The organism is Pseudomonas sp., from assembly GCF_030150285.1.
Lineage (GTDB): Bacteria > Pseudomonadota > Gammaproteobacteria > Pseudomonadales > Pseudomonadaceae > Aquipseudomonas.
Window position 1 is genome coordinate 1 of sequence record NZ_JASLGE010000076.1, and the last position, 57,671, is coordinate 57,671.

Genomic DNA, 57,671 nt, shown 5'->3' on the forward strand with positions numbered 1-57,671 from the left:
ACGCGCTACAATGTGGCTTTTGCCAACCATCGAGGTGTGCGCTTTGACTGCTCCAGGTCCTTTGAATTCCACTGCTGGCTCGCTTTTTGTGGTGGCGACGCCCATTGGCAACCTGGACGACATCAGTGCCCGGGCGCTGAAAGTGTTGCGCGAGGTGAAATTGATCGCGGCAGAAGACACGCGGCACTCCCAACGGTTGATGCAGCATTTTGGTATCAGCACGCCATTAGCGGCCTGCCACGAACACAACGAACGTGAAGAGGGTAGCCGCTTTATCACACGTCTTTTGGCGGGTGATGACGTCGCGCTGATTTCCGACGCGGGCACGCCCCTGATTTCCGATCCTGGTTACCACCTGGTCCGCCAGGCCCGTGCCGCAGGTATCAATGTAGTGCCTGTTCCGGGAGCCTGCGCGCTGATTGCTGCATTATCGGCCGCCGGGTTGCCCTCGGACCGCTTTATCTTCGAAGGCTTCCTGCCCGCCAAGGCTGTAGGGCGTCGGGCGCGTCTGCAGGCACTTAAAGAAGAACCGCGCACCTTGATCTTCTATGAGGCTCCGCATCGTATCCTTGAATGCCTACAAGACATGGAGCTGGAGTTCGGCGGTGAGCGTCTGGCCTTGCTGGCCCGAGAGTTGACCAAGACCTTCGAAACCCTCAAGGGGTTGCCGCTGGAGGAGCTGCGAGCGTTTGTCGAGGGCGACAGCAATCAGCAACGTGGCGAATGCGTGGTGTTGGTAGCAGGCTGGACCGCGCCGGAGAATGAAGATGCGGTGGGCAGCGAGGCGATGCGCGTCCTCGATTTGTTGCTCAAGGAAATGCCACTCAAGCGCGCCGCCGCCCTGGCAGCGGAAATTACCGGCGTGCGCAAGAATGTGTTGTATCAGGTCGCGCTCGATAAGCAGAAGGCCGAATAGTTCCAGGGGCAAATCTGTATTTCGTCTGAACGTGATGGCAATGCCGCACTTTTAATACTTGTCCTCAAGCCGCCGTGCCGTTAACCTGCGCGGCGGAGAGTCGATTGGACAGTCGCTGCCTTCTATGAAAATTAGGGGGGGGAGGAAAGTCCGGGCTCCATAGGGCGAAGTGCCAGGTAATGCCTGGGAGGCGTGAGCCTACGGAAAGTGCCACAGAAAATAACCGCCTAAGCGCTTCGGTGCCGGTAAGGGTGAAAAGGTGCGGTAAGAGCGCACCGCACGTCTGGCAACAGTTCGTGGCTAGGTAAACCCCACTTGGAGCAAGACCAAATAGGGTCTCAAGGCGTGGCCCGCGCTGGGACCGGGTAGGTTGCTAAAGATGTCCAGTGATGGCCATCGTAGACGAATGACTGTTCAAGACAGAACCCGGCTTACAGATCGACTCTCCACCTTTTTCCCTCTGCTTGCGCTGCAAGCAGGTCGTAAACCGAAGCGCCAGCTTCACCCTCTTTGTACTATTCGCAAGTAAGACCTCATAAATAATGCCGAAAAGATCTTAGTCTTAACAAACTACTTTAAGTTTGAAGTCTAGGGCTTTGAGTTTGTTGCGCATTGCTTGTCGAAATCACTCTCCGCTTATTGCTGTACGTCTATTTACCGACCTAAATCTCCGTAATGTAAGGATTTTCCTTGGGGCCGCGCCTTGACGGTGTGGTAGGCGCATTCCTATAGTGTGCATAAGTGGAGAAAAGTGGCAGAAAGTGGGTTTTTCAGACGTAAAACGCTAATATTTGGAGTATCGCCTCGTGTTTCGCGGAGCTAATGCAATCAGTCTCGACGCCAAGGGCCGTCTCGCAATGCCGAGCCGGTACCGTGACGAGCTGGTTTCGAGAAGCTCCGGGCAACTGATCGTGACCATTGATGCGGTAGATCCCTGCTTATGTGTGTACCCGCTCGATGAGTGGGAATTGATTGAGACCAAGCTGCGGGCGTTGCCTTCGTTGCGTGAAGAGAACCGCCGTCTACAACGCCTGTTGATTGGGAACGCCGTCGACCTTGAGCTCGATGGCAGTGGCCGTTTTCTGGTACCGCCGCGTCTGCGTGAATATGCCAAGTTGGACAAGCGCGCGATGTTGGTTGGCCAGTTAAACAAGTTTCAACTGTGGGACGAGGATGCTTGGGAAGCTGTTTCTGCCGCTGACCTTGCAGCCATTCAACAACCGGGCGCGATGCCTGACGAACTGCGTGATTTAATTCTGTGACTATAGATAGCGGCTTCAACCACATCACTGTACTGCTCGACGAAGCTGTAGAGGCTCTCGCCGTAAGTCCTGATGGATGCTATCTGGATGGCACCTTCGGCCGTGGCGGGCATAGCCGCCTGATACTCCAGAAGTTGGGCCCCGGCGGCAGGCTACTCGGGTTCGATAAAGATCCCCAAGCGATTGCCACCGGGCAAGCGTTAGCGGCCGAAGACGGCCGCTTTGTCATTGTGCAGCGCAGTTTTGCTGAAATGGGATCCGAAATTGCTTCCCGTGGCTTGGCTGGCAAGGTCAACGGCGTATTGCTCGACCTGGGTGTCTCCTCGCCCCAACTGGACGACCCGGAGCGCGGCTTCAGCTTCATGAATGACGGCCCGCTGGACATGCGCATGAATCCGGATGCCGGCATCAGCGCGGCCGAATTCGTTAATACGGCGTCTCAGGAAGAAATTGCCCGCGTCTTCAAAGAGTATGGCGAAGAGCGTTTTTCGGGTCGTATGGCGCGTGCGGTCGTTGAGCGTCGGGTAATTAAACCGTTTGAGCGTACCGCCGACCTGGCTGAAGTACTGAAGGTCGCCAACCCGGCCTGGGAAAAGGGCAAGCACCCGGCAACCCGTACGTTCCAGGGGCTGCGCATTCATGTCAACAATGAGTTGGGTGACCTGGAAGCCGGCCTTGAAGCTGCACTTGAGTCGCTTGAAGTGGGTGGCCGTCTGGTGGTGATCAGCTTCCACTCCCTGGAAGACCGTATCGTCAAATTGTTCATGCGCAAACTGGTCAAGGGTGAGCCCGATAATTTGCCGCGTGGTTTGCCCGTTCAGCACACCACGTTTGTTCCCAAAATTAAAATTCATGGCAAGGCGCAGTTTGCTTCAGACGCAGAGCTCAAAGCCAACCCGCGCTCGCGTAGCGCTGTCATGCGTGTTGCGGAGAAGCTTCGTTGAACAAGCTCTTCGCCAAGCCACTTCCCGGCGGAAGCTTTTTCATGCTGCTGCTGTTTGTTGCCGTGCTGGTTTCTGCGGTGGGCGTTTCTTACAGCGCGCACTGGAACCGTCAACTGCTCAATACCCTTTACGGCGAGCTGAGTGTGCGCGACAAGGCGCAGGCCGAGTGGGGGCGTTTAATTCTTGAGCAAAGCACTTGGACTGCCCATAGCCGCATCGAAACACTGGCCAGTGAGCAACTGAAGATGCATATCCCTGGCGCAGCAGAAGTCCGGATGGTGGCGCCATGATTAAACTCGAAGGCGCGCTGTATCCATGGCGTTTTCGTGTGGTGCTTGCACTGCTTGCACTGCTGGTGGGTGCTATTGCTTGCCAAATTGTCTACCTGCAGGTAATCGACCACGACTTCCTTAAAGGTCAAGGCGATGCTCGCAGCTTGCGTCATATCCAGATTCCGGCACACCGTGGGCTGATCACCGACCGTAATGGCGAGCCTTTGGCTGTCAGTACGCCGGTGACAACCCTGTGGGCCAATGCCAAGGAAATGCAAGCGGTCAAAGACCGCTGGCCAGAACTGGCGCGTGCCCTCGGGCAAGACCCGAAGGTACTCACTGCGCGTCTTGAGCAGCAGGCCAACAAAGAATTCATCTATCTGGTTCGCGGCCTGACCCCTGAACAGGGTCAAATCGTGCTCGACCTGAAAGTGCCAGGTGTTTATGGCATTGAAGAGTTCCGCCGCTTCTACCCGGCCGGTGAAGTCACCGCGCACATGGTCGGCTTTACCGATATTGACGATAAAGGCCGTGAAGGTGTCGAGCTGGCTTATGACGAATGGCTGGCCGGTGTGCCCGGCAAGCGGCAAGTCATCAAGGACCGGCGAGGGCGTCTGATCAAAGACATTCAGGTCACTAAAAATGCCAAGGCAGGGAAGACCTTGGCATTGTCGATTGACCTGCGCCTGCAATACCTGGCCAACCGTGAGCTGCGCAATGCGCTGGTCGAGAACGGTGCCAAAGCCGGCAGCCTGGTCATCATGGACGTGAAGACCGGTGAAATCCTGGCGATGGTCAACCAGCCGACCTACAACCCGAACAACCGCCGCAACCTGCAGCCGGCGATGATGCGTAACCGCGCCATGATCGACGTGTTTGAACCGGGCTCCACGGTGAAGCCGATCTCGATGAGCGCAGCGCTGGAAACCGGTCGCTGGAAACCCACCGACAAGGTCGAGGTGTACCCGGGTACGTTGCAAATCGGTAAGTACACCATCCGTGACGTATCGCGTACTGAAGGCCCGGTGCTTGACCTGACAGGCATTCTGATCAACTCCAGTAACGTAGGCATGAGCAAGGTGGCCTTCGATATCGGTGGTGAAGCGATCTTCCGTCAGATGGCCAAGATGGGGCTGGGGCAAGACACCGGTCTGGGCTTTCCGGGCGAACGTGTAGGCAACCTGCCGAACTACCGTGAATGGCGCAAGGCTGAAACCGCGACCCTTTCTTACGGCTACGGTGTGTCGGTGACCGCTATCCAGTTGGTTCATGCCTTCTCGGCATTGGCCAACAACGGCAAGCTCGCGCCATTGACGCTGCTTAAAGGGGACAAGGACAAGCCGGTACAGGCTGTTCAGGTCATGCCGGAGCAGGTCGCCAAAACATTGCAGGGCATGCTGCAGGAAGTGATCGAAAACCCGCGCGGTGTGTGGCGTGCCAAGGTGCCGGCGTATCACGTTGGCGGTAAGTCGGGTACGGCGCGCAAAACCTCGTCCGGTGGCGTCAAAGGCTATGCAGTGAACTCTTACCGTTCGTTGTTTGCCGGTTTTGGCCCCATGAGCGACCCGCGTTACGCCATTGTTGTCGTGATCGATGAACCCAGCAAAGCAGGCTACTTCGGTGGCTTGGTCTCGGCCCCGGTTTTCAGCAAAGTCATGTCCGGAACCCTGCGTCTGATGAACGTGTCGCCAGATAACCTGCCGACAGCCGCAGAGCAACAAGCGGCAGCCACTGCTGCGGCAGCCAAAGGAGGGCGCGGATAATGCCCCTGAGCCTGAACAAGATTTTCCCTCATGCAGGTCACGACCTGCTGATTCGCGAACTGACACTGGATAGCCGCAATGTGCGGGCCGGTGATCTGTTCCTGGCCGTGCCTGGCGGCAAGCTTGACGGCCGTGATCACATTGCTGATGCCCTCGCGCGCGGCGCGGCAGCGGTCGCCTATGAAGTGGAAGGCGCAGAGGTTCTGCCCATCACCCCTGTACCGCTGATACCGGTCAAAGGTCTGCTTGGCCAATTGTCCGATCTGGCCGGCCGTTTTTATGGCGAGCCGAGCCATCACCTCAATCTGGTGGGCGTGACCGGCACCAACGGTAAAACCAGCGTCACCCAGCTCGTGGCGCAAGCGCTGGACTTGCTGGGCCAGCACTGCGGCATTGTGGGCACGTTGGGGACCGGTTTTTATGGCGCGCTGCACAGCGGTCGCCACACCACCCCTGACCCGATTGCCGTTCAGGCCATGTTGGCCGACCTGAAAAAAGCCGGTGCCAAAGCCGTGGCGATGGAAGTGTCGTCCCATGGCCTGGATCAGGGCCGGGTCAGTGCCTTGGCGTTTGACGTGGCGGTATTGACCAACTTGTCCCGTGACCACCTGGACTACCACGGCACGATGCAAGCCTATGCGGCGGCGAAAGCCAAGCTGTTTGCCTGGCCGGACCTGCGTTGCCGGGTACTCAACCTGGACGATGCGTTCGGGCGCCAACTGGCAGCAGAAAAACACGAATCGCGCTTGATCAGCTATAGCCTAGAAGACAGCGATGCGGCGTTGTATTGCCGTGATGCCACTTTCGACGATGAGGGCGTGCGCGCCACGCTGATCACGGCACAAGGTGAGTATCTGCTGCGCAGCCGTTTGCTGGGCCGCTTCAACCTGAGCAACGTGCTGGCGGCTGTCGGTGCCTTGCTGGGGCTGAATTACCCATTGGATGAAATTCTCAAGGTCCTGCCGAAGCTGGAAGGGCCTATTGGTCGCATGCAGCGTCTGGGTGGCGGAGCCAAACCTTTGGTTGTGGTCGATTACGCCCACACCCCGGATGCGCTGGAAAAAGTCTTGTTAGCCTTGCGCCCGCACGCCAAAGGTCAGTTGCTGTGCCTGTTCGGCTGCGGCGGTGATCGCGATCGCGGCAAGCGCCCGCTGATGGCTGAGGTAGTTGAACGCTTGGCAGACGGCGTGCTGGTGACCGATGACAACCCGCGCACAGAAGCACCGATGCAGATTTTCGACGATATTCGTGTGGGCTTTAGCGCACCCGACAGCGTCACCTTCGTGGCGGGTCGCGGCGACGCCATTGCGCAATTGATTGCCGGTGCTCGCGCCGAAGACGTGATTGTGCTGGCCGGCAAAGGTCATGAGGACTATCAGGAAATCAATGGCGTGCGCCACGACTTCTCTGATCTGGTAGCTGCTCAGGCAGCCCTGGACACATGGGAGGCGGCGCATGCTTAAGCCCTTGTTGTTAAGCGACGTGGTTGTATCCCTTGAAGGCCGCTTGTGTGGCGCGGATGCCCGCTTCAGCAGTGTCAGCATCGACAGCCGCGCGATTACCAAGGGGGCGCTATTTGTCGCCCTGACAGGGCCGCGTTTTGATGGCCACGATTACCTGAATGAAGTCGCTGCCAAGGGAGCTGTTGCCGCACTGGTCGAGCGCGAAGTGCCCGAGTCGTCGTTGCCACAGCTGGTGGTCAAAGACACCCGCGAAGCATTGGGGCGCTTGGGTGCGCTCAATCGCGCCGGTTACGACAAACCCGTTGCGGCCATTACCGGTTCCAGTGGCAAAACCACGGTCAAGGAGATGCTGGCCTGCATCCTGCGTACCCGTGGCCCGGTACTGGCGACCAAAGGCAATTTGAATAACGACTTGGGTGTACCGCTGACCCTGCTTGAACTGACGCTGGAACATACGGCGGCGGTGATCGAGTTGGGGGCTTCGCGCCTGGGTGAAATTGCATACACCGTTGGCATGACCCAGCCCCATGTGGCAGTCCTGAACAATGCCGGTACAGCCCATGTGGGCGAGTTCGGCGGGCCGGACAAAATCGTTGAAGCCAAAGGGGAAATTCTGGAAGGGCTGCCGGCTGATGGCATCGCTGTTCTGAATCTGGATGACAAGGCATTTGGCATTTGGAAAGCGCGCGCAGCAGGGCGCAAGGTGCTCAGCTTTGCGCTGACAAACCCTGCGGCAGATTTCTATGCGGGCACTCTCTCCCGCGATGCTCGTGGTTGCCCGGGTTTTGATATGCACACCCCGTTGGGGGTTGCTCGTGTGCAACTCAACCTGCTGGGCAACCATAATGTTGCCAATGCGTTGGCGGCTGCGGCGGCTGCCCATGCGTTGGGTGTCTCGCTTTTGGGCATCACGACCGGCCTTGAAGCTGTGTTACCGGTCAAAGGGCGTGCCGTGGCTCAGCTCAGCACGGCCGGGCTGCGAATTATTGATGACACCTACAATGCAAACCCCACCTCAATGTGCGCGGCCGTTGATATACTTGCCGGCTTTTCCGGTCGCACCGTCCTGGTGCTCGGAGATATTGGCGAGCTGGGTGAGTGGGCAGAGCAAGGTCATCGTGAAGTAGGCGCTTATGCCGCCGACAAGGTTTCAGCGCTCTACGCGGTAGGACCCATGATGGTCCATGCCGTCGCTGCATTTGGACACCAGGCTCGTCACTTTGCCAATCAGGCTGACCTGATCACGGCGCTTCGCACTGAACACGACACAAACACCACCATTTTGATCAAGGGTTCGCGCAGCGCAGCGATGGAAAACATCGTTGTGGCGTTGTGCGGTTCCAGCGGGGAGAAACATTAATGCTGCTGCTGCTAGCGGAGTATCTGCAACAGTTCTATAAGGGCTTTGCGGTCTTCCAGTACTTGTCCCTTCGGGGAATTCTGGGCGTCTTGACCGCGCTCTCTTTGTCGCTCTGCCTTGGGCCGTGGATGATCCGCACCCTGCAGTCGCGCCAGATTGGCCAATCGGTGCGTAACGATGGCCCGCAATCGCATTTGTCCAAGTCGGGCACGCCGACCATGGGCGGGGCGTTGATCCTGTCAGCCATTACCGTTAGTACCTTGCTGTGGGCAGACCTGAGCAATCGTTATGTCTGGGTCGTCATGATCGTGACTCTGTTGTTCGGTGCCATCGGTTGGGTGGATGACTACCGCAAAGTCATCGAGAAAAACTCCCGCGGCCTTCCGAGCCGCTGGAAGTATTTCTGGCAGTCGGTGTTTGGCCTGGGTGCCGCTATTTTCCTGTATGCCACGGCCCCGAGTGCCGTTGAAACCACCCTGATTCTGCCAATCCTCAAAGACGCCAGCATTCCGCTGGGCATCGGCTTTGTGGTGCTGACCTACTTTGTCATTGTGGGCTCAAGCAACGCGGTCAACCTGACTGACGGCCTTGATGGCCTGGCGATCATGCCCACGGTGATGGTGGGCGGGGCATTGGGTATTTTCTGCTACCTGTCGGGCAACGTGAAATTTGCCGATTACCTGCTGATCCCTTATGTGCCGGGCGCGGGTGAGTTGATTGTGTTCTGCGGCGCGTTGATTGGTGCCGGTCTGGGCTTTCTTTGGTTCAACACCTACCCGGCCCAAGTGTTTATGGGCGACGTCGGCGCATTGGCGCTGGGCGCTGCCTTGGGCACGATCGCCGTTATTGTGCGCCAGGAAATCGTGCTGTTCATCATGGGCGGCGTGTTCGTGATGGAAACCCTGTCGGTGGTGATCCAGGTCGCGTCGTTCAAGCTGACCGGCAAGCGGGTGTTCCGTATGGCACCCATTCATCACCACTTTGAACTCAAGGGCTGGCCTGAACCCCGCGTGATCGTTCGTTTCTGGATCATCACCGTGATTCTTGTGCTGATTGGCCTTGCCACACTGAAGCTGAGGTAGAACCTGTGTCTCTGATCGCTTCTGACCACTTCCGCATCGTTGTCGGCCTCGGCAAGAGTGGCATGTCCCTGGTGCGCTTCCTCGCGCAGCAGGGCGTGTCGTTTGCTGTGGCGGACACGCGGGAAAATCCACCGGAGCTGGTCACGCTGCGCCGTGACTACCCGCAAGTGGAGGTGCGTTGTGGCGAGCTGGATGTCGAATTCCTGTGCCGCGCCGATGAGCTCTACGTGAGCCCGGGGCTGGCGCTGGCGACTCCGGCGTTACAGGCCGCGGCTGCCCGTGGCGTGAAACTGTCGGGCGATATCGACCTGTTCGCGCGTAACGCAAAAGCACCCATCGTGGCAATCAGTGGGTCCAATGCCAAAAGTACGGTGACCACGCTGGTGGGCGAAATGGCCGCTGCGGCGGGCAAGCGCGTCGCGGTTGGCGGCAACCTGGGCACGCCTGCGCTGGACCTGCTCAGTGATGACGTCGAGCTGTACGTGATGGAGTTGTCGAGCTTTCAGCTGGAGACCACTCACCAACTGGGCGCTGAAGTGGCTACCGTGCTTAATGTCAGCGAAGACCACATGGACCGTTACAGCGGCCTGCCGGCCTACCACTTGGCCAAACACCGGATTTTCCGTGGTGCGAAGCAAGTGGTTGTGAATCGCCAGGATGCACTGACCCGCCCCTTGATGGGTGAGGGCTTGCCGTGCTGGACCTTTGGCCTGGGCGTTCCGGACTTCAAGGCCTTTGGTCTGCGTGAAGTGAATGGCGAAAAATACCTCGCCTTTGAATTCGACAACCTGCTGCCCGTACGCGAGTTGAAAATCCGTGGAGCCCACAACCAGGCCAATGCATTGGCCGCTTTGGCGCTGGGGCATGCGGTGGGCTTGCCCTTCGATGTGATGCTGTCGACCCTGCGCACCTTTGCCGGTCTTGAGCACCGCTGCCAATGGGTGCGTGAGCTGGATGGCGTCAGCTACTACAACGATTCCAAAGCCACCAACGTGGGCGCGGCGCTGGCAGCGATCGACGGCCTGGGTGCGGACATGAACGGCAAACTGGTCCTGATTGCTGGCGGTGAGGGCAAAGGGGCTGACTTCAGCGGCTTGCGCGGCTCGGTGGCCAAGTACTGCCGTGCGGTGGTGTTGATCGGGCGCGATGCGCCGTTGATCGCTGAGGCGGTGGGCGATGCGGTGCCGATAGTGCGGGTTGCTTCGCTGGATGAAGCGGTTGAGCGCAGCCGTTCGCTGGCGTACTCCGGTGACGCCGTGTTGTTGGCTCCGGCCTGCGCCAGCTTTGACATGTTCAAAAACTACGAAGACCGTGGCCAACTGTTCGCGCGTGCAGTGGGGGCCCTGGCATGATTTTCGGCATACTCAAGCCTTACCCTTCGCCGTTGATCACGGGCCGTGGCATTGATCTCGATTTCCCGTTGCTGGCAGGTTGCCTGGCGTTGTTGGGCCTGGGGTTGGTGATGATTACTTCAGCCTCGTCTGAAGTGGCCGCGTTGCAATCGGGCAACACCCTCTACCACATGATTCGTCACCTGTTTTACATCGTGCTCGGCCTGGTTGCGTGTGTGCTGACCATGATGGTGCCGATTGCGACCTGGCAGCGTTTGGGCTGGTTGTTACTGATCGGGGCTTTTGGCCTGTTGGTGATGGTATTGGTGCCGGGTATTGGCCGAGAGGTTAATGGTTCGATGCGTTGGATCGGCTTTAGCTTCTTCAACGTGCAGCCCTCGGAAATTGCCAAGGTGTTTGTGGTGATTTACCTCGCCGGGTATCTGGTGCGCCAGCAGAAGGAAGTCCGCGAAAGCTGGATGGGCTTCTTCAAGCCCTTCATTGTGCTGCTGCCCATGGCCGGCCTGTTGCTTATGGAGCCTGACTTCGGGGCCACGGTCGTGATGATGGGGGCGGCTGCCGCCATGTTGTTCCTCGGTGGCGTCGGCCTGTTTCGTTTCGCGCTGATGGTGGCCCTGGCCGTCGGTGCCGTGTTTGTGCTGGTTCAGGCGCAGCCCTACCGCATGGCGCGGTTGATCACCTTTACCGACCCGTGGTCCGACCAGTTCGGCTCCGGCTACCAATTGACTCAGGCCCTGATTGCCTTCGGGCGCGGTGAATGGTTTGGCGTCGGGCTGGGCAACAGCGTTCAGAAACAGTTCTACCTGCCTGAAGCCCATACCGACTTCGTGTTCTCGGTGCTGGCTGAAGAGCTGGGCGTGGTGGGTTCGCTGCTGACCGTGGCGCTCTTCGTGTTTGTCTGCGTGCGCGGCATGTACATCGGGCTGTGGGCCGAGCGGGCCAAGCAATATTTCGCGGCGTATATGGCATACGGCTTGTCGTTCCTGTGGATCGGCCAGTTCCTGATCAACATCGGGGTAAACGTGGGCTTGTTACCCACCAAAGGCCTGACCTTGCCGTTCCTCAGTTACGGCGGCAGTTCGTTGGTGATTTGCTGTGTGTGTATGGGGTTGTTGCTGCGTATCGAGTGGGAAAGTCGAACCCATCTGGGCAGTGAAGAGACCGATTTCAAGGAAAGCGACTTCGCAGAGGAGCCGAACCATGGGCGCTAATGTGCTGATCATGGCAGGCGGTACTGGCGGGCACGTTTTCCCGGCGCTGGCCTGTGCCCGTGAATTCGAAGCCCGAGGTTACACCGTGCACTGGCTCGGCACGCCGCGAGGCATCGAAAACGAACTGGTTGAACCGGCAGGTTTCACCCTGCACCGCATTAACGTTGCGGGGCTGCGTGGCAAAAGCAAACTGTCGCTGCTCAAGGCCCCGTTTGTACTGCTGAACGCGGTGTTCCAGGCGCGCGCAATCATTCGCCGGCTCAAACCGGTGTGTGTGTTGGGGTTTGGCGGCTACGTGACAGGCCCGGGCGGCCTGGCGGCCAAAGTCTGTGGCGTGCCGGTGATTATTCACGAGCAGAACGCCGTGGCCGGTACCGCTAACCGTTTGTTGGTACCGATGACTCAACGTGTGTGCGAAGCCTTTCCTGAGACGTTCGCGGCCTCGGACAAACTGCGCACCACCGGCAACCCGGTGCGGCCAGAACTGTTCACCCTTGCGCCACGCGCAGCACTTGAAGGGCGCAAGGCGCGCCTGTTGGTGCTGGGCGGCAGCCTGGGGGCCGAGCCGTTGAACAAATTGTTGCCTGAAGCCTTGGCCAAGGTAGCGGCTGACGTGCGCCCTGACGTGTTTCATCAGGCGGGCAAACAGCATGATCAGATAACCGCCGAGCGCTACCGCGCGGTCGGTGTCGAGGCGGATGTACAGCCTTTTATCAAAGACATGGCCCACGCCTATGGCTGGGCCGACCTGGTGGTTTGTCGCGCAGGCGCGCTGACTGTCAGTGAACTGGCTGCGGCCGGTCTGCCTTCGTTGCTGGTGCCTTTGCCCCACGCGATTGATGACCATCAGAGCCGCAATGCCGACTTTTTGGCACGCGAGGGCGCAGCTTTCCTGATGCCGCAAGCGACAACTGGCGCAGCCGAACTGGCTGCACGCCTGACAGAGGTTTTGATGCAACCGGAACGACTCAACAGCATGGCGGCCAATGCCCGCCGCCTGGCCAAACCTGATGCCACCCGTAACGTCGTAGACATCTGCCTGGAGGTGGCCAATGGTTGAGAATCAACGCGCAATGCCACAACCCGAGATGCGCCGGATTCGCCGCATCCACTTTGTCGGTATCGGCGGCGTGGGCATGTGCGGTATCGCCGAGGTGTTACTGAACCTGGGCTATGACGTGTCGGGATCCGACCTGAACGCCTCAGCGGTGACTGAGCGTCTTGAATCGTTCGGTGCTCAGATCTTTATCGGCCACCGCGCCGAAAACGCGGCGAATGCCGATGTACTGGTGGTTTCGAGCGCGATTAATACCTCAAACCCGGAAGTGGCCACCGCACTGGAACGCCGTATTCCGGTGGTGCCGAGAGCTGAAATGCTGGCGGAACTGATGCGCTATCGCCATGGCATCGCCGTTGCCGGCACGCATGGCAAAACCACCACGACCAGCCTGCTGGCGTCTGTGTTTGCGGCCGGTGGCCTGGACCCGACGTTTGTGATTGGTGGCCGCCTGAATGCAGCGGGCACCAATGCACAACTGGGCACCAGCCGTTACCTGATCGCTGAAGCCGACGAAAGCGACGCCAGCTTCCTGCACCTGCAACCGATGGTTGCCGTGGTCACCAATATTGACGCCGACCACATGGCGACCTACGAGGGTGACTTCAATAAACTGAAGAAAACCTTCGTTGAGTTTCTGCACAACCTGCCGTTCTACGGGCTCGCGGTGTTGTGCCTGGACGACCCGGTCGTGCGTGAAATCCTGCCGCTGGTCAAACGGCCGACCGTGACCTACGGCTTCAGCGAAGTGGCTGACGTGCGGGCAATCAATGTGCGCCAGCAAGGCATGCAAACCTTCTTCACCGTGCTGCGCCCGGACCGTGAGCCGCTGGATGTTTCGGTCAACATGCCGGGCAATCACAACGTACTCAATGCGCTGGCCACTATCTGCATCGCCTCGGATGAAGGCATCAGCGACGAAGCCATCGTTCAGGGCCTGTCGGGCTTCCAGGGCGTAGGGCGACGCTTCCAGGTCTACGGCGAACTGCCGGTTGAAGGCGGTAGCGTAATGCTGGTGGATGACTACGGTCACCACCCGACCGAAGTCGCCGCAGTGATAAAAGCCGTGCGCGGTGGTTGGCCGGATCGCCGTCTGGTCATGGTGTACCAGCCGCACCGTTTCAGCCGTACCCGTGACCTGTACGACGACTTCGTGCAAGTGCTGGCCGATGCCAACGTGCTGCTGTTGATGGAAGTGTACCCGGCTGGCGAAGAGCCCATCCCCGGCGCTGACAGCCGTCAGCTGTGCCACAGCATTCGTCAGCGCGGCCAATTGGACCCGATCTACATTGAGCGCGGCATTGAACTGGCCCCGATCGTCAAGCCGCTGTTGCGGGCGGGCGACATTCTGTTGTGTCAGGGCGCGGGCGATATCGGCCGTCTGGCACCGCAACTTATTAACAGTCCGTTGTTCGCAGGTGCTGTTGTGGCGGCTAGCGAGGGGAAACTGAAATGACTGCTGCTTACGCCAATCTGTTCTCGACCCTTGCGCCTGCCGATTTTGGTCGTGTGGCCGTGCTGTTCGGTGGCAAAAGTGCCGAGCGCGAAGTGTCCCTGAAGTCGGGCAGTGCCGTGCTTGGTGCACTGCAAAGCGCCGGAGTAGACGCCTTTGGTATCGATGTGGGCGATGATTTCATCAAGCGCCTCACTGCAGAAAAAATCGATCGCGCCTTCATCATTCTTCACGGGCGTGGCGGTGAAGACGGCAGCATGCAGGGCTTGCTCGAATGTCTGGGTATTCCTTACACCGGCAGCGGCATTCTCGCGTCGGCCCTGGCCATGGACAAACTGCGTACCAAACAGGTGTGGCACAGCTTGGGTATTCCTACCCCGCGCCATGCGGTGTTGAGCAGCGAAGCTGATTGTATTTCTGCCGCTGAGGAACTGAGCTTCCCTTTGATCGTCAAACCGGCGCATGAAGGTTCAAGCATCGGTATGGCCAAAGTGAACAGCGCGCAAGAATTGATCGACGCGTGGAAAGCGGCCAGTCAGTACGATTCGCAAGTGTTGGTCGAACAATGGATCCACGGTCCTGAGTTCACCATCGCCACCCTGCGTGACCAGGTGTTGCCACCGATTGCCCTGGGCACGTCGCATACGTTCTACGACTACGACGCCAAGTATGTGTCCTCTGATACCCAGTATCGGATCCCGTGCGGGCTGGATAGCGCCAAGGAACAAGAACTGATGGACCTTACGGCAAAAGCCTGTGAGGCGATTGGCATTACCGGTTGGGGCCGCCTGGACGTGATGCAGGACACCGATGGCCAGTTCTGGCTGCTGGAAGTCAACACCGCTCCCGGCATGACCGACCACAGCCTGGTACCGATGGCCGCGCGTGCTGCCGGCCTGGATTTCCAGCAACTGGTGCTATCGATTCTGGCGGCCAGTGTGGCGGGCACCCAAGAGTTGCGAGGTTAAGAACATGCAAGGCGCATCGCTCCGTCAACAGCCACCCGTCCCCGGCCGCAAGCCGGTGCCTCGGGGTGCCAGTCGAATGGTGGCCAAAGAGCCGATGTCGGTGCGTTTGCCCAAAGCCAACTTTGGTTTTCTGAAGGCGTTGCTTTGGCCTGTGGTGTTGGTGGTACTGGGGTTTGGAACGTATGAAGGCGCGCAGCGGCTGATGCCTTATGCAGACCGCCCAATTACCAACATTAACGTGCAGGGCGATCTGACCTACATCAGCCAGCAAGCCGTGCAGCAGCGAATCGCGCCGTACATGGCCGCCAGCTTTTTTACTGTCGACCTGGCGGGCATGCGCGCCGAGCTTGAGCAAATGCCCTGGATCGCACACGCCGAAGTCCGGCGTGTCTGGCCAGACCAGGTGGTGATACGCCTGGAAGAACAATTACCGGTCGCCCGTTGGGGGGATGAAGCGCTGCTCAATAACCAGGGGCAGGCCTTCACGCCACGTGAGCTGGCCAACTACGAACACCTGCCGCAGCTGTTTGGCCCTCAACGGGCTCAACAGAAAGTCATGCAGCAGTATCAGGTGTTGAGCCAGATGCTGCGGCCAATGGGTTTTTCCATTGCCCGGCTGGAACTGCGTGAGCGGGGGAGCTGGTTCCTGACCACCGGAGCCGGCACTGCCGGACCGGGGATCGAGCTGCTGTTGGGGCGCGATCACCTGGTGGAGAAAATGCGTCGATTCATAGCCATCTATGACAAAACGCTGAAAGAACAGATTACGAACATCGCGCGCATTGATTTGCGTTACGCCAACGGATTGGCCGTCGGCTGGCGGGAACCTGTGGCACCTACGATAGCCCAACCCGCAGTCGCGAAGAATTAAGAAGAGGCAGGACCCATGGCAAATGTGCAAAGCGGCAAAATGATCGTCGGCCTGGATATCGGCACCTCCAAAGTGGTTGCGCTGGTAGGCGAGGTCGCAGAAGACGGCGTGATCGAAATCGTCGGTATTGGCACGCATCCGTCCCGGGGCCTGAAAAAAGGCGTGGTGGTGAACATCGAGTCCACCGTGCAATCGATCCAGCGCGCGATTGAAGAAGCGCAGCTGATGGCCGGTTGCCGGATTCACTCGGCGTTTGTCGGTGTGGCGGGTAATCACATTCGCAGCCTGAACTCTCACGGGATCGTGGCGATTCGTGATCGCGAAGTCAGCACGGCTGACCTTGAGCGTGTACTGGATGCGGCTCAGGCCGTCGCCATTCCGGCTGACCAGCGTGTATTGCATACGCTGGCGCAGGATTACGTGATCGACAACCAGGAAGGTGTTCGAGAGCCACTGGGCATGTCAGGCGTGCGCCTGGAAGCCAAGGTGCATGTGGTGACATGTGCGGTGAATGCGGCGCAGAACATCGAGAAATGCGTACGCCGCTGCGGCCTTGAAGTGGACGACATCATTCTTGAGCAACTGGCGTCGGCTTATTCGGTGCTCACCGATGATGAAAAAGAACTGGGCGTGTGCCTGGTCGATATCGGCGGCGGCACCACCGACATCGCGATCTTCACCGAGGGCGCGATCCGCCATACGGCGGTAATCCCGATTGCGGGCGATCAGGTGACCAACGACATCGCGATGGCGTTGCGTACACCGACCCAATACGCCGAAGAAATCAAGATCCGTTACGCCTGTGCCCTGGCCAAACTGGCCGGCGCGGGTGAAACCATCAAGGTGCCGAGCGTGGGCGATCGCCCGCCGCGTGAGCTGTCGCGCCAGGCGCTGGCCGAAGTGGTCGAGCCGCGTTACGACGAGCTGTTCACCCTGATTCAGGCTGAACTGCGTCGCAGCGGCTACGAAGACCTGATCCCGGCCGGCATCGTCCTGACGGGCGGTACGGCGAAAATGGAAGGCGCGGTCGAGTTGGCCGAAGAGATTTTCCATATGCCGGTTCGTTTGGGCGTACCGCACAGCTTCAAGGGTTTGACCGACGTTGTGCGCAATCCGATTTACTCCACCGCTGTGGGCTTGTTGCTGTACGGGCTGCAAAAGCAGTCAGACGGTATTTCCATATCGGGTATTAGCAACCGCGACAACTACAGCAGTGATGAACAAAAAGCCCCTGTGCTTGAGCGCCTTAAGCGCTGGGTGCAGGGCAATTTTTAAAGCTTGAGCGGTAACAGATTCAAAGCAGTAGAAGTAGGCGAAAAAAACTAGAGAAATGGAAGGAGAGGGACCATGTTCGAACTCGTAGACAACATCCCGCAAAGCCCGGTAATCAAGGTTATCGGTGTGGGTGGTGGTGGCGGTAATGCGGTTAACCATATGGTTAAGAGCAATATCGAAGGCGTTGAATTCATCTGCGCCAACACCGACGCACAAGCGCTGAAAAGCATCGGCGCTCGTACTATTCTGCAACTGGGCACCGGTGTGACCAAAGGCCTGGGTGCTGGCGCGAATCCGGAGGTCGGCCGCCAGGCTGCACTGGAAGACCGCGAGCGCATCGCAGAAGTGCTGCAGGGCACCAATATGGTGTTCATCACCACGGGCATGGGCGGTGGTACCGGTACCGGTGCTGCGCCGATCATCGCTGAAGTGGCCAAGGAAATGGGGATCCTCACCGTAGCGGTGGTGACACGTCCATTCCCGTTCGAAGGCCGCAAGCGCATGCAGATTGCTGACGAAGGCATTCGTCTGCTGTCTGAAAGCGTCGATTCGTTGATCACGATTCCGAACGAAAAACTGCTGACCATCCTCGGTAAAGACGCCAGCCTGCTGTCGGCTTTCGCCAAGGCCGATGACGTTCTGGCCGGTGCCGTTCGCGGTATCTCCGACATCATCAAACGCCCGGGCATGATCAACGTCGACTTCGCTGACGTGCGCACCGTGATGAGCGAAATGGGCATGGCAATGATGGGCACTGGCTGCGCCAGCGGTCCGAACCGTGCACGCGAAGCCACCGAGGCGGCTATCCGCAACCCGTTGCTCGAAGACGTGAACCTGGAAGGCGCTCGCGGCATCCTGGTGAACATCACCGCTGGCCCGGACCTGTCGTTGGGTGAATACTCCGACGTGGGTAGCATCATTGAAGCGTTCGCTTCCGAGCACGCGATGGTCAAGGTCGGTACCGTGATCGACCCGGACATGCGCGACGAACTGCACGTGACCGTAGTTGCAACCGGTCTGGGCGCAAAAATCGAGAAGCCGGTCAAAGTCATCGACAACACTGTTCAGGCGTCGTACGCGGCCTCTTCGGCTCAGCCAGCGCCTTCGCGCCAAGAGTCGCGGGTTGAGCGTCAGGAGTTGCCAGCGGTTAACTACCGTGACCTGGATCGCCCGACGGTGATGCGTAATCAGGCCCAGCATGGCGCGACAGCGGCTGCCAAGCTGAATCCGCAAGATGACCTGGACTACCTGGACATTCCGGCTTTCCTGCGTCGTCAGGCTGATTGATGGAATGTATCAGGGCTATTAAGGTGATTGGTGTTCAGCAAAGGTCTGGTCTGCTATTATCGCCAGCCTTTGTTGATACCAGTTCGCAATTTGCGCTGAAGCGGCCAATGCCATGATTAAACAACGCACCCTGAAAAATATTATCCGTGCCACAGGTGTCGGTCTGCACTCAGGCGAGAAAGTCTATCTGACTCTCAAACCTGCACCTGTGGATACCGGCATCGTGTTTTGTCGTGCTGACCTTGACCCTGTTGTGCAGATCCCTGCTCGCGCGGAAAACGTTGGCGAGACGACGATGTCGACCACGTTGGTCAACGGCGACGTAAAAGTAGACACGGTAGAGCACTTGCTCTCGGCCATGGCTGGCCTGGGGATCGATAACGCCTACGTCGAACTCTCCGCGTCTGAAGTCCCTATCATGGACGGTAGCGCCGGACCTTTCGTGTTCTTGATTCAATCTGCCGGCCTGGAAGAACAGGACGCGCCGAAGAAGTTCATCCGTATCCTGCGGGAAGTGACCGTGGAAGATGGCGACAAGCGCGCCACTTTCGTCCCTTTCGAAGGCTTCAAGGTGACCTTCGAGATCGATTTCGATCACCCGGTTTTCCGTAACCGTACCCAAAGTGCAAGCGTGGATTTCTCAAGCACTTCGTTTGTAAAAGAAGTCAGCCGCGCCCGTACGTTTGGCTTTATGAGTGACATCGAGTACCTGCGCAAGCACAACCTCGCACTCGGCGGCAGCGTTGAAAACGCTATCGTGGTCGACGCGAACGGTGTACTGAACGAAGACGGCCTTCGCTACGAAGACGAGTTCGTGAAGCACAAGATCCTCGACGCCATTGGCGATCTCTACCTGTTGGGTAACAGCCTGATTGGTGAGTTCAAGGGCTTCAAGTCTGGCCATGCGCTGAACAACCAGCTGCTTCGCAAGCTGATTGAACAGACCGACGCGTGGGAAGTCGTGACCTTTGAAGATGCCAGCACTGCACCGATTTCGTACATGCGTCCGGTTGCAGCCGTTTAAGCATCACGTGTTTCTCTAGTTTTGAAGGCCACCCTCGGGTGGCCTTTTTTATTGGACCTTGAGCGTCACCGTCACGTGATCAATTTATCGGTTTACAGGCTCGCTAACCGGTTCGGCCCCAGGCGTTTCATCGATGCTCACCACCTGATTGCGGCCGCTTTTCTTGGCTTGATACAGGGCATTGTCCGCGGTGCGAATCAGCGCTTCCTGATCATCACCCGGTGCGGTGTACCGGCTGCAGGTGCCCAGGCTGATGGTGAGTTTTTGTGCGTTGGGAAGTACGGGCTCCATGGCTTCGACGGCGAGGCGAATTCTTTCGGCCACTTGATGCGCGCCTGCGGGGCCGGTTTCACTCAGCACCACGGCAAACTCTTCGCCACCGTAACGGGCCGCCAGGTCGGTGGGGCGGTGCAAGTGGTTTTTGATCAGTTGCGCCACACGGCGTATAGCCACATCGCCTGCTTGATGACCGTAGGCATCATTGAAGGCCTTGAAGTGATCAATATCAATCATCAGTAATGACAGCGGGGTGCCCGCCCGTTGTGCCCGCCGCCACTCGCGATCGAGGTGACGGTCAAGGGTGCGTCGATTGGCAAGCCCGGTCAGCGGGTCGGCTGCTGCCAGCCCCGCCAGCTCGCGCTCGGCGAGTTGACGCAAGCGCAGTTCACGCAACAGTAACCCGGTCAGCCAGACCAGACCCAGGCAGAGCAACAGCGTGGCGGTGCCGATTAACAGGGCTGTGTGGCGCCAGTTACTGAAAATCGTGTCGGTGGACAGGGCAACCACCACCACGATGGGAAGCTCGTGAACCTGTGAAAAGTTGTACAGACGTTCGACGTGATATAGCCCGGACATGGCAATGAAGCTGCCGTAGCGCTCATTGAGAAACCGAATGAAATTGGGTGCATGGCTGAGGTCCTGGCCGATATAGGTTTTGTGGTTGGCGGGGTCTTGAATCAACAAAATGCCGTCGGTACTGACCAGGCTGATGTTGCCATCCGGGCCCACATCCAGCCCACGCAGCAGGTTTCTGAAATAGCTCAGTTTCATTTGAGCGGCCACGACACCCGCGAACTCGCCGTTGGGGCCGGTCATGCGGCGGCTCAGAATCAGGCACCAGTCATCCAGGTCGGGGCCGGTCTGGAAGGGACGACTGATATACAGCGCGTGGGTCGTCATGGATTGATGCGCTACAAACCAGTCTTGCTCTGTGACCGTCACGCTGTCAGGCATTGAGGCGCGTGAATGGGCAATCAGTTTGCCTGACGCATCAAACACATAAAAACCATTGTTTGAAGGGGCCTCATTGGCCCGGTCAAACAGCACCGAATGTTGAACGGTGGGGGGTAGCGCCGTCAGTGCCTTGCTTTGCAGCAGTTCGATCAGGCTGATGAGCGTGGAGTCGTAAATGGTAAAGGTGTTGCGCACATCGCGGTCTATTAACTGCACGATGTTGAGCGCTGAGCGCGTCGCATCCTGCTCGGTACTACGGTACTCGCGTACCAGCAGGTAGCTCACGATGCACAAGATACTGAGCACCGAAAAGAGGGTGGTGCATTTGAGCATGCGCCGTGTAAAGGCGTGAGATGGGGAGTATTCGATAGCCATCTCCTCACAGATGATGAGCCCGTGCCGGTATCACGGTTAACGTAAGGTGTGCCCTGTAAGCCTTGTCGTAGGGCCGTTGTTACAAAATGAACGCAATCATATTAAAAGGCCAGCTAAAAAGCTGGCCTTTTAATTGCTGTTTAAAACACATTCAGCGGGTAGTCGATGATCACTCGGTACTCATCCACATTGTTGTCCACCGTCTGGTAGGCCGTGTTTCCCCGATGGGTTGCCCAGCGCAGGGTGACGCCCAGGTCTTTGGCTTTGCCTTCCTGAACCACGTACTTGAGGTCAACGTCACGTTCCCAGTGGCTGGCGTTCTTGCCTTGCGGGTTGTACCAGTTGCTGTAACCGATGCTGTTGGAGCTGGCTTTGGTCAGGTTCAGTTCACCGTGCGAATAAGACACGCTGGACGTCAGGCCTGCCAGGCCAAGACCGGCAAAGTCGTACTGGTACTGCAACTTCCACGAGCGTTCGTTCGGGCCGTTGAAGTCCGAGTATTGCTGTGAGTTGTCGAGAAAAATGCTGTCGCCCTGGTTGATGTAGTCAAACGGCGTGTTGCCGTTGATCTGCTGCATCACGGCCGTCACGGTGTGTTCGGCGAGGGTCATGGCCAGGTGCAGGCTGAAGGCGTTGTTGTTGATGGACCCCAGCAACGCTTTGCCGCTGTCTCGGGTGTAGTAGTAATGCAAGCCTGGGTTCAGGCTGATGCTTTCGCTTAAATCGTAGGTGTAATCCAGGTCGAAGTAGTACTGGTTCCAGATGTCTTTGAGCTGGGCGGCGTAGAGGTTGCTGGTGAGCGCAGGAATGGCGCTCCACGAAGCCCCTGCCCACGTCATGTGCTGGCTGTTCTGACCGTCCAGATCGCCGTATGCCGTCGTCATGCGGCGCATGCCGCTCTGGTTGTAGAGTTTGTTAAAGCTGGCCTGGCCACCTTCGAACATCCAGCCTTCGAAGCTGTTGTTGGTGAGGCTGACACCGCGAAAGGTTTGCGGCAGCATGCGCGATTCACCGCCGGCAATCACCGGGTTGCTGAGAAACAGGTCCCCTGCCTTGAGCACGGTGTCGAACGCCCGCGCTTTAACGGTGGCACCCGCTGAGGACAGCGACGACCCGGTTTTGCCGTTATGGTTGAGCGGCAGAATGCCGCTGCTGTTATTGCCACCGCTCGCGTCCAGTTTAAGGCCGAGCATGGCGTTGGCATCCAGACCGAAACCGACGGTCCCTTGGGTGAAGCCCGATTCGAACTTGCCGACAAACCCTTGCCCCCACTCTTTACTGTCATCAGCGTGCGGGCTGCGGATGTCGTGGTTCATGTAGTAGTTGCGGGCATGAACGTTGAGGCTGGAGCCTTCAATGAAACCGTCTTTGGAGGTGTCTTCTGCCTGAGCGTAAGTCGGGATCGTTGCAGCCAGCGCGATGAGTAGCGGGTTGAGCTTGAATGAATGGTTCACTGTTGTGTGGCTCCTTTTTAACGTGATGGCCGTTTTTGTTTTCTTCAGGACTTCCAGTACCTGCGCAGTGACATTAGCCGTGATGACGACTTTTTCAACATAAAAAAAAGCCGCTGGATTAGCGGCTTTTGAAACAATCAATCACCTGTGCAGGCCGGGATTGATTGGGTCGGGAAGTTTCAAGGCATGCAGTCAGCTGTCTTTGCGATCGGCGGGGATGCTGGTTTTAGCCTGTGCTTGCGGGTGCTGTGCATCGTTACGATGCTGCGCTGTCAGTTCGGCCTGGTGTTGTTCAAAGGCGGCTGCGCGGGCGGCATTCTGCGCAACAAAGGCGGGCGATTCTTCCGCCATTGCCAAGGGCGACAACATCAAAGACGACAAAACGAAAACGCTAGCCATACCCATAGTGCTGGACATTTCAAAGACCTTCTTGCTGAGCAAGTGCTGTGTGATGCGTGCAATTTATAGCGTCGGGCCCGGCTGAAAAAGCCATGATCCGTACAAGGACTTTTGCGTATCAGGTAACAAAGCACGCTGAAGACAGGGCGCTCTTGTGGGAAGGCTTGCGGGCGCGAGTGTGATCGTGATCTGTGGATATTTAAATGCTCGCACCTACAGCGGCAAATACAACCCAAACGTATTGCGCCCCTTGCCGCTGTGCACAAACACTTCGCCGCCATGCATATGCGCGATGGCTTTGACTATGGCCAGCCCCAGACCGTGGTTGGCCCCGCTGTTATGCCGCGCGGCATCCACCCGGTAAAAGCGCTCAAACAACCGTGGCAGGTGCTCATCGTCAATGGCAGGGCCTGGGTTGCTGATGCTGATGCTGACGTTCTGTGGGGTCTGTTCAATGTGCACATCGATCCGCTGGCCCGCTTCGGTGTGTTGCACCGCATTGTTCAGCAGGTTGATCAGCGCCCGGCGCAGGTGGGCCTTTTCGATATTGACTTGAGCGTCACCGCTGACCCGGACGTGCACCTGGGCGTCCTCCAGAATGAACTCCAGGTAATCCAGCGTGGTGGCGACTTCGTCAGCCAATGACGCGCGGCTCAACTTGCTGGCCTTGCTGCCTTGGTCGGCACTGGCCAGAAACAGCATGTCGTTGATGATGCTGCGTAACCGTTCCAGCTCTTCAAGGTTGGACTGCAGCACTTCGAAGTAATGCTCGGCTGAACGCCCGCGCGTCAACGCGACCTGGGTCTGGCCAATCAGGTTGGTGAGGGGGGAGCGCAGTTCGTGGGCCACGTCGGCATTGAAGGATTCCAGGCGGGTGTAGGCCTGTTCGACCCGGTCCAGCGTGGCGTTGAACGCACTGACCAGTTGATCCAGTTCAGGTGGTAATGCGGCCAGATGCAGGCGCCGGGACAAGCGCGGTGGTGCCAGTTTTTGTGCTTCTTCAGACAAGCGGATCAAGGGTTTCAGGCCGATCCTGGCCACCCAATAGCCCAGCGCCGATGCCAGCAGCACGCCAATGATGGCCAGGCTGATCAGGGCCACCAACAAGTGGTGCTGGGTATGGCGGAAGGTTTCGGTGTCGATGGCAATCAGAAAACGTAGGGCGGGGCGTTGATCCTTGGGCGGCATTTCGCTGACCAGCACTTTGAACGGGTAAGCCTGCCCCGGCACTTTCAACGCCTGCACGCCCGTCGGACCTTCGGCCAAAGCCCGCACGGCCGCATCCGGGTGGCCGTATTCATAGGCAGGGTCTTCGCTGATGACCCAAAAGCGGATGCGTTTGTCTTCTTCGCTGAGCAATTTGAGTTTGGCGCTGATCTTGCCCCAGTGTTCGGGGTTGCCGAAGCGGTTGATTGATGATTCCAGCACACTGTAGCGCGCGTCGAGTTCCGCCGTGGGCAACAGGCCGATGCTTTTATCAACCTGCTGGTACAGCGCGCCACCGATCAGCATGAACACCAGCAAGGCCACCAACGTAAACATGGCGCTCAGGCGCAGGGCGATGGCATTAAAACGATGGGGCCGCTTAGGCATTGCGCCGCTCCAGCACGTAGCCCATACCGCGAATGGTGTGCAGTAACTTGTGTTCGAAGGGCCCGTCCAGTTTGGCCCGCAGGCGTTTGATGGCCACTTCGACCACATTGGCGTCACTGTCGAAGTTGATGTCCCAGACCATTTCCGCGATGGCGGTTTTAGACAGGATCTCGCCCTGGCGTCGAGCCAGTACGCTGAGCAGGGAGAACTCCTTGGCGGTCAAGTCCAGGCGGCTGCCGGCGCGGCTGGCCTTGCGGCTGATCAGGTCGATCCACAGGTCGTCAACGGTCACCTGCACCGGCTCGTGGCCGCCGCTGCGCCGGGTCAGGGCTTGCAGGCGTGCCACCAGTTCCAGGAATGAAAACGGTTTGCCCAGGTAGTCGTCGGCCCCCTCGCGTAACCCGCGAATCCGGTCTTCTACCCGCTCGCGGGCGGTCAGCATGATCACCGGGGTTTGCTTGCGCGCACGCAAGGCGCGCAGCACACCAAAGCCATCAAGCCCCGGCAGCATGACATCCAGCACGATCACCGCGTAGTCGTTTTCCAGCGCCAGGTGCAGCCCTTCAACGCCGTCCCGGGCGACGTCCACCGTATAGCCTTGCTCAGTGAGCCCGCGGTGCAAGTAGTCGGCGGTTTTCTCTTCATCTTCAATAATCAGAACGCGCATAACCCGCCTCAGTGTTCAGTCGCCAGCAAGCTGACGGGTTTGGAACGGTGGAACAACCGTTCAAGCCACAAGTATATGACCGGCGTGGTGAACAGCGTCAGCGCCTGGCTGACCAGCAACCCGCCCACGACGGCGATGCCCAGCGGCTGGCGCAGTTCGGCACCGGCACCATAACCGAGCATCAGTGGCAAGGCACCCAGCAGGGCGGCGAGGGTGGTCATGATGATCGGGCGGAACCGCGTCAGGCAGGCTTCATAAATGGCCGCTTCGGGCGTCAGCCCGCGTGTGCGCTGGGCGTCGAGGGCGAAGTCGATCATCAGAATGCCGTTTTTCTTGACGATACCGATCAGCAGCACCAGCCCGATCAGCGCCATGATCGAAAAGTCCTGGCCGCAGATCCACAGCATCAACAGCGCGCCCAGCCCCGCCGAAGGCAGGGTCGAAATGATGGTCAACGGGTGAACGAAGCTCTCATACAACACCCCCAAAATGATGTACACCGCCACCAGCGCCGCCAGAATCAGCCACGGCTGGCTGGCCAGCGAGCTTTGGAACGCCTGCGCTGCGCCCTGGAAATTGCCGCTGAGGGTACTCGGCATGCCGATGTCATTTTTCGCCTGGTTGAGCATCAGTACCGCGTCGCCCAGCGCCACGCCGGGGGCGAGGTTAAAGGACAGGTTGGCGGCCGGGAACATGCCGTCATGGCTGATCGACAGGGGGCCGCTGACCGGCGCATCGACCTTGGCCAGCGCTGACAGCGGCACCATTTCGCCGCTCAGCGGGGAGCGCAGGTAAAAGTAATTGAGGCTTTCAGCCTGCCCGCGTTGCACCGCGTCCACTTCCAGGATCACGTTGTACTGGTTGACCTCGGTCTGGAACTCGTTGACCTGGCGCTGCCCGAAGGCGTCGTACAGCGCTTCATCGACATCGGTGGCGGTCAGGCCAAAGCGGGCGGCGGCGCTCCGGTCGATGCTGATGTGCGTAATGCTGCCGCCCAGTTGCAGGTCATTGGACAAGTCGCGAAACGCCGGGTTACCGCGCAGTTTTTCAGTCAGGCGCTGGGTCCAGGTGGTCAGCGTCGGGCCGTCGTTACTCTTGAGTACATATTGGTACTGACTGCGGCTGGGCCCGGCACTCAGGTTGATGTCTTGCCCGGCGCGCAGGTACAGGACGATGCCCGGTACCTTGGCCAGTTGCGGGCGAATGCGGTCGATAAACTCACTGGCCGACACGTCCCGCTCGCTGCGGTCTTTGAGGGCAATCCAGAAGCGGCCGTTGGCGATGGTCTGGTTGCTGCCGGTGACACCCACCGCGTGCGAGAAAGCCTGCACCGCCGGGTCGGCACCGACGATGGTGGCCAGCGCCAAATGCTTTTGCACCATGTCGGGGTACGACACATCGGCGGCGGCTTCGGTGGTGCCCAGCACAAAACCGGTGTCTTGCACGGGAAAGAATCCTTTGGGGATTAGCACATAACCTGCAACCGCCATCGCCAGCGTCACCCCAAACACCCCTAGCATCAGGCGCTGGTGGGCCAGGGCGCGGGTCAGGCCTTTTTCATACAGCGCCAGTAAGCGCTCGCCAAAGCCGGGTCTGGCGTGGGCATCGTGTACCGGCGCGCGCATGAACAGCGCCGCCAGTGTGGGGGCGAGGGTCAGTGATACCACGACCGAAATCAAAATGGTCGAGGTGGCCGTCAGGGCGAACTCCTTGAACAGCCGCCCGACCACGCCGCCCATAAACAGCAGCGGAATAAAGGCCGCCACCAGTGACAGGCTGATGGACACCACGGTAAAGCCAATTTCACTGGCTCCTTTGATCGCCGCATCGCGCATGCTTTCGCCCGCTTCGAGGTGGCGGTGGATGTTTTCCACCACCACGATGGCATCGTCCACCACAAACCCCACAGCCACCACAATCGCCACCAGCGTCAGGTTATTCAGGCTGAACCCCAACACATACATCAGCGCAAAACTGGCGATCAGCGATACCCCCAGCACGGCCGACACAATCAGCGTGGCCGACCATTGGCGCAGAAACAGTGCCATGACCGCGATCACCAGCAGCACGGCAATCAGCAGGGTAATTTCGACTTCATGCAGCGAGGCGCGGATGGTCTTGGTGCGATCGCTCAGCACGGTGACTTCCACCGACGCCGGGAGCATGGCTTGCAAGCCGGGCAGGGCGGCCTGAATGCGGTCGACGGTGTCGACAATATTGGCCCCCGGCTGGCGCGAAATCACCAGGTTGACCCCCGGCTGATGCCCGGACCAGGCTTGCACGTAGTCGTTTTCGGCCCCGTTGATGACCCGCGCCACGTCGCGCAGTTGCACCGGCGCGCCGTCTTTGTACGAGACGATCAACTGGCCGTATTCCTCGGCATTGAACAACTGGTCGTTGGTGGAGAGTGTTGAAATGCTTGTGGGCCCGTACAACGCACCCTTGGCCAGGTTGAGGCTGGTTTGCTGAATCGCCAGGCGAATATCGGCCAGGGTCAGGCCGATGGCGGCCAGCTTGTCGGCGCTGGCCTGCACGCGAATGGCGGGGCGCTGCTGGCCCGTAATGTTAATCAGGCCTACGCCGTCGATCTGGCTGATCTGACGGGCCAGCAAGGTTTCGACGTAATCGCTCAATTGCGTGCCGGGCATGTGCAGGGAGCTGATGCTTAGAATCAACACCGGGCTGTCCGCCGGGTTGACCTTTTTCCAGGTGGGCAACGTCGGCATGTCTTTGGGCAGTTTGCCGGAGGCCGTGTTGATGGCGGCCTGCACTTCCTGGGCGGCGGTATCGATGCTTTTATCGAGGGTGAATTGCAGGGTCAGCGTGGTGGAGCCCAGCGCACTGCTGGAGGTCATTTGTGTCATGCCGGGAATGGCGCTGAACTGCACTTCCAGTGGCGTGGCCACCGATGACGCCATGGTGTCGGGGCTGGCACCGGGTAGTTGCGCCGAGACCTGGATTGTCGGGAACTCCGCTTCAGGCAAGGGAGCGATGGGCAAGCGCGGGAAGGCGATCAGCCCCACCAGTACCAGGGCCAAGGTCAGCAGCACAGTGGCTACCGGGTGGTCGACGCACCACGCCGACAGCGATCGGCTGCGGATCATGGCTGCACCGCGGGCTGGCGGGCGCTATTGGCCAAGACGGGCTCGCCCAGCACTTCAATGCGCGCTCCGGGTTTTAACCGCGACTGCCCATCGCTGACCAGGGTGTCGCCCACATTGACGCCTGTGATGATGCTCAGCGCGGTGTCCTGGTAGACCACTTGCACCGGCACGTTTTCAACCGTGTCGCCTGTGACCCGGTAGACAAAGTAATTATCCAGCCCGCGTTGTACCACCGCAGGTGGCACCACCCGTGCGTTGCGCTCCAGCCCTGTCTGAATCTGGATATTCACCAGTTGGCCTGGCCACAAGGTGTGCCGTGGGTTGTCGAACTGCGCCTTGACCTTGAGGGTGCCGGTGGTGGCCGACACCTGGTTGTCGATCAAGCTCAGGTGGCCCTGGCTCAGCGGCGCGGCGTCAGGAGCCGAGTCATCCAGGTAGGCGTTGACCAAGGCCTTCTCCGGGGCTTCGAGCAGGCGATGCAAGGTGGGGAGCTGCTGTTGGGGCAGCGAAAATTCCACCGCAATCGGGTCGAGTTGGGTCACGGAAAATAACCCTTGTGCGTCGCTGACCCGCAGGAAGTTGCCCGGATCTACTGCGCGAATCCCGACGCGCCCGCTCACCGGGGAGCGAATCTGGGTGTACGACAATTGCACCTGTGCTGCGTCGATAGCGGCTTTATTGCCCTGCGCCGTGGCATTGAGTTGGTTGACCAGCGCTTGTTGCTGATCAAGGGTCTGCTTGGACACGCCGTTGTCGACACTCAGCAACTGGTAACGCTTGAGGTCGATCAGGGCTCCCTGCAACTGCGCCTGGTTCTGCCCCAATTGGGCTTTGGCCTGATTGAGGCTGGCTTGAATTCCACGGTCATCCAGGCTGGCAAGCAAGTCCCCAGCCTTGACCGTCTGGCCTTCCTTGACGTGCAACTGCGTCAGAATGCCGTCAATTTGCGGCCGGATCATCACACTGTGCAATGACTGCACGGCACCTATGCCGCTGACGAAACGTGGCACATCGCGCTGTGCAACCTGCACAACCCGCACGGGCACCACTGCGCTGATGGCCATTTTGGCGGGCGCGGGACGCTGATACAGCCAAAGGCCCGCGCCGACCAGAACGATGACCACGGTGGCGAGGCAGATGTTTTTGGTTTGAGTGCGCATGCCGAAAAGACGCCGTGTGCGTGAGAAAAGGGAGAAGCTCGTGCGCGTGTTATAACCCGTAGAACCGGTCAGCAGCGTGACGGCTAACTGACATTGCTGACAGTTAACGGCGTAGTCGCTGTTGCAGGCTGTGATCGATTGCGCAGCGATCGCAAAATCGGAGTGCCGCGTCACGTGTTTTACGAGGCCTGCGACGGCGGTTTTGTGTCGCGGCATGGAATTTTCCGACCTGTGAGTGCAACGTCTACCCGGCGCACAGGTATACTTTGCGGTCTTGCGCCATCTGGCCTGATTATTCTCTGCATTTCGGAGCTTTCATGACTTCTCCCACACAAACGACCGCTCCCGAAGCGGTGGGCACCGAGCCGGGTGACACCGAGGCCGTGCCGGCCAAGCCGGTCATTCCTGCTTTTACCTTCCCGTTCAAGCCTTCCGAGTTTGCCAAGGCCAAGTCCCAGGGCAAGGCGTACTACCAGAAGAGCGGCCTCGGCGGTCACGATAAGACACCAGGCGCGCCACCCCATGGCACCCGTAAAACAATGGGTAAACGCTAAGCCCGCGGGTGACGCGCTGGCCAGGCTATTAAGGCCGACCCCGCACTGACCTCGGTCATGCCGAGCGCGTGGTACAGGTGCCGGGCCTTGTGGTTGTGCCGCATGACCTTGAGGTCGACGCTGGCCTCGCCGCGTGAATGAAACACGCTGAACACGTGACTCAGCAGTGCACGGCCCAGCCCCCGGCCTTGCATACGCGGGTGCACCACCAAGTCCTTGAGGTAAGCGCTGGTCCAGGCGTGGGCAACGCCCACCACCTCACCGTCCAACAGGCTGACGAAGCACAGGTGCGGGTCGTAGTCGGCGTCGTGCAACAGGCACTGCTGCCAGTGTTCGAGTGATTCGACGCTGCCGGCCCCGTCGGCATAGCCCTGGCGGAGTAAGGTATGTACCGGTTGCAGCAGGGCCGGGGTCAAGGTCACCACGCTTACGCCCTCAGGCCATTGCGCCGGGTGGAGCGGGCGGTTCAGGTCTTTGCGCAATAGCAGGCAGTCTTCGTTCATCCGTGGCCCTGCTCGGTCACCGTGCGGGCGGCGAGGATCAGGCACTGCGTCAACTCCGGCGACGAGAACTTGGTCAGCACCGCATTGGCCCCGGCCAATCGCGCTTTCTCACTGTTCATCACGCTGTTCAGTGACGTGTGCAGCAGCACATACAGGTGGGCAAAGTCCGGAGTCTCACGCAGGGTGCGGGTAAACGCGTAGCCGTCCATCTCGGACATTTCGATATCAGACACCAGCACATTGATCTGCTCCGGCGTGCCGTGCAGTTCCAGTAGCCGCTCGATGGCCTCCTTGGCGCTGCGCGCCGTGTGGCAATGCACCCCGAGGCTGCGCAGGGTCAGCACTGATTGTTGTAACGCCACCTGGCTGTCATCGACGACCAGAATGCGAGCATTGGCCAAGAGCTGCGTTTCGTCACGGCTGAGGGCTTCAGGAGGGGCTTCATTGCGGGCGGGGGTGATGGCATGAATGACTTTTTCGATGTCCAGCACTTGTACCAGCGCACCGTCGACCTGAGTCACGCCCGTGATGTACGAGCGTGTGCCTGACCGGTAAGGCGGCGGGCGAATATCCGTGCTCAGGCAATGCACAATCCCGTTCACGCTCTGCACCTGCAACCCCTGCCTGGAGCGGCTGACATCGGTGACAATCAGCCAGCCAGCGTTGGGGTCCAACAAGGGTTGCTGACCGATGGCGCGGCTCAGGTCGATGACCGACAGGGGCGTGCCGCGTAACACGGCGATGCCTTTCACATGGGGGTGAGATGCGGGCAGAGTGCTCAACGTTGGGCAGGGGATGATCTCGCTGACTTTCAACAGGTTGATCGCCATCAGTTTGCCGCTGCGCAGGGTAAACAGCAGCAGCGACAATGAATCTGCACGGGCGTTTGACGACATATAAACCTTCTAAAGGTCAGAGGGAGCGTTACCAGGTTATCGACCTGAATACAAAATGCTGTAGGAAGAGCTGGCGGCTCCAACGGATGGCAGCGTTTGTAGGAACGAGCTTGCTCGTGATCGTTTGATCTGGTTTTTGATCTAAAAGGGCCCCCTTAAACCACGCTGGCCGATCGCGGCGGGCCCACCGCGTAAAGCCGGAACCTTAAGTGGCCGTCACCGCAGCAATGGATAGGATTGCTGCACGACAGCGCGGCGTTATAAAGCTTTTAAAGATCAACAGATCGCGAGCAAGCTCGCTCCTGCGGATCACGGATGGCAGCGTTTGTAGGAACGAGCTTGCTCGTGATCTTTTGATCTGGCTTTTGATCTAAAAGGGCCCCCTTAAATCGCGCTGGCCGATCGCGGCGGCCCACGGAGCAAAGCCTGTGGTGAGGGCATGCCGAGCCCCAGCGAGGCACCGAGTGGTAGGGGCAGACATTATTTCAAGCCCAGCCGCTTGGCCATTCGGCCAAGGTTCGCCCGGTCCAGCCCCAGCTCGCGGGCCGCACTGGCCCAATTGTGCGAGTGGCGCTCCAGGCAGGCGCTGATGACCTGGCGCTGGAATGCTTCAGTCGCCTGACGCAAGTCACCCAGCGCGGTAGGCAGGGCGATGGCCGGTTCCGGCGTCGCCGGCGCGGTGTGGGTGGGCAGGTCAAGGTCGTACGCGGTCAAGGTCAGGATGCGCGGCCGCGTGGCGCATCGACCCAAGGCCTTGAGCGCGCTGCGGCCAATCAGGTGTTCCAGCTCACGCACGTTGCCGGGCCAGTCGTAATGCAGCAGTGCCGCTTGTGCGTCGGCACTCAAGCGCAGGCTGCCCAGGCCCATGCGGGAGCGGTTCTGTTCAAGGAAAAAACCGCTCAGCAGCAATACATCGCGCCCGCGCTCACGCAAGGCCGGCACCTTGAGCGGGTAAACGCTCAGGCGGTGATAAACATCGGCGCGGTAGCGGCCGCTGCGCACTTCTTCGGCCAAGTCGCGATTGGTGGCGGCAATCAGGCGTACATCGACCTGATGTTCCTGGTCCGACCCCAAGCGTTGTAACTGACCGCTTTGCAGCACGCGGAGCAGTTTGGCTTGGACGGTCAGTGACAGTTCGCCGACTTCGTCCAAAAACAAACTGCCGCCATTGGCCAGTTCGAACTTGCCGCGCCGGTCACTGGTGGCCCCGGTAAATGCACCGCGCACATGGCCGAACAGTTCGCTTTCGACCAGCGTGTCGGGCAGGGCGGCGCAGTTCAGGCTGATCAATGGCTTGTTGGCGCGTGGCGAGGCACCATGGATGGCGTTGGCCACCAGTTCTTTGCCGACGCCGGTTTCGCCGGTAATCAGCACCGTCAGGTCACTGCCGCCCACCAGTGCAATCTCTTCGAGCAAACGCTTATGCGGCTTGCTCTGGCCGATCAGTTCCTTGTCTGGCGAACGGTGCGCCTGGCGAAACCACTCGGCTTTTTGCTGTTCGTCTTCGACACGCAAGGCCAGCCGCTCGATACGCTGGGCGACCCTGACGGTGGCTGCGGCCAGGCTGGCAAAGGCTTGCAGGTCTTCAAGGGCGACCGGCTCGAAGCGCTCATGGTCAAGGGCATCCAGGGTCAGCAGCCCCCATGGGCGTTCGTCGACAAACAACGGGCAGCCCATGCAGTCATGCACTTCAAGGTGTTCGGCGAGGCCGTCGACCAGCCCGTCATAGGGGTCGGGCAACTCACAGTCGCTGGGGAAGCGCGTAGGCCCCGGGCTGCTGAGCAGCACGTCAAAGCGTGGGTGCTCGCTCACCTTGAAGCGGCGGCCCAGGGTGTCGGGGCTCAAACCGTCCACCGCCAAGGGCACCAGCCATTCGCCATCAAGGCGCAGCAGGGCCGCCGCATCGCACGGTAACAAAGTGCGCAAGGCGTGCAGCAAGCGTCGGTAGCGCTCGCTTTCCGGCAGCTCGCGGGCCAGATCAGCCACCAGCGGTAGCAAGGTTGTCAGCAACAGTTTTGCAGTCATTTTGACCTCGTGTTGTCGAAGTGACTATAGAACAGGTCGTGTCATATTGACTATTTTGTGTGTAATTGACTGATTTTAAAGGTTTTTAATGTTGGCACGTTTCCTGATAAGTCATGAGGTATTCAGTTAGTACTTACGTGCCAGGAGTTACCTTATGTTGTCTGCTCAGGATCGTGCCATCGTCAAATCCACCGTGCCACTGCTGGAAAGCGGCGGTGAAGCGTTGATCACCCACTTCTACCGCATGATGCTTGCCGAGTACCCCGAGGTGCGCCCGCTGTTTAACCAGGCCAACCAGGCCAGCGGTAACCAGCCCCGTGCGCTGGCCAATGGGGTGCTGATGTATGCACGGCATATTGACCAGCTTGATCAGTTGGGCGACCTGGTGGCCAAAATCATCAACAAACATGTCGCGCTTCAGATTCTGCCCGGGCATTACCCCATTGTCGGTCGTTGCTTGTTGCGGGCGATTGAAGAGGTACTGGGCAGCGATATTGCCACCCCTGAAGTGCTGGCGGCATGGGGGGCGGCCTACACTCAACTGGCCGATATTTTGATCGGTGCCGAAGCCGCCCTCTATGACGAAAAAGCGGCCGCCCCCGGGGGCTGGCGTGGGGCGCGTGCGTTCACGCTGGTCGCCAAGCGTGAGGAAAGCGCAGAAGTCACCTCGTTCTTTTTTCGCCCGGTGGACCAGGGCGCGATCCTGGGTTTCACCCCTGGCCAGTACATCGGCTTGAAACTGATGATTGATGGCCAGGAAGTGCGCCGCAATTACTCATTGTCGGCGCTGCCCACGGCGGGCCGCTATCGCATTAGCGTCAAGCGCGAAGCGGGCGGTGTGGTGTCCAACTTCCTGCATGACCGGTTGCAGGTCGGCGATACCCTTGAGCTGTTCCCGCCTGCGGGTGAGTTCACCTTGACCGACAGTGAGAAGCCGCTGGTGCTGATCAGTGGCGGGGTGGGCATTACGCCAACCTTGGCCATGCTGGAAGCCGCGCTGGCGACCCGGCGCCCGATTCACTTTATCCACTGCGCGCGCAATGCCACTGTTCATGCGTTCCGGGGCTGGATCGATGACTTGGCCGCGCAGCACCCGCAATTGCAGCGCTTCTACTGCTATGACGAGCCCGATACGTCGGCGGACCATACTGGCCCGTTGACCGAAGACGTGCTGGCGCGGTGGTTACCCGACAATCGTGATGTGGACGCCTATTTCCTGGGCCCCAAAGGCTTTATGAGCGCGGTCAAGCGTCAGCTCAAGGCCCTTGGCGTACCCGAGGCACAGAGCCGCTACGAGTTCTTCGGCCCGGCTGCCGCGTTGGAGTGAACTGAGCGTTCCGACGCCGGGCTCATTCGCTTCTGTGGCTATTACAGTGGCAATCCCACTCGTTAATAGCCCTTTAATCCAACTTCGGCACTTTTCCTACAATGTTCATATACCGCCCGGTGAAAGGGCTGGGTGTAAACTGCGCGTTCTGCGAGCGCAGCTGAACCCCATTGATAATCAGGTAAAGGTACGCGGGATGACGGATGACATGATGCGATTGGGCCGGGAGAAGCGTTACCTGGTTCTGCTGGGGCTGATCTGCCTGGCGTTGATCGGAGGGGCGTTGTATATGCAGATCGTGCTTGGCGAGGCTCCGTGCCCGCTGTGCATTTTGCAGCGCTATGCGTTGCTGCTGATCGCCATTTTCGCTTTTATCGGTGCGGCCATGCCAAGTCGGCGCAGCCTCACCGTGTTTGAAGGGTTGGTGGTGCTGAGCGCGATCGGCGGGATTGTCGCTGCAGGGCGCCATGTCTTTATCTTGGCGAACCCGGCGGTGAGCTGTGGCCTCGATGTGTTGCAGCCAATCGTGGATGGCCTGCCGCTGGCCACGGTATTCCCGTTGGGGTTCCAGGTGGATGGTTTCTGTTCAACCCCTTACCCCCCGGTGTTCGGCCTGTCGTTGGCGCAATGGGCGCTGGCCGCGTTTGTGTTGACCGCAGTGCTGGTGCCCGTCGGGATTTATCGCAATCGGAAAAAAACCGGCTAAGGTTTAGCTTTAGCCTTAAGCGCCTCGCTTTCATCCTGGATGTGCGGGGCTTTTTTATGTCTGCACGCAAATGTCAACAGGCTGTGAATTGAAGGTGGGCATCGGGTGTGCATCGCTGCGACATATTGTCACGGATAGCGTGTCGCACCTGGGGCAGTTGATGCATGAGAAAGACAGGATAGTGTGGGTTTTGTTCCGAGGGTACGACGCTTTCGAGTACACGTGTTGGCCTTGAACGTGGCCCCTGGGGGCTCAATGGAAATCGGCTGTAGCCCTTTTTATGTGGGCGTTCAGGCGGGTTCGAGGTGTGTGCTGCATGCGCTAAAAAGGGGCACTCGAGAGCGTGTTAACGGCGTGCTACAGATCTGAATAAGGTGGGGGTTTTATTGCGTGGTGTAAGAATAGTGGCCGATTGTTACCACCTCCGAGAAGAATTATTTCGGGATGAGACATGGTTTCTAGTGAGCTACCTAACTACAATCGCCCGCACTGAACGTCCAGCCTGCTCGTCCCTGAGCCCAAGCGGTTAATCGACGGTCGTCTGGGCATTCATGACAGGCGTCCCATGCGACTCCCAGGTACTGGTAGCCCTTCTAAGTTCCGCACCAAATGGACTTGGTCTGTAGTAAGGCCATTAACCCGTATCGAATAAGAAATCACTGCTAGCCCGGGATGTGCCCATTCACCTTAGGGTGATAGAGCAGGTGTTTATTCAATTCCGGAAAAGAGCCAACCCTTGGCAGGGTGAAGTGTTGGCGAAAAAACCAACTGCATTGTGCAAGCTGTTTTAGAGGTCGTGAGATGACTAAAAAAAGGTACCCCAGACTCTTTGGCTTATTGCCGCTTTTCGGCATGTTGCTGCTGGGAGGCTGCAACATGATATTGCTGGATCCGGTAGGCCAGGTCGGGATCGATGAGAAAAATCTGATCATCACAGCGACATTGCTGATGCTCCTGGTTGTGGTGCCGGTCATCGTGATGACCTTCATCTTCGCGTGGAAATATCGCGCGTCCAACACCAGCGCTACCTACACACCGAAATGGTCGCACTCCACCAAGATCGAAGTTGTGATCTGGACCGTGCCTATTTTGATCATCATCGCCCTGGGCGTGATCACCTATAAGTCGACCCACGCGCTGGACCCGTATCGTCCGCTCGTGTCTGACGTCAAGCCGATTACCATCGACGTGGTGGCAATGGACTGGAAGTGGATGTTCATCTACCCGGAACAAGGCATCGCCACGGTCAACAAGATTGTGTTCCCGGCGAACACACCGATCAATTTCCGCGTCACCTCTGACACGGTCATGAACTCGTTCTTCATTCCAGGCCTGGGCGGTCAGATCTACGCCATGGCCGGTATGACCACCAAGCTGCATTTGATTGCCAACAAAAACGCCGAGCTGGATGGCATCTCTGCCAACTACAGCGGTGCGGGCTTCACCGGCATGAAATTCAAGGCAATCGCGACTTCCCAAGAAGACTTTGACGCTTGGGTAAGTGAAGTCAAAGCATCACCAAAACAGCTTGATAGCGCTGAATACGCTGCGTTGTCCAAGCCAAGCCAGAACAACCCCGTTGAACTCTACTCCTCGGTTACACCCGCCAACCTGTTCCAGGTCATCATCGATAAGTATGAAGGCATGACACCAGGCAAGCCGGTGAAGCACGAGAAGAAAGCAGTGGCCGGGACCGAAGGTTTGGAACAGGGTTCGAATTCAGCTGCCGGGGCAGAGGAGTAAACGATGTTTGGTAAATTAAGTTGGGAAGCGGTCCCATTCCACGAGCCGATCGTAATGGTGACCATCGCCATGATCGCGCTGGGTGGTCTGGCGCTGTTTGCAGCAATCACCTACTTCAAGAAGTGGACCTATTTGTGGACCGAATGGCTAACGTCAGTCGACCACAAGAAAATCGGCGTGATGTACATCATCGTGGCGATGATCATGCTGCTGCGCGGCTTTGCCGACGCCATCATGATGCGTACCCAGTTGGCCATGGCCACCGAGGGTTCACCTGGCTACCTGCCGCCTGAACACTATGACCAGATCTTCACCGCTCACGGTGTGATCATGATCATCTTCATGGCGATGCCATTCTTCACCGGCCTGATGAACCTTGCAGTGCCGCTGCAGATCGGCGCACGTGACGTGGCCTACCCGTTCCTGAACTCCCTGAGCTTCTGGCTGCTGGTGTCCGGCGTTGTGCTGATCAACCTGTCGCTGGGCGTTGGCGAATTCGCCAAGACCGGTTGGGTTGCTTATCCGCCGCTGTCCGGCTTGCAGTACAGTCCGGGCGTGGGGATGGACTACTACATCTGGGCGCTACAGCTATCGGGGCTAGGTACGACGTTAACCGGGGTTAACTTCCTGGCAACCGTGCTGAAAATGCGTGCTCCTGGCATGAAGCTGATGGACATGCCGATCTTCACCTGGACCTGCACCTGGGCAAACGTTCTGATCGTGGCTTCGTTCCCGATCCTGACCGCTACCCTGGCGTTGCTGACACTTGACCGTTACATGGATTTCCACATTTTCACCAGCGAGCTGGGTGGCAATCCAATGATGTACGTCAACCTGTTCTGGGCGTGGGGTCACCCTGAGGTGTACATCCTCATTCTGCCGGCGTTCGGTATCTTCTCTGAAGTTATCTCGACCTTCACCGGCAAGCGTCTGTTCGGTCACCACTCGATGGTCTACGCCTCCGGCGCGATCTCGGTGCTGGGCTTCATGGTTTGGCTGCACCACTTCTTCACCATGGGTTCGGGTGCGAGCGTCAACGCCTTCTTTGGCCTGGCGACGATGCTGATTTCCATCCCGACGGGTGTGAAGCTATTCAACTGGCTGTTTACCATCTACCAGGGCCGTCTGCGTTTCACCAGCCAAGTGCTGTGGACCCTGGGCTTCATGGTGACCTTCGCCATCGGCGGCATGACTGGCGTACTGCTGGCCATTCCGGGTGCTGACTTCGTACTGCACAACAGCCTGTTCGTGATCGCTCACTTCCACAACGTGATCATCGGCGGCGCAGTCTTTGGCTACATCGCAGGTTTCAGCTTCTACTTCCCGAAAGCGTTTGGTTTCAAACTGCACGAAGGGTGGGGCAAGGCAGCGTTCTGGTTCTGGATCGTGGGCTTCTTCATCGCGTTCATGCCGCTCTACGCACTGGGCTTCATGGGCATGACCCGTCGTCTGAACGCCAGCACCAACCCTGAGTGGGTGCCTTACCTGTACGTTGCACTGTTCGGCGCGATCTTGATCGCTGTCGGTATTGCTTGCCAGTTGATCCAGTTGTACGTGTCGATTCGTGATCGCAAAAAACCAGAAAACAACACTGAGTTTGGTGATCCGTGGAATGGCCACACCCTGGAATGGTCGACTTCGTCGCCACCTCCGTTCTACAACTTTGCTGTCGTGCCAACCGTTCACGGTATTGACGCGTTCACCGAAGCGAAAGAAGACGGTACGGCTTACAAGAAACCGGCCAAGTACTCGCCGATCCATATGCCTAGCAACACCGCCACCGGTGTCGTGATGGGCGCACTGCTGACCGTGTTCGGTTTTGCCATGATCTGGCACATCTGGTGGCTGGCTATCGCGAGCCTGGTTGGCACGGTTGTGTACTTCGTCATACACGCTGCCCGTGATGACCAAGGCTACATGGTGCCGGTGGAAACCATCGAGCGCATCGAAGCCGAGCAGCACAAGCGTCTGTTGGCCGCCAAAGTAATACCGGCCGACCGTGTTGAAACCAAGTTGGGGCAGGCATAAACCATGTCGAACATAGCGACCAATGCTGGACACGCCCATGATGATCATGGGCACGATGATCACCACCACGATGCAGGCGAGACAACCGTATTCGGTTTCTGGCTGTACCTGATGACCGACTGCATCATCTTTGCATCGCTCTTCGCGGTATACGCAGTACTGGTGGGTAACGTAGCGGGTGGCCCGTCGGGCCACGACATCTTCGAACTGCCTTACGTGCTGGGTGAAACCGCCCTGCTGTTGTTCAGTTCGATCACGTATGGCTTTGCCATGCTCGCGTTCTACAAAGGCAACAAAAGCGGTGTGCTGGCCTGGCTGAGCGTGACGTTCCTGCTGGGTGCCGGCTTCATCGGCATGGAAATCAACGAATTCCACCTGTTGATCTCCGAAGGTTACGGCCCACACCGTAGCGGCTTCCTGTCGGCGTTCTTCACCCTGGTCGGTACCCACGGTCTACACGTGACCTGCGGTCTGATCTGGATGGCGATCATGATGTATCAGGTCAACCAACACGGCCTGACTTCGACCAACAAAACGCGCCTGAGCTGCCTGAGCCTGTTCTGGCACTTCCTGGACGTGGTGTGGATCTGTGTCTTCACCGTTGTTTACCTGATGGGGACTCTGTAAATGGCTAACGCACATTCTGACGGCGCGAACCACGGCAGCGTGAAGTCCTACGCAACTGGCTTCATTTTGTCGGTGATCCTGACCGCAATTCCGTTTTGGCTGGTGATGAACCCGATCCTGGCCAAATCGACCACGCTGGCGATCGTGTTGTTGACCGCAGTGATCCAGGTGGTTGTTCACCTGGTGTACTTCCTGCACCTGGACCGTTCGGCAGCGCAACGCAACAACGTTGCAGCGCTGATCTTCTCGGTACTGGTTATTGTTCTGCTGGTGGGCTTGTCCCTGTGGATCATGTTCAGCATCCACGCTGAAATGATGGCGAAGTGAGGTTAAACCCGATGTCCTTTAAGCACTTTATCCAAATCACCAAACCGGGGATCATTTTCGGTAACGTGCTTTCTGTGGCAGGCGGGTTCTTCCTGGCCTCGAAGGGGCATTTTGACCTTGCCCTCTTCCTGGCCGCGGTCATCGGCACCTCTTTGGTGGTTGCGTCCGGTTGCGTGTTTAACAACTGCATCGACCGTGACATCGACATCAAGATGGATCGCACCAAGAACCGCGTACTGGTTCAAGGCCTCATCTCCCTCAAGGCGGCACTGGTTTATGCCACGTTGCTGGGGGCTGCTGGCCTTTACCTGCTGTATCGCGTGGCCAACCCGCTGGCGGCTCTGTTCGCGGCGATTGGTTTCGTGATCTACGTGGGCCTGTACAGCCTGTACTTCAAGCGCAAGTCGGTTCACGGCACGCTGATTGGCAGCCTGTCGGGTGCGATGCCACCCGTCATTGGCTATGTGGCTGTGAGCAACAGCTTTGACATGGCCGCGATGACGTTGCTGGTGATGTTCAGCCTGTGGCAGATGCCGCACTCCTACGCCATTGCGATTTTCCGCTTCAACGATTACCTGGCCGCCTCGATTCCGGTGTTGCCAGTGAAACGCGGTATCAAAGTGGCCAAGAAGCACATCCTGCTGTACATCCTCGCGTTCCTGATCGCGACCCTGATGCTCACCCTCGGCGGTTACGCCGGCATGAGCTACATGGCCGTGGCAGCCGCGATGGGCATGTACTGGTTGTACATGGCGTGGACCGGCTACAAGGCCGTCGACGATAAGGTCTGGGCACGCAAGCTGTTCGTGTTTTCGATCTTCACCATTACCGCCCTGAGCGTCATGATGTCCCTGGACTTCAAAGTGCCGGCTGAGTTATTGCTGACTTACGCGCACTAAGAAGACCTGTTCGAAAAAACCCGCCCTTCGTCAGAAGCGCGGGTTTTTTTCGTTTAAGCGCCGCAGGCTCAAGCGCACAGGTTTCCAGCGGTGTTCAATACGCGAAAGCATGCCGGTGTTTTTGCACAAAGTCTTCCCAGCGTACCGGCGGGTGCCCGGTGATCGCTTCGAAGTTATCAAACGTGTCCTGAGCCCCCGGGATGGTGTTTGCGGCCATGCGCACGAAGTTGTCATGCACGCAGCTCATGTAGGCCATCTCGGCACCTGCTGCGCGCATTTTCTCTAGAAACACCTGCGCAGGTTGCGGGGCGTAGCGAAAAGGTTGGCCCAGCACTCGGGTCATAATTCTTGCCACGTCGCCATAGGATTGAACATCGTAGCCGAGTCGATACGTTTGGCCCGTATGTCTGTGCGGGTGCAGCAGCGCCTGTACCGCCACGCGCGCCACATCTTCGCCGTCCACCCAACTGAACGCGGTATCGCCCGTGTATTGCTCGATAACACCGGATTTGACGGCTTGGGTGCCGTCATAACTCAACAGGTTTTGCATAAAGCATTCCGGGCGCAAGTGGGTGAACGAGAACCCCGACCACTCAATGTAACGCTCTACAAACTGATGCCAGGCCCAATGGCCGATGGTGGCATCGTCACGCCCGCAAGCCCCCAGGTGCACGATGTGGTGCACGCCGGCTTTTTTCGCCTGATCGAGAAACGCTTTGCTCTGGCGCAGCATGTCTACGGTGTAACCGGTCACCAGCAAGGCGCGATCGATACCTTGTAAGGCGGGTGCCAGCGTCTCTTCTTTGTCGAAATCCAGGATGACGGTGCGAATCCCTTGGGCTTCGAAGGGTTCGGCCTTGGCCGCTGAGCGAACCGCCGCGACCAGGGTAATGCTGTCGTCGGCCAACAGCCTGCGCAGCGTGTCGCCGCCGATCTGGCCAGTAGCGCCGGTGATTAAGACAGTGGGCTTGGGGGAGGTCATACAGGTGCCTTTGTCGTTGCGAAATCGTAACGCCAAAGCTTACGGGTGAAGTGAAAGCGCATTTACGATAGATTTTACTGAATTGAATGAATTTAATTCATTAATCAGGAGCCGTCATGTTTTCATCCGAGCGCTTGAAGGGCATTGATGTCTTTGTCTGCGTCAGCGATTCAGGCAGCTTCAAAGCCGCCGCCGAACGCATGAACCTCACGGCGTCTGCGGTCAGTAAAGGCATCGCCCGCCTGGAAAGCAGGTTGCAGGTGCGGCTGTTCAACCGCACCACCCGGCGCTTGTCACTTACCGATGCCGGGGTGGCGTTTTACCGCACCTGCACCGGGGTGCTGGGGCAACTGGAAGAGGCCGAGTTGTCTCTTCACGCGCAAAGCCACGAGCCGCGAGGTCGGATTCGTATCGACCTGCCCGCCGCCTTCGGGCGTTTGCAGGCCTTGCCGGTGATCCTGGCGTTTGCCAGGCAGCACCCGCAGTTGCAGCCGAACATTTCGTTCTCGGACCGGTTTATAGACCCGGTAGAAGAGGACGTTGATATTGTCGTGCGCGTAGGCGGCCCGGACGTTTGGCCGGCGGCTTGGGGGCATCGCTATGTGGGCAGCGAACGGCATGTGTTTTGCGCATCGCCGGCTTACCTCAAGCAGCACGGTGAACCCATGACTGATCGCGAGCTGGATCAGCATCGCTGCGTTGTGTACGGGCGGGCGGATGGTACGGTCAGCCCGTGGCGGTTTGCAGGCACCTGCGGTGCAGAAATGGAGCGCAGGGTAATGCCGGCGCACTGCATCGTGGGCGACGGTGAGGCGCAGGTGATCACGGTGTTGGCAGGCTGCGGCATTGCCCAATTGCCCACCTGGTTAATTCACACCCAACTGCGTGAGGGCGCTTTGGTTGAAGTGCTCCCGCACTTGGCGAGCGAAGGTCTGGCGATCAATCTGGTGTGGCCTAAAAACCGTGAGGGCCTGCCCAAGGTCCGGGCGATGCTCGAAGCGCTGGCGGCAGGCCTGCAGCCCGTCTTATAACGGCAATACACGGTCATGGATCACGTTTTTCATCACCAGGGTCGACACCAGCCGTTGTACGTTGGGCAGTGACGTGAGCTGCTCATCGTACAGGCGCTGGAAGGCCTGCAAGTCTTTGGTGATGACCTGCAACAGGTAGTCCGGGTCGCCAAACAGCCTTTGCGCCTCGATGATGTGCGGAATATGCGGCAACGCGGCCTCGAAATCAGCGACGGCCTGGCGGGTCACCTCGCGCAAGCTGACGAACACGATGGCTGAAAACCCCAAGCCCAGTTCCTTGGGTGCCAACAGGGCGCGATAGCCCAAAATCACCCCGGACTCTTCAAGGGCCCGCACCCGTCGATGGCAGGGTGAGAGGCTCAGGCCTACGCGGTCAGCCAGTTCGGTGAGAGAAAGGCGGCCGTCCGCGTGAAGCTCAGCAAGAATCTTTCGGTCAATTCGATCCACTTGGAAGAACCTTCTGCCTGGGTCATGGCTGTAGGGGATAAACGAAAGATAATCCTACCAGCATTTCCCTATTCTTCTATTCGCAGCGTGTGCGCGGTACAGCACACGGTGAACCTTTCCTGGTTAGCGTGTAGAAGGCAGGTATTTCGTGACTCTTAGCATTGTGGCCGCCTTTTGGGCGGTGTCGTTTTTATTCGTCATTACCCCCGGAGCTGATTGGGCCTACGCCATTTCAGCGGGCATGCGCGGGCGTTGGGTTACGCCTGCGGTGGCCGGGCTTCTGTCGGGGCATTTGCTGGCCACCGTGGTGGTGGCAGCCGGTGTGGGTGGGCTGGTGGCCAGTAATCCGATGGTACTGTCGGTGATGACGCTGGCGGGGGCCGGGTATTTGCTGTGGCTGGGCGTCAGTATGATTCGCCAACCATCGGTACCAGCGTCTGGTGCTGGGCTGGTGACCGATTCTGGCCTGCGTTGGGCGTGGAAGGGGCTTTGCGTCAGTGGTTTGAACCCCAAGGTGTTTTTGCTGTTTCTGGCATTGTTGCCTCAGTTCACCGACCCGTTATCCGTATGGCCGATCCCTGTGCAAATTGTGGCCTTGGGTGCGCTGCACGCGTTCAGTTGTGGTGTGGTGTACCTGATGGTCGGGTTCGGTGCCAAAGCTGTTTTGCAGGCGCGACCCCGTGCGGCGCAAAACGTCAGCCGTGTGTCGGGCGTGATCATGATCGTGATTGCGGTGGTGTTGCTGGCGGAACAAGTCGTGGCGCAATAGCGTCTACGCTAGTCAGAGCCTTTAGCTTTGACCTTGACGCGCAGGGCAAAGGCTATACCGTTTGGTGTGCAATCTGACGATTGAGGAATAGCCCGTGACAACGACTCAAAACACCCCGCAAGCCGTGATTGAATTTTGGCAGCAGGCCGGCCCCAAGCATTGGTTCGCCAAGGATCAAGCATTTGACGCAACCTTTCGCGAGACCTTTTTAACCCTGCACTTTCAGGCGGCCCGGCGCGAGCTGGAGCATTGGGTGAGCGACGCGCCAGGGGCCTTGGCACTGCTGATTGTGCTCGACCAGTACCCACGCAACGCCTTTCGCGACACGGCGCATATGTTCGCCACCGACCCGCTGGCGTTGCGCTATGCCCGGCAGATGGTTGACGCGGGTCTGGATCAGTTGATTGATCCGGCCTTGCGACAGTTTTGCTATCTGCCGTTCGAGCATTCCGAAGACAGGGCCGATCAACAACGGTCGCTGACTCTTAACAAGGCGCTCGGGCCTGAGGCGTTCAAGTGGGCAAAGGAGCACGCGGACATCATCGAGCGATTTGGCCGTTTTCCTCATCGCAATGAGGCTTTGGCGCGCACGACCACCGAAGCCGAGCGGGCGTTCTTGCACAGTGGTGGGTTCGCAGGCTAAAGGGTTGCAACGGGGTTCAAACAGGCATAATTACGGTCTGTGTATTGGCCACCTGTAGAACCTGATGTGGAGTCTTCATGAAACACGCTGCTTTATCGACGCTTGCCCTGATTGTCAGTGCCGGGCTTTTCAGTGCTTCGGCCACCGCAGCGGGGGATGCGCAAGCCGGTGAAAAGCTGTTCACCAAGATGTGCGGCGGGTGCCACAGCATCGGAGACGGTGCCCGTGGCGGATTTGGCCCGCAGCTCAACGGCATTATCGGGCGGCCCGCCGGTACCACCACCGACTACCTGTACTCCGACGCAATGAAAAACTCAGGCATTGTGTGGACGCGCGAGAAGCTGGCGGCGTATATCGAGGCCCCGAAGAAAGTCGTCAGCGGCACGCGGATGATTTTCTGGGGTATCAGCGACCAAGAGAAAATTGAAAACCTGCTGGCGTACATGGCGACGTTTCAGAACCAGCCGTAATCATTGAATGTCTTTGAGGTAGCGCGTGAGATGCGCCAGAGGCTCGGCCAGTTGTTCGAGTGTCTGCGCCCCGGCGAATGCCGTGCTCAGCGTGTATAGCTCGCGGCCCATTACCGTGTGCGCACCGCCCAGCGCGTGCAGCGCCACCTCCAGGCATTGATTCACCTTGAGCTGTATCGCGCCGACATCGCCCTGGCGCACCAACAAGGCAAAGACCTCGCGCTGGTAATCCCCCATGGCCGGGTCATCGCGCAACAGCGGGCTTGATCCCTCGGGTTCATAGGCCAATTTGAGTGCGTAAAGGGCGACTGTTTCCAGTGGCTGTTCCATGTGCGGGTTCCTGGTGTGCGATACGAAGGCGGCGGCGATCGTATCAGCCATTAGGGCGCGTGTGTTTGCGCGGTGCACTGCGCTGCCAGAAATGGGCAGACGGTCGTACAGGCCTGTAACGGCAGGAGCGAGGCGGGCAGAAAAAAAACCGGCTCGCAGGCCGGTTTTTCCGGGTGCTGTCTAGAACGCGTACTTGGTCGTCAGCATGACATTACGTGGCGCGCCATAGGAGCCGCTGCGAAAGTTCTCGTCCAGTGAGCTGATGTACTTCTTGTCGAACAGGTTGTTGAGCGTGGCGGTGGCCGACCACTGTGCGGTCAGTTGATAGCGGGCCATCAGGTTCGCAATGGCGTAGTCGCCTTGTTTGACTTTGGCAGGCGCAGGCAACTGCCAGCTGTCCACGGTCATGTGAATGCCGCTTTGCCAGTTCACCCCGCCGCCCACGATCAGGCGGTCCAGTTCGCCTGGCAGGCGGTAAGTGGTCCAGACTTTGAGCATGTCGGCCGGGATAATGGTCTTCACGCGTTTGTTGTCGGCGTCTTTGACCACACTATGGCTGTAGCTGGCGCTCAGGTTCCAGTCCTGCAGCAGTTCGCCACTGACTTCCATGTCGACGCCACGGGTTTTGGTTTTCTTCGCTTTATAGGCCGTCAAGTTGTCGTTGCCGATAACGGTGCCATCGGCGATCGCGTCATTTTCCAGCTCGACTTCGAACAACGCGAGGGCGGTGTTCAAACGACCGTCGGCGTAGTCACTCTTGAGGCCGAGCTCGTAGTTGTTGCCTTCACGCGGCTCCAGCAGGTTGCCGGCCGTGTCGCGGTAGGGCTGCGGCTTGAAGATGTTGGTGTAGCTGGCGTAGACCGAGTGGTTGGGCGTCAGGTCATAGACCACGCCCGCGTACGGGGTGACCTTGCCGTTTTTGCGCAGGGCATCGTCGGTTTCATAGGGTTTCAGGCTCGCGACGTTGTAATGCAGCATGGCGTCGTACCGGTAATTACTGATGCGCGTACCGAGGATCACTGAAAGGTTGTCGGTCGGTTTGAGACGGGTAGCCAGATAGAGGCCGTTTTGCCACTGATCGATGTTGTCGTCTTCACGGTTGAAGTTGTACGTCGCGTAGGGCGCATGGTTGTTCCAGGTGTAAATATTCACCGGCTTACCGCTGACACCATTGTTGCTGGTGCCGTTGGCCAGCAGGTTGCCAAAGCCGTTACGGCGGTTTTCGTAGCTCTGGAAGTTGAAACCCACCACCAGTTCATGCGCTCGCCCCAGCCACTGGAACGGGCCGGACAGCATCACGTCCAGGCCTTGTTGCTTCTGAGTGTTGTCGCCTTTGGTCGCGGTGTATCCCAGGCCGGCCCCCGTCTGCGAGTTGACAAAGCCGGTGGTGGTGCCCGCGATGATCGAATCGTATTCGCGGGTGCCGTACAGGGAGTTGACCGAGACCTTTAGCGCCCAGTCGTCGTCCAGTCTCTGCTCAACCGACGCGAAGGCGTTTACAGATTCCTGGCGGTTGGTGCTGTCGCGGCTGGCGGGGTTTGTGCTGCGCGACAGGTGCAGTTGGTTGCCCTTGTTGTCGAGCATTGGCAGGCCGGTGGTAGAGAACCCGCGTGGGTCGTTGTAGAGGTATTCGGCTCCGATTGTCAGCAAGGTGCTGTCGCTCAGGTCGATTTCCGACACACCGTACAGAATGGTTTTTTCCTGCTGCAGGTGGTCGACAAAGCTATTGGATTGCTGGTAAGCCGCCACCGCGCGCCCACGCACGTTACCTGTCGGGGTCAGCGGGCCAGACACATCCACTTCGGTGCGGTAGAGGTCCCAGGAACCCAGACCCGCACTGACGTAACCCTGAAACGTCGACGTTGGCTTTTTGCGCACCATATTGATGGTGCCGGAAGGATCGCCCGTCCCCGACATCAGGCCCGAAGCGCCGCGCAGCACTTCGACGTGGTCATAAATGGCCATGTCCGATAGCGCTTGAGGCAATGCCTGACTGAACGCAAATGAGGTCGTGGGCATGCCGTCATATTGATAGTTATCAATGGCCAGGCCACGGGAGAACACATACAAACGGTCACTGCCCGGACTTTGCACGTTGATCCCGGCTGCTTGCTCCAGCACCGAACCAATGCTGTTGAGGTTTTGGTCGTCGATGCGCTGGCGGGTCATGACGCTGACGGACTGCGGCGTTTCTTTGAGGCTCAGGTTCAGTTTGGTGGCGGTGGTAGTGGAACCTGTGGTGTAGGAGCCCGTGTTTTCGCTCACAGCCCCCAATGTCAGCCCGGAAACAGTAGTGGCCCCCAATTGCAGTGAGTCACCCGTGACAGCGGGTAATAGCACATAAGTGCCGTTAGCCTGGCGTTGAGCCTGTAAGCCGCTACCGGCCAGCAGATGCGCGAGGCCTTCATCGACCCCGTAGTTGCCCGTCAGCCCCTGCGTGGTCATGCCTTGGGTCTGCTCGACGCTGAACGACAAGGTGACATTCGCGGCGGTGGCAAACAGGCTCAGGGCGGCACCGAGCGAGCCAGCGCTGATCTGGTAAGCATGCGTCGAGTTGTTTGCCAGCACGTGAGCCGGTGCCAGCGTTAACGCCGAGAAAACGCCAAGCGCTACGGTCAGGTGGACGGCATGGGCGAGTGGCCTGACGGCGCTGAGGGTGAATCGTGACATACAGGTTTCCTTTCGTTGGCAGACAGGGCAGCAGTCGCGAACGCTGCTTTCTGTACATGGCCGAACAAAGGTTGGAATCGGCAACCCTGGATGGGAATTATTCGCAAAAAATCAAACCGCTTCGACATTGACCCAGTAACGCGTCACAAAGTGCACGGCAACGGGCAGGGACTGGCTGAGGTTTTCCAGGATGGTATCGGTGTTATCGATGCGGAACGCACCACTTAGCCGCAGGTTGGCAATTGTGGGAGAGCAGCGCAGCACCCCTTGCCGGTAACGGCCTAGCTCAGCGATAAAGTCCCCCAGGCGCCAATCAATGATTGTCAACATCCCCTGGCTCCAGGCCCCTGCACCTGCCGGGGCGGGGGTGATGGCGCTGACTTCATTGCGGTCGAAGCAGGCCCGTTGGCCGGCCTCCAGGCGCTGTACCCGCGAAGGGTGATTCAAGGGGTGCAACTCGACAGCTTTCTCCAGCACGCAGACGTCGGTGTGTGCCCCTGCGCAGCGCACGATGAAGCGAGTGCCGAGGGCATGCACACTGCCTTGGGGGCCCTGGACGATAAAAGGCCGGCTGTCACTGGCGGTTTGTACCAGAACTTCGCCACGCAGCAAGCGTATCAGGCGTTGGTCGGCGCTGAAGGCAATGTCCACGGCACTGTCGGTGTTGAGGTCGATTTGGCTGCCGTCGGCAAGGCGCAAATGCCGGCGCTGACCGGTGGCGGTGCGCTGATCGGCGAGCAGGGCCTGATAGGGCAAATGCTCAGTGGCCAGCCAGCCACTGCCGCCTACCGCCAGCAACAGGCCTAGGGTCTTGAGCACCGCGCGGCGATGGGCGTGCACCCCGGACAGCGTTGAGAGCGACACATCGGCGGGTAACCCGGCCCACTGGCTCTGCATTTTTTCGACGCGGGCCCACGCCCGTGCATGCTGCGGGCTGGCCGAAAGCCACTGTCGCCAAGCTTGTTGATCGGCCGCAGAGCGTGGCGTGCTATTGAGGCGCACATACCAGGTGGCAGCGGCTTCCAGAGTGGGCAGATCCAGAGGCGCGGCCATCAGTCTTCCGTCAGCAGCAGGCAGTGGGTCATGGCACGGATCACGTGCTTCTTGACCGTGGTCACCGACACGCCCATCCGTTCAGCGATGGCCACATAACTCAAACCCTCCAACTGCACCGCGAGGAAAATCTGCCGCGTGCGCGCGCCCAGGCCGTCCAGCGTAGTATCAATGGCCACCAGGGTTTCAAGAATCATCAAGCGTGTTTCAGGGGAAATATCCAGCGGCTCCGCGCGCAGTGCCAAGGCCTCCAGATAGGCCTGTTCGAGTGCGCGACGGCGGAACTTGTCAATCATCAAGGCGCGAGCAATGGTGCTCAGGTAGCTGCGAGGTTCGCGGATTTTCCCCACATCCCGCGAAGCCAACAGGCGCACAAACGTGTCCTGGGCCAAATCGGCCGCATCACTGGTATTCCCGATACGGGCACGCAACCAGCTTTTGAGCCAGCCATTGTGTTCGCTGTACAGCACGTGCAGGGCGCAGGGATCGGGAGCGGGCATTGTGGCAAACCAACATCATCCGTTGATAATGAGTCGCATTGTCTATATCGCGTCGGATTTGCGCAAGAAGGTTGTGCAGGTCGAAGTGCTATCGGCAGGCTCGTGGAGCGTCTTCTGAGTAAGCGAGCTTGTTCGCGACCCTTTGATTACACCGCCATTCAGAGGGGGCTTCGCCTTGTCGCAGCCTCATTCTTCGTCAGCAACGACAGATGGGCTTTTGGCTTCGCGCCACTTTTCGACAGGCGAAAAAAAAGACCTTGATAATCAAGGTCTTTTTTAAAGGTGGTGCCCCGAGGGAGAATCGAACTCCCACTTCTTTCGAAAACGGATTTTGAATCCGCCGCGTCTACCAATTCCGCCATCAGGGCTCAATGGCGGCGAAGTATAGAGATGAGGTTTAGGTCGGTCAACAACTTATTGGTCTATTTTTACTAAGTCCGTTAAACTCCCCGGCCCTGCTAGACGAAACCTATCATGCGCGTTGCTGACTTTACTTTTGAGCTCCCCGATTCACTCATCGCACGCCATCCTTTGGCGGAGCGCCGCAACAGCCGCCTGCTGACCCTCGATGGGCAGAGCGGGGCGTTGGCACATCGTCAATTCACTGATTTGCTTGAGCATTTACGCTCGGGCGATTTGATGGTGTTTAACAATACCCGGGTGATTCCTGCACGGTTGTTCGGCCAAAAGGCGTCGGGCGGCAAGCTGGAAATTCTGGTTGAGCGGGTGCTCGACAGTCATCGGGTACTGGCGCATGTGCGCTCCAGCAAGTCGCCAAAGCCCGGCTCGAAGATCCTGATCGAGGGTGGCGGCGAAGCCGAGATGCTGGCGCGTCATGATGCGTTGTTCGAGCTGGGCTTCACCGAAGAGGTGTTGCCGCTGCTGGACCGTGTCGGGCATATGCCGTTGCCTCCTTATATCGATCGCCCCGATGAAGGCGCTGACCGCGAGCGTTACCAAACCGTTTACGCCCAGCGCTTGGGTGCTGTCGCCGCGCCTACCGCGGGCCTGCATTTCGATGAGCCGCTGATGCAGGCTATCGCCGCCAAGGGCGTTGAAACGGCGTTCGTGACGTTGCACGTCGGTGCCGGTACGTTCCAGCCGGTGCGGGTTGAGCGTCTCGAAGACCACCACATGCACACCGAGTGGCTGGAAGTCGGCCAGGACGTGGTCGATGCCGTGGCGGCGTGCCGTGCGCGGGGCGGCCGGGTGATTGCCGTGGGTACCACCAGCGTGCGTTCGCTGGAGAGTGCTGCGCGTGATGGCGTGCTTAAGCCGTTCAGTGGCGACACCGATATCTTTATCTTCCCGGGCCGGCCGTTTCACGTGGTCGATGCCCTGGTCACCAATTTCCACTTGCCCGAATCCACGCTGTTGATGCTGGTGTCGGCATTCGCCGGTTACCCCGAAACCATGGCGGCCTACAAGGCTGCGGTTGAACAGGGGTACCGCTTCTTTAGTTACGGTGATGCGATGTTCATCACCCGCAATCCCGCGCCGACGGCTCCTGCCCCGGCCCCAGAGGATCAAGCATGAGCAACTGTCGTATGTCCTTCGAGCTGCTTGCCACTGATGGCAAAGCGCGTCGCGGTCGCCTGACCTTTCCCCGTGGTGTGGTTGAAACCCCGGCTTTTATGCCGGTGGGCACGTACGGCACGGTCAAGGGCATGATGCCCCGGGATATCGAGGCCATTGGCGCGCAGATGATTCTGGGCAACACCTTTCACTTGTGGCTGCGCCCGGGCACCGAGGTGATCAAGAAACACGGCGACCTGCATGATTTCATGAAGTGGCAGGGCCCGATCCTGACCGACTCAGGCGGTTTCCAGGTGTTCAGCCTGGGGGCCATGCGCAAGATTAAAGAAGAAGGCGTGACCTTTGCGTCCCCGGTGGATGGCGCGAAAGTGTTCATGGGCCCGGAAGAGTCGATGCAGGTCCAGCGTGATCTGGGCTCTGACGTGGTGATGATTTTCGACGAATGTACGCCGTACCCGGCTGACGAAGACGTGGCGCGCATTTCCATGGAGCTGTCGTTGCGCTGGGCTCAGCGCTCCAAGAACGCCCATGGCGATAACACGGCGGCGTTGTTCGGTATCGTCCAGGGCGGCATGCACCAGAACTTGCGTGAACGCTCGCTCGAAGGCCTGAACAAGATCGGTTTCGATGGCCTGGCCATCGGCGGCCTGTCGGTGGGCGAACCCAAACATGAAATGATCAAGGTGCTGGATTACCTGCCCGCGATGATGCCGGCTGACAAACCTCGTTACCTTATGGGAGTTGGCAAGCCAGAAGATCTGGTGGAGGGTGTGCGCCGCGGTGTGGACATGTTTGATTGCGTGATGCCAACCCGTAACGCCCGCAATGGGCATCTGTTTATTGACACCGGTGTATTGAAGATCCGCAACGCGTTCCATCGCCATGATGATTCGCCGCTGGATCCGACCTGCGATTGTTATACCTGTCAGAACTTCTCTCGCGCTTATCTGCATCATCTGGACAAGTGCGGCGAAATGTTGGGCAGCATGCTCAATACCATCCACAATTTGCGGCACTATCAGGTGCTGATGGCTGGTTTGCGCGAGGCTATTCAACAGGGTACATTGGCCACCTTTGTCGACGCCTTCTATGCCAAGCGCGGGCTTGCTGTGCCGCCTTTGGACTGATTTACGGACCCTAAGAAATACTTTTTGCAACTGGAGTGCTTAATGAGCTTTTTCATCTCTCCCGCTTTCGCGGACGCTGCTGCACCTGCTGCTGGCCCAGCCGGTACTGGTTTCGAGTGGATTTTCCTGGTCGGCTTCCTGGTCATCTTCTATCTGATGATCTGGCGTCCACAGGCCAAGCGCGCCAAAGAGCAGAAAGCCCTGCTGGGTAATCTGCAAAAAGGTGACGAAATTGTCACCACTGGCGGTATCGCCGGCAAAATCACCAAGGTGACCGATGCTTTTGTTGTCATCGAAGTGTCCGACACTGTCGAGCTGAAAATTCAGAAGGGCTCGGTTGCAGCCACGCTGCCGAAAGGCACGCTGAAAGCGATCTAAGTTTCAACTTTTAACAATCGACGGGGCGCGCAAGGCGCCCCGCGTTTTAAGCGGGCGGCGTGATTGATGCTGAACAAATACCCTCTGTGGAAATACATACTGATCCTGGCCGTGCTGGCGATCGGTTTTATTTATTCCGCTCCCAATCTGTACCCTGATGACCCGGCTATCCAGGTGTCGGGTGCGAGCACAGCACTTCAAGTCACTGAAGCTGATCTGGAGCGTGCGAGCAAGGCGCTGACGCAAGCAGGCATTGCCGTTAAGGGCGCTTCCTTGTCTCAAGGCGGTAAAGGCGGCTTGCTGCGTCTGGTCAACAAAGACGATCAGTTGCCGGCCAAGGATGTCGTGCGCAAGGCGCTGGGTGATGACTACGTTGTCGCGCTCAACCTGGCACAGACCACGCCGCAATGGTTGCGCAGCCTGGGGGCTCACCCCATGAAGCTGGGTCTGGACTTGTCGGGTGGCGTGCACTTCCTGTTGGAAGTGGACATGGACAAGGCCGTCGACGCGCGCATGAAAGTGTACGAAGGCGATGTCAAAAGCCTGCTGCGCAAAGAGAAAGTGCGTTACCGCAGCCTGCCGCAACTCAATGGGGCCATTCAGTTGGGCTTCACTGATGAAGCTGCCCGTGAGCAAGCGCGTGGCTTGATTCGCAAGAGCTTTACCGATTTTGACGTAACGACGGCGGACCTCAACGGCCAGCCGGTTCTGCGTCTGGCGATGACCCCGGCCAAGCTGGCGGAAATCCGTGAATATTCCATCAAGCAGAACCTGACAACGGTCCGTAACCGGGTCAACGAGTTGGGTGTTGCCGAGCCTCTGGTTCAACGTCAGGGTGCCAACCGCATCGTGGTTGAATTGCCGGGCGTGCAAGACACTGCCGAAGCCAAGCGTATTCTGGGCAAGACGGCCAACCTTGAGTTCCGTCTGGCCGCCGAGCCGGGCGCTTCGAAAGCCACTTCCGAGACCTTCGAGTTCCGCGAAGGCAATCGTCCTCCCGCGCAAATCGAGCGTGGTCTGATTATCACGGGCGACCAGGTCACGGATGCTCAGGCAGGTTTTGATGAGCAGGGCCGTCCGCAGGTGAATATCAAACTCGACGGCCATGGCGGCGAGTTGATGAGCCGTTCGACCCGTAGCAACGTGGGTCGCAGCATGGCGGTGATCTTCATCGAGCAGAAGCCGGTGACCACGTACGCCAAGCAAATGGTTGACGGTGTCGAGAAAGAAGTACCTGTTCAGGCGTTCAAGGAAGAGAAAAAAATCATCAGCCTGGCGACTATCCAGTCGCCGCTGGGCAGCCAGTTCCGCATTACCGGCCTGAACGGTCAGGGTGAAGCCTCCGAATTGGCGCTGCTGTTGCGTGCTGGTGGTCTGGCGGCACCGATGTACTTCGCGGAAGAACGTACCATCGGCCCAAGCCTGGGTGCTGACAACATCACCAAGGGTGTCGATGCTTCGTTGTGGGGCATGTTGTTCGTATCGATCTTCATCATCGCGATCTACCGCTTCTTCGGTTTGATTGCGACAGTGGCGCTGGCCGGTAACATGGTCTTGCTGCTGGCCTTGATGTCGGTGCTGGGTGCAACGCTGACCCTGCCAGGTATTGCCGGTATCGTATTGACGATGGGGATGGCGGTTGATGCCAACGTACTGATCTTCTCGCGTATACGAGAGGAGCTTGCCAATGGCATGACGCCGCAGCGGGCAATCAATGAGGGCTTCAATCGTGCCTATACGGCCATTGTCGACTCCAACCTGACAACACTGTTGGTCGGCGGGATTCTCTTTGCCATGGGTACCGGGCCGGTTAAAGGCTTTGCGGTCACCATGTCCCTCGGGATCTTTACCTCGATGTTCACGGCCGTGATGGTGACCCGCGCAATGGTCAACCTGATTTATGGCGGTCGGGACTTCAAGAAGTTGTGGATTTAAGGGGCTGCCATGTTACGTACAATCAACTTCATGGGCGTTCGCAACGTTGCGTTCGGCGTCACTGTGCTGCTTACCGTGCTGGCCTTGTTCAGCATGTTCCACAAGGGTATGAACTACGGCCTGGACTTCACCGGCGGTACGCTGATTGAGCTGACCTACGAGAAGCCTGCTGAGCTGACCAAGGTGCGCAACGAGCTGTCTGCGGCCGGTTTTGAGGATGCTGTGGTCCAGAGCTTCGGTGCCACCACTGACGTACTGGTGCGTATGCCGGGCGATGATCCTCTGCTGGGTAACAGGGTGGCGGCGGCGCTGGGTCAGGCTGATGCCGGCAACCCTGCCGTGATCAAGCGTGTTGAGTTCGTTGGCCCGCAAGTGGGTGAAGAACTGCGCGATCAGGGCGGGCTGGGCATGCTGATGGCGCTGGGCGGCATCATGCTGTACCTGGCTTTCCGCTTTCAGTGGAAATTCGCGGTCGGTGCAATCGTGTCTCTGGTTCACGACGTTATCGTAACCGTGGGCGTGCTGTCGTGGTTCCAGATCACCTTCGACCTGACGGTGCTGGCGGCGGTGCTGGCAACGATTGGTTACTCGCTCAACGACACCATTGTGGTGTTTGACCGGGTGCGTGAGAACTTCCGGGTTCTGCGCAAGGCCAGCTTGATTGAAAACATCAATATCTCGACCACGCAAACGCTGTTGCGCACCATGGCAACGTCAATCTCCACCTTGTTGGCGATTGCGGCGCTGCTGATTTTCGGTGGTGACAACCTGTGGGGCTTCTCCATCGCATTGTTCGTGGGTGTGATGGCGGGTACTTACTCCTCGATTTACATTGCCAACGTGGTGTTGATCTGGCTGAACCTCAGTGCAGAAGATTTGATCCCTCCTGCAGCGAGTGAAAAAGAGGTTGATGACCGCCCTTAAAGGTTAGATCCTGGCAGGCGGTTTCCTAAAAGGCGCGAGTATTGAACTCGCGCCTTTTTTTGTGCTCCAACATCAGGATTGGTGTGGGATTTTTCCCATCTGTGATGGTCAGGAGATTCAAGTGAACAAGTCTTTGCTGGTGGGTGCTGTATTGGGTGCTGTCGGTGTCACTGCCGGGGGTGCTTTTGCGACCTATAGCCTGGTTAAGGCCCCTGAGTCTGCGCAGGTGCTGGCGGTACAGCCGGTCACGCAACAAATCAAAACGCCGCGTGAAGTCTGTAAAGAAGTGACGGTAACGCGTCGAGCCCCGGTCAAGGATGAGCATCAAATCGTCGGCAGCGTGATTGGTGCGGTGGCGGGTGGTTTGCTGGGTAACCAGATCGGTGGCGGCAGCGGCAAGAAGATTGCGACAGTGGCGGGTGCGGTTGGCGGGGGATATGCGGGCAACAAGGTGCAGGAAGGTATGCAGGAGCGAGATACCTACGCCACGACCCAGACTCGCTGTAACACCGTAAACGACATCAGCGACAAGGTTGTGGGTTACGACGTGCGCTACTCCCTTGATGGCAAGGAAGGCAAAGTGCGCATGGATCGTGAGCCGGGCAAGGAAATTGCCGTCGACAAGCAGGGCAAGCTGATCCTGAATTAAACCGCCCGGCTGTCGGTAGGGGCAGCCGGTCGACGCTCGATTACTCGCGATCTGTTGTTGTTGGAAATCAAGAGATCGCGAGCAAGCTCGTTTCTACCGATGGCGTGAAGTGCGCCAAAAAAAAGCACCCCGAAGGGTGCTTTTTTTGGTCTGCGGTTTTCGCTTAGCGCTTCAGCGAGGCCGGCAGGTGCGGCTGAATTGCCGTCAGTACGGCTTTGAAGCATTTGGTGTTACCGGCAACGATGTGGCCTTTTTCAAGGAAATCGTGGCTGCCGGTGAAGTCGCTGACCAGGCCGCCTGCTTCCTGAATCAGCAGTGCGCCTGCCGCCATGTCCCACTCGGACAGGCCCGACTCCCAGAAGGCGTCAAAACGACCGGCGGCCACGTAGGCCAGGTCCAGGCTGGCAGCGCCTGCGCGGCGGATGCCTGCGGTTTGGCCGACCAGGCTGCGGAACATGCCCAGGTAGTTGTCCAGGTTGTCCATCTGGTTGTCGCGGAACGGGAAACCGGTGCCCAGCAGAGCGCCTTCAAGGCTGGTGCGACCGCTGACACGCAGGCGGCGACCGTTCAGTTGAGCGCCACGGCCACGGCTGGCGGTGAATTCTTCTTGGCGAACCGGGTCGAGAACAACAGCGTGCTCCAGGCGGCCGCGGTATTTGCAGGCGATGCTGACGGCGAAGTGCGGAACGCCACGCAGGAAGTTGGTGGTGCCGTCCAGTGGGTCGATGATCCACAGGTAGTCTTCACCTTCACCGCTGCCAGGGTGCATGCCGGTTTCTTCACCGAGAATGCCGTGGGTCGGATAGGCTTTGCGCAGGGCGTCGATGATTTTCTGTTCGGCCGCACGATCAACTTCAGACACGTAATCTTTGGCGTCTTTTTCGTCAACCTTGATGGTATCCAGGCGCTCGATGGAGCGGAAAATCAATTCACTGGCGCTGCGGGCGGCGCGCAGCGCGATATTCAGCATGGGCTGCATGGACGTTTCACCTAAGGTTGTTAAAGAAAGCCGAATATTCTATCAGAAAATTTTGTTAGATGAAGGTT

General features: G+C 58.7%; 52 protein-coding genes, 1 tRNA gene and 1 other RNA gene. 36 read left to right on the forward strand and 18 right to left on the reverse strand.

All coding sequences use genetic code 11. The features are described from left to right. The first annotated feature begins 10 nt into the window (after window positions 1–10). From rsmI to lpxC, 18 genes are all read left to right on the forward strand, one after another. Window positions 11–916 carry a 16S rRNA (cytidine(1402)-2'-O)-methyltransferase gene (gene rsmI, locus Q1W15_RS17090; protein ID WP_152612704.1) on the forward strand — a complete coding sequence of 302 codons (906 nt, stop codon included), beginning with the start codon at window positions 11–13 and terminating at the stop codon, window positions 914–916. 96 nt (window positions 917–1,012) lie between these two features. Then, an RNA gene (gene rnpB / locus Q1W15_RS17095) (RNase P RNA component class A) lies at window positions 1,013–1,366 on the forward strand. 356 nt (window positions 1,367–1,722) lie between these two features. Next, window positions 1,723–2,178 (forward strand): division/cell wall cluster transcriptional repressor MraZ, encoded by a 456-nt coding sequence (gene mraZ, locus Q1W15_RS17100; RefSeq protein WP_300730450.1) that lies wholly within the window; start codon window positions 1,723–1,725, stop codon window positions 2,176–2,178. A 2-nt stretch (window positions 2,179–2,180) separates the two neighbouring features. After that, window positions 2,181–3,122: a 16S rRNA (cytosine(1402)-N(4))-methyltransferase RsmH gene (gene rsmH / locus Q1W15_RS17105; protein ID WP_300730646.1), complete on the forward strand. Its 942-nt coding sequence runs from the start codon at window positions 2,181–2,183 to the stop codon at window positions 3,120–3,122. Then, window positions 3,119–3,412: a cell division protein FtsL gene (ftsL, locus tag Q1W15_RS17110; RefSeq protein WP_300730453.1), complete on the forward strand. Its 294-nt coding sequence runs from the start codon at window positions 3,119–3,121 to the stop codon at window positions 3,410–3,412. The genes rsmH and ftsL overlap by 4 nt, the downstream gene beginning before the upstream one ends. Beyond that, window positions 3,412–5,157 carry a penicillin-binding protein 2 gene (locus Q1W15_RS17115; protein ID WP_300730647.1) on the forward strand — a complete coding sequence of 582 codons (1,746 nt, stop codon included), beginning with the start codon at window positions 3,412–3,414 and terminating at the stop codon, window positions 5,155–5,157. Before ftsL ends, Q1W15_RS17115 begins: the two co-directional genes overlap by 1 nt. Then, window positions 5,157–6,620 carry a UDP-N-acetylmuramoyl-L-alanyl-D-glutamate--2,6-diaminopimelate ligase gene (locus Q1W15_RS17120; RefSeq protein WP_300730455.1) on the forward strand — a complete coding sequence of 488 codons (1,464 nt, stop codon included), beginning with the start codon at window positions 5,157–5,159 and terminating at the stop codon, window positions 6,618–6,620. The genes Q1W15_RS17115 and Q1W15_RS17120 overlap by 1 nt, the downstream gene beginning before the upstream one ends. Further along, entirely contained in the window at window positions 6,613–7,980 is a 1,368-nt protein-coding gene (murF, locus tag Q1W15_RS17125) for a UDP-N-acetylmuramoyl-tripeptide--D-alanyl-D-alanine ligase (RefSeq protein ID WP_300730457.1), read from the forward strand. Before Q1W15_RS17120 ends, murF begins: the two co-directional genes overlap by 8 nt. Beyond that, a complete protein-coding gene (mraY, locus tag Q1W15_RS17130) occupies window positions 7,980–9,062 on the forward strand; it encodes a phospho-N-acetylmuramoyl-pentapeptide-transferase (protein WP_300730459.1) in 1,083 nt (360 codons plus the stop codon). Before murF ends, mraY begins: the two co-directional genes overlap by 1 nt. 5 nt (window positions 9,063–9,067) lie before the next feature. Further along, window positions 9,068–10,414: a UDP-N-acetylmuramoyl-L-alanine--D-glutamate ligase gene (gene murD / locus Q1W15_RS17135; protein ID WP_300730461.1), complete on the forward strand. Its 1,347-nt coding sequence runs from the start codon at window positions 9,068–9,070 to the stop codon at window positions 10,412–10,414. After that, the gene (gene ftsW / locus Q1W15_RS17140; RefSeq protein ID WP_300730648.1) at window positions 10,414–11,625 is read left to right on the forward strand and encodes a putative lipid II flippase FtsW; all 1,212 of its coding nucleotides are present in this window, start codon (window positions 10,414–10,416) and stop codon (window positions 11,623–11,625) included. Before murD ends, ftsW begins: the two co-directional genes overlap by 1 nt. Beyond that, entirely contained in the window at window positions 11,615–12,685 is a 1,071-nt protein-coding gene (murG, locus tag Q1W15_RS17145) for an undecaprenyldiphospho-muramoylpentapeptide beta-N-acetylglucosaminyltransferase (protein ID WP_300730463.1), read from the forward strand. The genes ftsW and murG overlap by 11 nt, the downstream gene beginning before the upstream one ends. Beyond that, entirely contained in the window at window positions 12,678–14,138 is a 1,461-nt protein-coding gene (murC, locus tag Q1W15_RS17150) for a UDP-N-acetylmuramate--L-alanine ligase (protein WP_300730489.1), read from the forward strand. Before murG ends, murC begins: the two co-directional genes overlap by 8 nt. Further along, complete coding sequence (locus tag Q1W15_RS17155; RefSeq protein WP_300730492.1) at window positions 14,135–15,103, forward strand: D-alanine--D-alanine ligase; 969 nt, start codon at window positions 14,135–14,137, stop codon at window positions 15,101–15,103. Before murC ends, Q1W15_RS17155 begins: the two co-directional genes overlap by 4 nt. Window positions 15,104–15,107: 4 nt before the next feature. Beyond that, on the forward strand, window positions 15,108–15,974 hold the full coding sequence (locus Q1W15_RS17160) for a cell division protein FtsQ/DivIB (protein ID WP_300730494.1): 867 nt from the start codon (window positions 15,108–15,110) through the stop codon (window positions 15,972–15,974). Between the two features lie 15 nt (window positions 15,975–15,989). Next, window positions 15,990–17,249: a cell division protein FtsA gene (gene ftsA, locus Q1W15_RS17165; RefSeq protein WP_300730496.1), complete on the forward strand. Its 1,260-nt coding sequence runs from the start codon at window positions 15,990–15,992 to the stop codon at window positions 17,247–17,249. A gap of 72 nt (window positions 17,250–17,321) precedes the next feature. Beyond that, a complete protein-coding gene (gene ftsZ, locus Q1W15_RS17170) occupies window positions 17,322–18,536 on the forward strand; it encodes a cell division protein FtsZ (protein WP_300730497.1) in 1,215 nt (404 codons plus the stop codon). Between the two features lie 112 nt (window positions 18,537–18,648). Beyond that, complete coding sequence (gene lpxC / locus Q1W15_RS17175) at window positions 18,649–19,560, forward strand: UDP-3-O-acyl-N-acetylglucosamine deacetylase (protein WP_300730499.1); 912 nt, start codon at window positions 18,649–18,651, stop codon at window positions 19,558–19,560. An 84-nt stretch (window positions 19,561–19,644) separates the two neighbouring features. Here lpxC and Q1W15_RS17180 read toward each other — a convergent pair whose 3' ends face one another. From Q1W15_RS17180 to Q1W15_RS17210, 7 genes are all read right to left on the reverse strand, one after another. Beyond that, a complete protein-coding gene (locus tag Q1W15_RS17180; protein ID WP_300730501.1) occupies window positions 19,645–21,168 on the reverse strand; it encodes a sensor domain-containing diguanylate cyclase in 1,524 nt (507 codons plus the stop codon). A 140-nt stretch (window positions 21,169–21,308) separates the two neighbouring features. Beyond that, window positions 21,309–22,622 carry an OprD family porin gene (locus Q1W15_RS17185; RefSeq protein WP_300730503.1) on the reverse strand — a complete coding sequence of 438 codons (1,314 nt, stop codon included), beginning with the start codon at window positions 22,620–22,622 and terminating at the stop codon, window positions 21,309–21,311. Between the two features lie 192 nt (window positions 22,623–22,814). After that, entirely contained in the window at window positions 22,815–23,039 is a 225-nt protein-coding gene (locus Q1W15_RS17190) for a hypothetical protein (protein WP_300730505.1), read from the reverse strand. Between the two features lie 195 nt (window positions 23,040–23,234). Continuing rightward, window positions 23,235–24,614: a heavy metal sensor histidine kinase gene (locus Q1W15_RS17195; protein ID WP_300730507.1), complete on the reverse strand. Its 1,380-nt coding sequence runs from the start codon at window positions 24,612–24,614 to the stop codon at window positions 23,235–23,237. Continuing rightward, complete coding sequence (locus Q1W15_RS17200) at window positions 24,607–25,281, reverse strand: heavy metal response regulator transcription factor (protein ID WP_300730508.1); 675 nt, start codon at window positions 25,279–25,281, stop codon at window positions 24,607–24,609. The genes Q1W15_RS17195 and Q1W15_RS17200 overlap by 8 nt, the downstream gene beginning before the upstream one ends. A gap of 8 nt (window positions 25,282–25,289) precedes the next feature. Beyond that, window positions 25,290–28,385 (reverse strand): multidrug efflux RND transporter permease subunit, encoded by a 3,096-nt coding sequence (locus Q1W15_RS17205; RefSeq protein ID WP_300730510.1) that lies wholly within the window; start codon window positions 28,383–28,385, stop codon window positions 25,290–25,292. After that, window positions 28,382–29,545: an efflux RND transporter periplasmic adaptor subunit gene (locus Q1W15_RS17210; protein WP_300730515.1), complete on the reverse strand. Its 1,164-nt coding sequence runs from the start codon at window positions 29,543–29,545 to the stop codon at window positions 28,382–28,384. The genes Q1W15_RS17205 and Q1W15_RS17210 overlap by 4 nt, the downstream gene beginning before the upstream one ends. Window positions 29,546–29,862: 317 nt before the next feature. Between Q1W15_RS17210 and Q1W15_RS17215 the strand changes: the two genes are divergently transcribed. Then, window positions 29,863–30,099, forward strand: coding sequence for a hypothetical protein (locus Q1W15_RS17215; RefSeq protein ID WP_300730517.1), 237 nt, complete (start codon window positions 29,863–29,865; stop codon window positions 30,097–30,099). Here Q1W15_RS17215 and Q1W15_RS17220 read toward each other — a convergent pair. The 3 genes from Q1W15_RS17220 to norR form a co-directional block, all read right to left on the reverse strand. Next, entirely contained in the window at window positions 30,096–30,602 is a 507-nt protein-coding gene (locus Q1W15_RS17220) for a GNAT family N-acetyltransferase (RefSeq protein ID WP_300730519.1), read from the reverse strand. The genes Q1W15_RS17215 and Q1W15_RS17220 overlap by 4 nt on opposite strands. Next, window positions 30,599–31,498: a chemotaxis protein gene (locus Q1W15_RS17225; RefSeq protein ID WP_300730521.1), complete on the reverse strand. Its 900-nt coding sequence runs from the start codon at window positions 31,496–31,498 to the stop codon at window positions 30,599–30,601. Before Q1W15_RS17225 ends, Q1W15_RS17220 begins: the two co-directional genes overlap by 4 nt. A gap of 480 nt (window positions 31,499–31,978) precedes the next feature. Further along, window positions 31,979–33,523, reverse strand: a complete 1,545-nt coding sequence (gene norR / locus Q1W15_RS17230) for a nitric oxide reductase transcriptional regulator NorR (protein ID WP_300730523.1) — start codon at window positions 33,521–33,523, stop codon at window positions 31,979–31,981. Between the two features lie 154 nt (window positions 33,524–33,677). Here norR and hmpA point away from each other — a divergent pair, with 154 nt between their 5' ends. From hmpA to cyoE, 7 genes are all read left to right on the forward strand, one after another. Then, a complete protein-coding gene (hmpA, locus tag Q1W15_RS17235; RefSeq protein WP_300730525.1) occupies window positions 33,678–34,850 on the forward strand; it encodes an NO-inducible flavohemoprotein in 1,173 nt (390 codons plus the stop codon). A gap of 196 nt (window positions 34,851–35,046) precedes the next feature. Then, on the forward strand, window positions 35,047–35,556 hold the full coding sequence (locus Q1W15_RS17240) for a disulfide bond formation protein B (protein ID WP_300730526.1): 510 nt from the start codon (window positions 35,047–35,049) through the stop codon (window positions 35,554–35,556). Between the two features lie 801 nt (window positions 35,557–36,357). Further along, window positions 36,358–37,299, forward strand: a complete 942-nt coding sequence (cyoA, locus tag Q1W15_RS17245) for a ubiquinol oxidase subunit II (RefSeq protein WP_300730528.1) — start codon at window positions 36,358–36,360, stop codon at window positions 37,297–37,299. 3 nt (window positions 37,300–37,302) lie between these two features. After that, window positions 37,303–39,327, forward strand: a complete 2,025-nt coding sequence (cyoB, locus tag Q1W15_RS17250; RefSeq protein WP_300730530.1) for a cytochrome o ubiquinol oxidase subunit I — start codon at window positions 37,303–37,305, stop codon at window positions 39,325–39,327. 3 nt (window positions 39,328–39,330) lie between these two features. Continuing rightward, complete coding sequence (locus tag Q1W15_RS17255) at window positions 39,331–39,954, forward strand: cytochrome o ubiquinol oxidase subunit III (protein WP_300730532.1); 624 nt, start codon at window positions 39,331–39,333, stop codon at window positions 39,952–39,954. Continuing rightward, the gene (cyoD, locus tag Q1W15_RS17260; protein WP_300730534.1) at window positions 39,955–40,281 is read left to right on the forward strand and encodes a cytochrome o ubiquinol oxidase subunit IV; all 327 of its coding nucleotides are present in this window, start codon (window positions 39,955–39,957) and stop codon (window positions 40,279–40,281) included. It abuts the gene before it with no gap. An 11-nt stretch (window positions 40,282–40,292) separates the two neighbouring features. Then, window positions 40,293–41,180: a heme o synthase gene (cyoE, locus tag Q1W15_RS17265; protein WP_300730535.1), complete on the forward strand. Its 888-nt coding sequence runs from the start codon at window positions 40,293–40,295 to the stop codon at window positions 41,178–41,180. Between the two features lie 94 nt (window positions 41,181–41,274). Here the strand turns inward: cyoE and Q1W15_RS17270 are convergent, their stop codons facing one another. Next, on the reverse strand, window positions 41,275–42,162 hold the full coding sequence (locus Q1W15_RS17270) for an SDR family oxidoreductase (RefSeq protein WP_300730537.1): 888 nt from the start codon (window positions 42,160–42,162) through the stop codon (window positions 41,275–41,277). A gap of 116 nt (window positions 42,163–42,278) precedes the next feature. Here Q1W15_RS17270 and Q1W15_RS17275 point away from each other — a divergent pair, with 116 nt between their 5' ends. Then, window positions 42,279–43,193: a LysR family transcriptional regulator gene (locus Q1W15_RS17275; protein WP_300730541.1), complete on the forward strand. Its 915-nt coding sequence runs from the start codon at window positions 42,279–42,281 to the stop codon at window positions 43,191–43,193. Here Q1W15_RS17275 and Q1W15_RS17280 read toward each other — a convergent pair. Beyond that, window positions 43,188–43,640, reverse strand: a complete 453-nt coding sequence (locus Q1W15_RS17280; RefSeq protein WP_300730543.1) for an Lrp/AsnC family transcriptional regulator — start codon at window positions 43,638–43,640, stop codon at window positions 43,188–43,190. The genes Q1W15_RS17275 and Q1W15_RS17280 overlap by 6 nt on opposite strands. A gap of 148 nt (window positions 43,641–43,788) precedes the next feature. On the opposite strand from Q1W15_RS17280, the gene Q1W15_RS17285 reads away from it, so the two are divergent. The 3 genes from Q1W15_RS17285 to Q1W15_RS17295 all read left to right on the forward strand — a co-directional run bounded on the left by Q1W15_RS17285 (window position 43,789) and on the right by Q1W15_RS17295 (window position 45,522). Next, window positions 43,789–44,409: a LysE family translocator gene (locus Q1W15_RS17285; RefSeq protein WP_300730545.1), complete on the forward strand. Its 621-nt coding sequence runs from the start codon at window positions 43,789–43,791 to the stop codon at window positions 44,407–44,409. Window positions 44,410–44,503: 94 nt separating this feature from the next. Continuing rightward, complete coding sequence (locus tag Q1W15_RS17290) at window positions 44,504–45,052, forward strand: DUF924 family protein (RefSeq protein ID WP_300730547.1); 549 nt, start codon at window positions 44,504–44,506, stop codon at window positions 45,050–45,052. Window positions 45,053–45,129: 77 nt separating this feature from the next. Then, window positions 45,130–45,522 (forward strand): cytochrome c family protein, encoded by a 393-nt coding sequence (locus tag Q1W15_RS17295; protein ID WP_300730548.1) that lies wholly within the window; start codon window positions 45,130–45,132, stop codon window positions 45,520–45,522. Here the strand turns inward: Q1W15_RS17295 and Q1W15_RS17300 are convergent, their stop codons facing one another. From Q1W15_RS17300 to Q1W15_RS17320, 5 genes are all read right to left on the reverse strand, one after another. Beyond that, the gene (locus tag Q1W15_RS17300) at window positions 45,523–45,852 is read right to left on the reverse strand and encodes a hypothetical protein (protein WP_300730550.1); all 330 of its coding nucleotides are present in this window, start codon (window positions 45,850–45,852) and stop codon (window positions 45,523–45,525) included. Window positions 45,853–46,032: 180 nt separating this feature from the next. Next, a complete protein-coding gene (locus Q1W15_RS17305; RefSeq protein WP_300730552.1) occupies window positions 46,033–48,522 on the reverse strand; it encodes a TonB-dependent receptor in 2,490 nt (829 codons plus the stop codon). Window positions 48,523–48,633: 111 nt separating this feature from the next. Then, complete coding sequence (locus tag Q1W15_RS17310; protein WP_300730554.1) at window positions 48,634–49,575, reverse strand: FecR domain-containing protein; 942 nt, start codon at window positions 49,573–49,575, stop codon at window positions 48,634–48,636. Next, complete coding sequence (locus Q1W15_RS17315; protein ID WP_300730555.1) at window positions 49,575–50,075, reverse strand: sigma-70 family RNA polymerase sigma factor; 501 nt, start codon at window positions 50,073–50,075, stop codon at window positions 49,575–49,577. The genes Q1W15_RS17310 and Q1W15_RS17315 overlap by 1 nt, the downstream gene beginning before the upstream one ends. Before the next feature lie 283 nt (window positions 50,076–50,358). Further along, window positions 50,359–50,443: transfer RNA gene (locus Q1W15_RS17320), tRNA-Leu, on the reverse strand. Between the two features lie 106 nt (window positions 50,444–50,549). Between Q1W15_RS17320 and queA the strand changes: the two genes are divergently transcribed. The 6 genes from queA (at window position 50,550) to Q1W15_RS17350 (ending at window position 56,624) form a co-directional block, all read left to right on the forward strand. Beyond that, window positions 50,550–51,611, forward strand: coding sequence for a tRNA preQ1(34) S-adenosylmethionine ribosyltransferase-isomerase QueA (gene queA / locus Q1W15_RS17325; protein WP_300730557.1), 1,062 nt, complete (start codon window positions 50,550–50,552; stop codon window positions 51,609–51,611). Window positions 51,612–51,622: 11 nt separating this feature from the next. Next, window positions 51,623–52,738 carry a tRNA guanosine(34) transglycosylase Tgt gene (tgt, locus tag Q1W15_RS17330; protein WP_300730649.1) on the forward strand — a complete coding sequence of 372 codons (1,116 nt, stop codon included), beginning with the start codon at window positions 51,623–51,625 and terminating at the stop codon, window positions 52,736–52,738. Between the two features lie 42 nt (window positions 52,739–52,780). Continuing rightward, on the forward strand, window positions 52,781–53,116 hold the full coding sequence (gene yajC / locus Q1W15_RS17335) for a preprotein translocase subunit YajC (protein WP_300730559.1): 336 nt from the start codon (window positions 52,781–52,783) through the stop codon (window positions 53,114–53,116). Between the two features lie 66 nt (window positions 53,117–53,182). Next, window positions 53,183–55,051, forward strand: coding sequence for a protein translocase subunit SecD (gene secD / locus Q1W15_RS17340; protein ID WP_300730561.1), 1,869 nt, complete (start codon window positions 53,183–53,185; stop codon window positions 55,049–55,051). 9 nt (window positions 55,052–55,060) lie between these two features. After that, window positions 55,061–55,975 carry a protein translocase subunit SecF gene (gene secF, locus Q1W15_RS17345; RefSeq protein WP_300730563.1) on the forward strand — a complete coding sequence of 305 codons (915 nt, stop codon included), beginning with the start codon at window positions 55,061–55,063 and terminating at the stop codon, window positions 55,973–55,975. 121 nt (window positions 55,976–56,096) lie between these two features. After that, complete coding sequence (locus tag Q1W15_RS17350) at window positions 56,097–56,624, forward strand: glycine zipper 2TM domain-containing protein (RefSeq protein ID WP_300730568.1); 528 nt, start codon at window positions 56,097–56,099, stop codon at window positions 56,622–56,624. A 163-nt stretch (window positions 56,625–56,787) separates the two neighbouring features. Here the strand turns inward: Q1W15_RS17350 and suhB are convergent, their stop codons facing one another. Continuing rightward, on the reverse strand, window positions 56,788–57,603 hold the full coding sequence (gene suhB, locus Q1W15_RS17355) for an inositol-phosphate phosphatase (protein WP_026013996.1): 816 nt from the start codon (window positions 57,601–57,603) through the stop codon (window positions 56,788–56,790). Window positions 57,604–57,671 lie beyond the last annotated feature (68 nt).

Coding starts and splice junctions, on each gene's coding strand:
- rsmI (WP_152612704.1), top strand. CDS start 11: ATGTGGCTTTTGCCAACCATCGAGGTGTGCGCTTTGACTGCTCCAGGT.
- Q1W15_RS17120 (WP_300730455.1), top strand. CDS start 5,157: ATGCCCCTGAGCCTGAACAAGATTTTCCCTCATGCAGGTCACGACCTG.
- murF (WP_300730457.1), top strand. CDS start 6,613: ATGCTTAAGCCCTTGTTGTTAAGCGACGTGGTTGTATCCCTTGAAGGC.
- mraY (WP_300730459.1), top strand. CDS start 7,980: ATGCTGCTGCTGCTAGCGGAGTATCTGCAACAGTTCTATAAGGGCTTT.
- murG (WP_300730463.1), top strand. CDS start 11,615: ATGGGCGCTAATGTGCTGATCATGGCAGGCGGTACTGGCGGGCACGTT.
- murC (WP_300730489.1), top strand. CDS start 12,678: ATGGTTGAGAATCAACGCGCAATGCCACAACCCGAGATGCGCCGGATT.
- Q1W15_RS17155 (WP_300730492.1), top strand. CDS start 14,135: ATGACTGCTGCTTACGCCAATCTGTTCTCGACCCTTGCGCCTGCCGAT.
- Q1W15_RS17160 (WP_300730494.1), top strand. CDS start 15,108: ATGCAAGGCGCATCGCTCCGTCAACAGCCACCCGTCCCCGGCCGCAAG.
- ftsA (WP_300730496.1), top strand. CDS start 15,990: ATGGCAAATGTGCAAAGCGGCAAAATGATCGTCGGCCTGGATATCGGC.
- ftsZ (WP_300730497.1), top strand. CDS start 17,322: ATGTTCGAACTCGTAGACAACATCCCGCAAAGCCCGGTAATCAAGGTT.
- lpxC (WP_300730499.1), top strand. CDS start 18,649: ATGATTAAACAACGCACCCTGAAAAATATTATCCGTGCCACAGGTGTC.
- Q1W15_RS17180 (WP_300730501.1), bottom strand. CDS start 21,168: ATGGCTATCGAATACTCCCCATCTCACGCCTTTACACGGCGCATGCTC.
- Q1W15_RS17190 (WP_300730505.1), bottom strand. CDS start 23,039: ATGTCCAGCACTATGGGTATGGCTAGCGTTTTCGTTTTGTCGTCTTTG.
- Q1W15_RS17195 (WP_300730507.1), bottom strand. CDS start 24,614: ATGCCTAAGCGGCCCCATCGTTTTAATGCCATCGCCCTGCGCCTGAGC.
- Q1W15_RS17200 (WP_300730508.1), bottom strand. CDS start 25,281: ATGCGCGTTCTGATTATTGAAGATGAAGAGAAAACCGCCGACTACTTG.
- Q1W15_RS17205 (WP_300730510.1), bottom strand. CDS start 28,385: ATGATCCGCAGCCGATCGCTGTCGGCGTGGTGCGTCGACCACCCGGTA.
- Q1W15_RS17210 (WP_300730515.1), bottom strand. CDS start 29,545: ATGCGCACTCAAACCAAAAACATCTGCCTCGCCACCGTGGTCATCGTT.
- Q1W15_RS17215 (WP_300730517.1), top strand. CDS start 29,863: ATGACTTCTCCCACACAAACGACCGCTCCCGAAGCGGTGGGCACCGAG.
- Q1W15_RS17220 (WP_300730519.1), bottom strand. CDS start 30,602: ATGAACGAAGACTGCCTGCTATTGCGCAAAGACCTGAACCGCCCGCTC.
- Q1W15_RS17225 (WP_300730521.1), bottom strand. CDS start 31,498: ATGTCGTCAAACGCCCGTGCAGATTCATTGTCGCTGCTGCTGTTTACC.
- norR (WP_300730523.1), bottom strand. CDS start 33,523: ATGACTGCAAAACTGTTGCTGACAACCTTGCTACCGCTGGTGGCTGAT.
- hmpA (WP_300730525.1), top strand. CDS start 33,678: ATGTTGTCTGCTCAGGATCGTGCCATCGTCAAATCCACCGTGCCACTG.
- Q1W15_RS17240 (WP_300730526.1), top strand. CDS start 35,047: ATGACGGATGACATGATGCGATTGGGCCGGGAGAAGCGTTACCTGGTT.
- cyoA (WP_300730528.1), top strand. CDS start 36,358: ATGACTAAAAAAAGGTACCCCAGACTCTTTGGCTTATTGCCGCTTTTC.
- cyoB (WP_300730530.1), top strand. CDS start 37,303: ATGTTTGGTAAATTAAGTTGGGAAGCGGTCCCATTCCACGAGCCGATC.
- Q1W15_RS17255 (WP_300730532.1), top strand. CDS start 39,331: ATGTCGAACATAGCGACCAATGCTGGACACGCCCATGATGATCATGGG.
- cyoD (WP_300730534.1), top strand. CDS start 39,955: ATGGCTAACGCACATTCTGACGGCGCGAACCACGGCAGCGTGAAGTCC.
- cyoE (WP_300730535.1), top strand. CDS start 40,293: ATGTCCTTTAAGCACTTTATCCAAATCACCAAACCGGGGATCATTTTC.
- Q1W15_RS17270 (WP_300730537.1), bottom strand. CDS start 42,162: ATGACCTCCCCCAAGCCCACTGTCTTAATCACCGGCGCTACTGGCCAG.
- Q1W15_RS17275 (WP_300730541.1), top strand. CDS start 42,279: ATGTTTTCATCCGAGCGCTTGAAGGGCATTGATGTCTTTGTCTGCGTC.
- Q1W15_RS17295 (WP_300730548.1), top strand. CDS start 45,130: ATGAAACACGCTGCTTTATCGACGCTTGCCCTGATTGTCAGTGCCGGG.
- Q1W15_RS17300 (WP_300730550.1), bottom strand. CDS start 45,852: ATGGAACAGCCACTGGAAACAGTCGCCCTTTACGCACTCAAATTGGCC.
- Q1W15_RS17305 (WP_300730552.1), bottom strand. CDS start 48,522: ATGTCACGATTCACCCTCAGCGCCGTCAGGCCACTCGCCCATGCCGTC.
- Q1W15_RS17310 (WP_300730554.1), bottom strand. CDS start 49,575: ATGGCCGCGCCTCTGGATCTGCCCACTCTGGAAGCCGCTGCCACCTGG.
- Q1W15_RS17315 (WP_300730555.1), bottom strand. CDS start 50,075: ATGCCCGCTCCCGATCCCTGCGCCCTGCACGTGCTGTACAGCGAACAC.
- queA (WP_300730557.1), top strand. CDS start 50,550: ATGCGCGTTGCTGACTTTACTTTTGAGCTCCCCGATTCACTCATCGCA.
- tgt (WP_300730649.1), top strand. CDS start 51,623: ATGTCCTTCGAGCTGCTTGCCACTGATGGCAAAGCGCGTCGCGGTCGC.
- yajC (WP_300730559.1), top strand. CDS start 52,781: ATGAGCTTTTTCATCTCTCCCGCTTTCGCGGACGCTGCTGCACCTGCT.
- secD (WP_300730561.1), top strand. CDS start 53,183: ATGCTGAACAAATACCCTCTGTGGAAATACATACTGATCCTGGCCGTG.
- secF (WP_300730563.1), top strand. CDS start 55,061: ATGTTACGTACAATCAACTTCATGGGCGTTCGCAACGTTGCGTTCGGC.
- suhB (WP_026013996.1), bottom strand. CDS start 57,603: ATGCAGCCCATGCTGAATATCGCGCTGCGCGCCGCCCGCAGCGCCAGT.